Below are 57,671 nucleotides of genomic sequence, written 5' to 3'. Positions count from 1 at the left end.
GCTTCCTCTGGTTGTAATTGAAATAGTATTTTTTTGATGTGTTTGTACATGCTGCAAAATTAATCAAATCAGAATTGATTATTTATTTTTTAGCTTAATATTTTGTATCGTTTCAAGAAGAGAAATATTAATTGTTTTTAATAATTCAATTTACAATTAGATGAAATAACCAAACGATAATAATTTCTGAATTTCATCATTAAATTTCATTCTCAGAATTTTTATTTTCTCTAGAAAATATTTCTTTATTTAATAAAGAAAGCTGACTAAATAATATAAATAAAGAAGAAGATCCTCCAAATGCAATAGCTAATAAAGCATAGTTCTTGGTCTTAATTCCCGTGTAAACTAAAAAAATAGAAGTTGCAAACATTATTGTACTAAAAACGATAACAATTGTTTTTAACTTCTTTTGTTTCAGGAGTAATTCTTCTAATGAGAACTTCTCTAGATTATTGTTTTTTTTCATGTGTTGTGTTAATTATTAGATAAAAGTATATCATTTTTTTTAAATTCAAGTAAAGTATTCGTTCAAAACAATTTAAATAAGATTTTATTATAAAGTTTAGAAATCGTACTTTTGCAGACTATTAAATAAAAAGAAGAAATATGCAATCAAATTTTGTTGACTACGTAAAGATTAATTGTAGAGCCGGACATGGAGGAGCGGGTTCAGCAAGTTTGCATCGCGAAAAATATATAGATAAAGGAGGTCCAGATGGAGGAGACGGAGGAAGAGGAGGTCATATAATCCTTATCGGAAGTGTAAATCTTTGGACTTTATTAGAGTTTCGTTTTAAAAAACATTTTAGAGCTCAGCACGGAGGTAGAGGAGGAAAATCTCGTTCTACTGGTGCAGATGGTGATGATATTATTTTATTAGTTCCAATTGGAACAATCGCGAGAGACGAAGAAGGAGAAATTATTGGAGAGATTACAGCAGATGGTCAACAATTAATTATTGCTAAAGGAGGAAAAGGAGGTCTAGGTAACTGGCATTTCCGTTCTGCAACTCGTCAAACACCTCGTTATGCTCAACCAGGTATAGAAGGAGAAGAAGGACAAATTACTTTAGAGCTTAAAATTTTAGCCGATGTTGGTTTAGTTGGTTTTCCTAATGCAGGTAAATCTACATTACTTTCTGCCGTTTCGGCAGCAAAACCAAAGATTGCTGATTATGCCTTTACAACACTAACTCCAAATTTAGGGATTGTAGATTATCGTAATCATCAGTCATTTATTATGGCAGATATTCCTGGAATTATAGAAGGAGCTGCAGAAGGAAAAGGACTTGGACATCGTTTCTTACGTCATATAGAGCGTAACTCGAATTTATTATTCTTAATTCCTGCTGATACAGAGGATTATGCAAAAGAATATTCAATTTTATTGAATGAATTACAAAAGTTTAATCCAGAATTGTTAGATAAAGGTAGAATTTTAGCTATTTCTAAATCAGATATGTTAGATGATGAATTAGAAGCAGAAATAAAATCACAATTACCAACAGATGTTGAGACAATTTTTATTTCTTCAGTTTCTGGAAAAGGAATTACAGAATTAAAAGATTTAATCTGGAAAAAATTACACGAATAATTAATAACTAAAGATAAATAAAATGTTTGGAAATTTTGGAGACATCATGGGAATGATGGGGAAAATTAATTCATTTAAAGATAAATTCTCAGACCTAAAAACTGAATTGGACAGTGAATTTTTTACAACAATATCTAATGATGGTAAAGTAAAAATAACAATGTCTAAATTAGCTACAGTAAAGGATATTCAGTTAGCTGATGGTATGGAGAAAGAAGAAATAGAAGATTTATTAGTGATGACTTTAAATAAAGCTTTAGAACAGGTAAAAACTGAAGCGATTGATAAAGCAAAAAAGACTGCACAGGAAAATTTACCTAACATTCCTGGAATGCCTTTTTAAATATTCAATTTTAATAACATTAACTTTAAATATTTAAAGTTTTATCCATAGAAAAAGCCTTCATAATTACAATTATGAAGGCTTTTTTATTAAAGTTTATATTACTTAAACCTACTTATGCATTATTTAATAATAATTTTAGAAGTAGTTTCTCCATTTACAGAAGTAATTTTTACTAAGTAAACGCCAGAAGATAGTTTAGTACTAACTTGCTTTTTATAATTTCCTGTAGAAGAATCTGTAGCTGTATATACAACACGACCATTTAAGTCTACAATTTCTACTGATACTTTACCAGCTACTTTTTGCTCTATTGTAAAGTTTCCATTAGAAGGGTTAGGATATATATTAAACTTTTCTGCCTCTAGTTCTTTTGTAGCTAATTTTTCTTCACTTGAAAATTTCTTTACAGCTAAGAAAATGTTATCTACAGCTTCTATCATAACATACCCATTTGTAATATTTTTAGCATTTGAAGGCATTGGGAAACTCGCAGTACCGTTATTATCAACAATACCTAACTCTTCAAACGTTTTTCCAGCATCCCATGAAACAGATACTTTTACTTTGGCAGTTCCAATAGGAGCAACGTTTGTAGTACCAACATCCCATTTTACGTCAAAAGTAGAACCACTTGTATATATTTTTTCCTCACTATTTGGTGAAGTTACTTTAAATGGAGTTGTGTTTGCATCTACAACCACTCTTACTTGTGCATAATCATTCTGAGGACCTTCTGGATTATGATCTCTTGCTGTAACTGTAAAATCGAACGTTCTACCAACAGTTGTTAAAGATTCCCAAACAGTATTCGAACCTTGTGTTTGAGTTAGTTTATCATTCAAAATACTTTCAAAATTAGGAAAGTATCTGTAAGTTTCTTTAACTGGTTGAAAAGAACGGAAGTTAGGCCCGATAGTTTTGGTACTTCTAACTCTACTATTTGTTCCAGTAGTAGTATTAGTTCCTGTATTATTCTGCTCCCAATTAATTAAGGTGTTATCATTTTCATTATCTAAAACTTTTGCGTCTAATTTAAATGCTGTTGCTGTAGGAATAGTATAAGTTGTTTTAGCTAATTCAATTTTAGGTGCAGTATTTAAAATAGGACGAGATATACCACAAGCTTTAGTACTCAAATTATCTTGAACTTGTTTAAGACTTACATAAGCAAAATAATCATCGGAATGATTTTGTACATCAAAATCTGTTATACCAGCATAGCCCATAATTGTAGATCCACTACCAGGCTCTACTTGTACACCAGTATCTTCCCATTCATCAGAGAAAGTATGATTAGCTCCTATTTGATGACCTATTTCATGTGCTACAAAATCAATATCGAAAGTATCACCCATAGGAGAACCACTTCCAGGAGAAGTATAACCACTTCCTTTTCCTAAAGGAAAATCTGTATCACAAATGCAACCAATACAACCTGCATTTCCGCCGCCACCTCTGTGACCAAATAAATGACCTATATCATAATTTGACTCACCAAAATTATCGCGTAAATTTCTTTGTAATTCAACACTCCAAACACTTGCATAACGATATTGACTATCTCTCGTTAACCCTTTTGTGTAATTAGAATATGGATCTGTATTAGCATCTAAATAAATAAGGCTTTCTATGTTGTCTGCAAATACAAAATTAACAGCCATTTCTTTTTCAAAAACACCATTTACACGAGTCATTGTATTGTTCATCGCTTCAAGAGCTTTTTCTACTGTTCCTCCAAATACTTGACTATATTCACCTGTAACTGATAAAGCTAAACGATATGTTTTAAATTGTTGAGCACTAAGTTTAGCCGTTTTATTACCTTCTACATCAACTTTATTTATATCATTGTGTAGCTCAGGTGTTGAACAGTTGAATGTATTTTTGGTACTTTTCTGATGAATTTCAAAATAGTTTCCACTTGTAGAATATGTTTCTAAAAACTCTGAAACATCATTTGTTCTAAAAATTGTAGAACTTATTCCAGAAGGTCCCGTACTAAAGCGAATATAAGAAGAGGGATCTGCTAAACTTTTTCCTACATAAGAACGTAAATTAGGATATTTTGCTTGATCTTTTGTAGAAAAATTAGAAGCTTCCCAAATTTCAAATCTTTCAAGATTTCCACTTGTATTTGGCATAATGATAACTGTTCCAACTCCTCCTTTATCTCGAGATGTAGCGTTAACTAATTTATCATCTAATGTTTTACGATCTAGTTTAAAAATTTTTTGATTTCTTTTATCCTTATACTCAGATTTAGCTGTAGGATAAGCTTCGGATTCCGTTACTAACTTCCAATTTTGCCCAAAAACGGAACCTGAAGATAGTAAAATGAATAAATAGAATATATTTTTTCTCATAAGCGTTTAATTTTAGGCAAAACTATTTTAAAAAAAACAGTTAAACAATGAAAAAACAATAATTATTTATAATCAATCTAATTTAGGTTCTTTTTTGATTGTAAATCAGTGTTGTAAATAAGCGTTATCCAACATTAAGCTTATGTAAAAAATAATAGATATTTGATTATCAATTAATAAAAATTATGAATGAGAAGAATCTTTATCTTCAATATTATGATTGTTTTCTAAAGACTCTATATATTCATTTTTTAGTTGTTCATGCTCCTGATACATTTGCCAAAGTTGTTCTTCTCTAGGATCATAATAATTCTCTTGCTCCCATTTAGGCTGTTCTTTCTGTGGACCAATTCTTCTAAATAAATAAGCAAAAAATACTCCAGTGATAAAACCACTTAAATGACCTTCCCATGAAATAGGATTATTACCAACATCTGATTTTAATTGAGGAAGAATTTCTTGAGGTACCATTCCCCAAATCATACCTCCATATAGTAAGATAATAACAAGAGAAATTGCCATTAAACCTCTTTCTTTTCTAATAATTCCACTAAAAAAAATAAAAGAAGCTAATAAATATACAATAGAGCTAGCTCCGATATGACAACTTGCAATTTCATCTAAGAAAGGAGGATTTCCAATTAACCAAAGAATCATTCCAGAAATTATCCAACCAAAGAAAATAACATAATAGGCCAATCTACCATACATTAATAAAGCTAAGAAACTAAGAAAAGCTAATGGAATAGAGTTACTAATGATGTGTTTCCAACCTGAATGAAATAAGGGAGAAAAAAGAATTCCTTTCAATCCGACAAAAGTTCTTGGAATAACACCATAGCAACCATTTGTTTCGTAACCATTTATTTGGAATAGAAAAATTACCCACATTGGAAGGAGTAATAGAAGAGGAATAATAATTGTTTTTTTTGGAAATGGAAAATTCATAAAAATAGATTTATTGAAAATAATCATTTCAATCTTTATTCCTTTTCAAAAAATATGACAAAAGTGGTTTGTTGTGAAATTTAGAAACGAGTCATTAATTCTTTTGCAAGTAATTTCCAATCCGTCCATTTTACACCTAGTTTATTATTTTGTATAGCAATTTTATGCTGATAATTTAAATGTCGAATAATTTCTTTATAGGCTTTAACTATATTATAATCAGGATCATAAATAATTGTTGCTTCAGAATTTGCACCATTAACTTCTAGTATGACAAAATTTCCGTTTTTAAAATCTTCTAAACTTTTAGCTTTTAAATCTATTCTACCATAATAAAAACCATCAATTTTTTTAGAGATAGTATTAATTCTTTCTTCCAATAATTTTGTTTTGAGATGAGAACTATCTAAAAAAGTTGTTCCTCTTATATGGTTACCGATAGGTTCAGCTAGAATGGTTTGTTTTTCTGCAAGAACGTATTTTAATTCTTTTCTAAACTTCTTTAATAAGTAATCTTTTCGATAGTAAGCTCTAGGATTCTGATGAATTAGTTCCTCTATAGTTGATTTTCCATCACCAGTAAATGATAAAAAATCTTTTGCAGTGATAGAGATAATTTTACCATTTTCCTCATTTGGTAAACGAACATAAAAAACACCAAATTCTAAAGGGAAATCGACATATTCTTGTAAAATTAAATCCGTATTATTTTGTTTTAAGTAATTTTTCCAATCATTATCATCTCTAATCAATTCTACATTAAATCCTCTTTCGCCAACATTAGGCTTAACAATAAATGGAAATTCGAAAGGAATATTTTGCGAAACAAACTTTTCAAAAAAATAAGTTTTAGGCTTATAAACCTCATCAATCTGATTTAGTAAATCAATCTTAGGATAATTAATAAATCCACCCCATTTCATACCAGGATTTGTAGCGCAAAAATAGGCTGGTGCTCCCGCTTTAAAAATTTTATAGATGTACCAAGGCGTTAACGGACCGTATAATAACCAAAATGGCCAAAACTCATAACGTGTCCACTTTTCTATTCTTGGATTCATTGTTTATGATTGAAATAATTATTAATGATAAAAGCCAAATATACTTTGGGTTTTGATAGTTTGGAAGTAAATCTTGAAAAGAATTTCTAATTCTTAAATGAATAAAATCATCATAAAATTTATAATCATTAAAAATATATGGTTTAAAAATTCTATCTTAGAGGTAGGTTTGAGCCAATTTATGGTTGACATTAGATTTTATAAATTTCTTGAATGTTATGAATTCTTTAAGATTTGATATGAAATAATGTCAGTTGTTTTCAAATTAGTAGACAATATTTGTTTATTTTAAGGAATCATCAAATCAATTCGGACAAAGGCATAGTTTGTGCTATATTAAAGAAGAATAATTATATTTATTAAAGATTAAAACAGCTTAAATAATATGAACGATAATTTCTCACAACAAGTAAAGGACGTTATTTCTTACAGTAAGGAAGAAGCGTTGAGATTAGGTCACAATCAAATTGGAACAGAACACCTTCTGTTGGGAATTATCCGCGATGGAGAAGGAAAAGCTATTTCTGTTCTTGAAGCATTACAAGTAGACTTGGATGAAATGCGTCAAAAAATAGAAAACTTAAATCCACCGAAGGAAACTGAAGGTAATCATATTAAAAATTTGAGTTTGACAAAACAAGCTGAAAGAGCGTTAAAAACAACATTCTTAGAGGCAAAGTTATTTAAAAGCCCAACAGTTAATACTATACATCTTTTATTATGCATTCTTCGTAATGAAAATGATCCGATAACAAAATTGATGAACAAATTAGATATTGATTATAATACGGTAAAAGAAGAATTTCAATTTCAATTTCAGGATGAAGAAATTCATACACCACGTGCAGAAAATCCATCTTTTGATGGAGGTGATGCCGATAATGATTTCGAAAGAACTTCTTCTGCTAATAAATCAACATCTAAAAGTAGAACACCAGTTTTAGATAATTTTGGACGAGATTTAACGGCGATTGCACAAGAAGGAAAGTTAGATCCAGTTGTTGGTCGTGAAAAAGAAATAGAGCGTGTTTCTCAAATTCTTTCACGTCGTAAAAAGAACAATCCATTGTTAATTGGAGAACCAGGAGTTGGTAAATCTGCAATTGCAGAAGGGTTAGCTTTACGCATTGTTCAAAGAAAAGTTTCTCGTGTATTGTTTAATAAACGTGTTGTAACATTAGATTTAGCATCTTTAGTTGCTGGCACTAAATACAGAGGACAATTTGAAGAGCGTATGAAAGCAATTATGAACGAATTAGAAAAGAATGATGATATCATTTTATTTATTGATGAGTTACATACAATTGTAGGAGCAGGCGGAGCAACAGGTTCTTTAGATGCATCAAATATGTTTAAACCAGCATTGGCTCGTGGAGAGTTACAATGTGTTGGGGCAACAACATTAGATGAGTACCGTCAATACATAGAAAAAGATGGAGCATTAGTTCGTCGTTTTCAAAATGTAATGGTGGAGCCAACAACACCTGAAGAAACGTTACAAATTTTACATAACATAAAAGATAAATACGAAGCACACCATAATGTTAATTATACTGACGAAGCTTTACAAGCTTGTGTTAGCTTAACAACACGTTATATTACAGATCGTTTTTTACCAGATAAGGCAATTGATGCTTTAGATGAGGCAGGTTCTCGTGTTCATATTAAGAATATAAAAGTTCCACAAGAAATTTTAGATCTTGAAGCTAAACTTGAAGAAGTTAGAGAAGAGAAATCTAAAGTTGTGAAATCCCAGAAATATGAGGAAGCAGCTCGTTTACGTGATTCTGAAAAACAAATTGAGAATGATTTAAAACGTGCTCAAGCACAATGGATGCAAGAGTCTAAAGAAAATCGTGAAACTGTTACGGATGAAAATGTAGCTGAGGTTGTTTCGTTAATGTCTGGTGTACCTGTACATAGAGTTGCAGAAAAAGAGCTTAAAAAGCTAGCTCAGATGAGTGATTTAATGAAAGGAAAAGTTATTGGACAAGATGAAGCAGTTGCTAAGGTTGTAAAAGCTATTCAACGTAATCGTGCCGGATTAAAAGATCCTAACAAGCCAATTGGTTCATTTATTTTCTTAGGAACAACTGGAGTTGGTAAAACGCAGTTAGCGAAAATATTAGCAAAAGAAATTTTTGACTCTAATGATGCTCTTATTCGTATCGATATGTCAGAATATATGGAGAAATTTGCCGTATCTCGTTTAGTTGGGGCACCTCCGGGTTATGTTGGTTACGAAGAAGGTGGACAATTAACAGAAGCTGTTCGTCGTAAACCATATGCTGTAATTTTATTAGATGAGATAGAAAAAGCGCATCCAGATGTATTTAATATCTTATTACAAATTTTAGACGATGGTCACGTAACAGATAGTTTAGGTAGAAAAGTTGACTTCCGTAATACAATTATTATCTTAACATCTAATATTGGTACACGCCAATTAAAAGATTTTGGAGATGGTGTTGGATTTGGAACATCTGCGAAGAATGATTCTGCTGCTGATAGAGCAAAATCTACAATTGAAACTGCTTTGAAAAGAGCTTTTGCTCCAGAGTTTTTAAATCGTATTGATGATATTATTTTATTTAATTCTTTGAAAAAAGAAGATATTATGAAAATTATCGATATTGAGTTATCAAGCTTAAAAGAGCGTTTAACTGCTTTAAATTATCATTTAGAATTAACTGATGATGCGAAAAACTTTATAGCAGAAAAAGGTTTTGATAAAGATTACGGTGCTCGTCCATTAAAAAGAGCAATTCAGAAGTATATTGAAGATCCAATGGCAGAAGAAATAATAAATGCTGTAATTACAGAAGGAGATTCTTTATTATTAGAATTGAATAAAGAAAAAGATGGAGTAAAAATTACTGTTAAAGGAAAAACAGAAGAAGAAAAATCTTAGTAATTATAAATCAATACTATAGAAAAGGCTTAAGCAATTTATTGTTTAAGCCTTTTTATTTTGTTTAGTTTTAACCTACATTTGTGGCAGCAAGCCACTTTGTCGCTTTAATTTATTTAAAGAGGAAAGTCCGGGCTCCAAAGAGTAGCATAGCGGGTAACGCCCGTCCGTCGAGAGGCGAGGACAAGTGCAACAGAAAGTATGTACAGTTCGGCTGTAGTGAAACCAGGTAAACTCTATGCGGAGCAATGCCATGTATACCAGCAGTTAAGAGCTACTCGCTCGTTGCTGGGGGGTAGGCAGATTGATGTTTAGGGTAACTTAAATACTAGATAAATGACAAAGCATTACATTGTAATGACAGAACCCGGCTTATAGGCTTGCTATTTTCTTTTCTAGAAATAAACTAAAAAATTCTGTTGTGTTTGAACAGTTGTTCTTCTTTAGAATATTTCTTCTATGAGTGTCAACAGTATGTTTACTTATATTTAAGACTTCCCCAATATCTTGACTCGTATATCCTTTTATAAGATAATCAGCAATTTCTTTTTCTTTATTAGTAAGAATTATATGGTCGTTTTTCTGATTTAAGATATTATTTAAACCGTTTTTGATATTAAAAAGACTTAAAGTTGGTATACCTCCAATTTTTAATTGAGAGATATCTGTCATCACGCAAAGAAAGTTAATTGGTAGAAAATCTTTATTATGTTCAAGAAAGAAGTGCTGAACATGGATTTGCTTTATCGTTCCTTTAGAATCTCGCATGCGAAAATCATAATTAAACTTGTAGTTTGTTCTATTCTGAGGAATAATATTGTTGTTTATATTATAGATCTGCTGGTGAATAGAAATAACATAATCTAAATCTTCTGGGTGGACTAAGTTTAATGATAATTCTACTGTATACTCATCACTTTTGTATCCTAAAATACTTTCAGATTTAGGAGATACGTAATCGAATGTTCCAGATTTATGGTTAATGATAAAAATGAAACTTTCACCAATTGTTAAAGTGTCATAAATGTCCCTTACTTTATTTAGGTGATAAATACTTTCATTTATTGTATTTGAAGTTGAACTAGCCCCACACTCACTCCAAATTTTCCTTATTTGATTTACATAGTCACTTGATAATACTTTTTGCATAAAAATTTTTTTCTGGGGTAATAGAGAAAAAAGTATTAAATTATATTAAATATACTCATAATATACTCATTTATGAGTATGTGTTTATAATTTTAGTATAATATATTTGTAAAAATATGTTTTTAGGCTTAACCAACCTAGTAATCATGACCTATATTAGAGAAAAAAGAGCTCCGAAGAGCTCTTTCTTTTTTTATAATAAAGATTTTACTTTTTGTATAACGGCAGTCGAATCGATACCATATTTTTTCATTAAATCAAAAGGGCTACCTGACTCTCCAAATTTATCTTCAACAGCAACAAAAGCTTGTTTAGTAGGTAATTTTTGTGCTAAAACTCTTGCAACAGATTCACCTAATCCTCCTAAGATATTATGTTCTTCAGCTGTCACAATTTTTCCTGTTTTCTTTACAGAATTTAAGATAATTTCTTCGTCTAATGGTTTTATAGTATGAATGTTAATTACCTCACAAGAAATTCCTTCTTTTTCTAATTCTGCAGCAGCAATTAAAGATTCCCAAACTAAATGTCCAGTAGCAACAATTGTTACATCTGAACCTTCGTTCATTAAAATACCTTTACCAATTTCAAATTTTTGATCTGCTGGAGTAAAGATAGGAACAACAGGACGACCAAAACGTAAATAAACAGGACCGTCATATTCAGCAGCAGCAATTGTAGCAGCTTTTGTTTGATTATAATCACAAGGATTAATCACAACCATTCCTGGTAACATTTTCATTAATCCTATGTCTTCTAATGTTTGGTGTGTTGCACCATCCTCTCCTAATGTTAAACCAGCATGAGATGCAGCGATTTTTACATTTTTGTTTGAGTAAGCAATAGATTGACGTACTTGATCGTAAACACGAGCAGTTGCAAATTCTGCGAAAGTTCCTGCAAATGGAATCTTACCTCCAATTGTTAAACCAGCAGCAATTCCCATCATGTTTGCTTCCGCGATTCCTATTTGGAAAAAACGTTCTGGATTTTCTTTAATAAATTGATCCATTTTTAGAGAACCAATTAAATCCGCACATAATGCAACAACATTAGGATTTGTTCTTCCTAATTCTGTTAATGCATCTCCAAATCCGCTTCTTGTATCTTTTTTTTCTGTGTATGTTAAATCTATCATTGTTGTATTTTTTAAAGAGTAATCTTTATTTTTTTAATCTAAAGAGTTTAAGAAAGTTGTTAACTTCTCTTTATCATCTTTAGATATTTTGTCGTATTTATTGATAATGTCTAAAGCACTTTTTCGCATAGAGTTTATAGTCTCAACAAGGCCTACACTTCCGCTATTGTAAATGTATAAATCACAAACCTGACCAACATAATTGTGAAGATCTTTCTTCAGGTTTTTATCAGAAAATGTTGGAATGCTATTATTTAAATTTTTACAATGTTCAGGTGCTACTTTTAAAAAGTCTGAAACATCAGGATTATCAATTGCTAAATCAATAATATTTGTATCAGTAGTTTTGTACGTAGACTCGTAAGTATCATAATAATCAGCCAAAGAATTTGCAGCAACGGCAGCAGCAGCGTCTTCTATAGTTGTATTATTACCATAATTAGGATTAGCTTCTAATTTAAACTTTTTAGCATCATCAAAATACTTTTTGAAAATTTTATTTAATTCGTCTATTTCTTCTTTTGTAGCTAATTTACTTTTCTTGAATTGTTTTACTAATTGTTTTGTAGAAGATTCAGCAACTTTTAGAGCTGTATTTCTATCATAATCTGGTTTTCCATCATAGTCGCTGTCGTTGTAAACTAAACTATAATTTAATAAAGCAATGTTATTGAAAAGAGTATTAACATTATTATTTTCAGAAGTCTGATAAGAATAATAACTATTTATAGGGTCGTCGTAACGGTTATCTGGCGTATAGTAATCTGCTGCTATTGCAGAATCAGCATAAACAGAATCTACTGCAAAATTATTATTTGCCTCATATTCTTTTTTCTTATCTGCTAATTTTTTAGTAAAACTTTCAATTTCTTTTTTCTCATCAAAAGTTACTTTAGCATTTGCTTCCGCAGTTTTTTCTAATGTAATTCCATTAAAATCACCAGCATCCAATCTTATTAATAAACCTTTTAATTTAGCTTTTGGAAATAAGAAGCTTACGTTATCCAATTTACTTTTTTCATCTATACACAATGTAGATTTTGTTGTTTCTACTGTATTTTTAGATGTCATTTCATATTCATTACAAGCAAAACCATTGATGGTTGTTGAAGAATTTAAATTTTTAATTGATTCAAATTGTCCAAATAAATTATCTGTATAAGGTTTTAGACTTTCTTCAGGAATTCCTTCATAGTAATAAGGCGCTTTTATAGATAATGTATTTTCTAAAGAATTTGAATAAACATCAAAAAAACGATTGTTGTTGATGAAAAACGACTCTCTATTAAAGTTTCCTCCGCCAGTGTAACTTTCAAAACCTTCTGCAGTTCCTAATAAGGCATTTTTAGAAAGGTAATTAATAAAATAAATAGGTTCTTTTGTCGTGAATATCGAAGAATATTCATCGGGAACATTTATTTTATACGTTAATTTTTTATCGAAAGAATACGACGCTTCTTGCCCGAAAGTAGTTAGAGAGCACAGCGCTATAAGCGAAAAAAACAAATTTCTCATAGTTAGTTTATTAAGGAATTAATAATCCTTTAAATCAGTTTCAAGGTTTTGTCCTAAAGCATTTTCTAATTGCTCATCATTTGGAGCTTTTCCATGCCAAGAATGACTTCCCATCATATAATCTACACCATTACCCATTTCTGTATGTAACAAAATGGCAACTGGTTTTTCATTTCCTGTTAATGTTTTAGCTTTCTCTAAGATAGCGATAATTTTTTCTAAATCATTTCCATTCTCTTCTTCTAAAACAATCCATCCAAAAGCTTCTAATTTTGCTTTTAAATCTCCTAAAGGCAATACTTGATCTGTATCTCCATCAATCTGACGTCCGTTGTAATCTATTGTAGAAATAATGTTGTCTACTTTTTTACCAGCAGCATACATTAATGCTTCCCAAACTTGTCCTTCTTGTAATTCTCCATCACCGTGTAATGTGTAAACTAATTTATCGTCGTTGTTTAGTTTTTTTGCTTGTGCAGCACCTAAAGCAACAGATAAACCTTGACCAAGAGAACCAGAAGCAACTCTAATTCCTGGTAAACCTTCGTGAGTTGTTGGGTGACCTTGTAAACGAGAATCTAGTTTTCTGAAAGTAGCTAATTCGCTAACTGGGAAAAAACCAGAGCGAGCCAAAGTACTATAAAAAACTGGTGATATATGTCCGTTAGATAAAAAGAATAAATCTTCTCCTTTACCATCCATTGAGAAATCTGTAGAATACGTCATTATTTTACCATATAAAGCAGTAAAAAATTCTGCACATCCTAATGATCCACCTGGGTGACCACTATTTACGGCATGCACCATTCTCAAAATATCTCTTCGTGTTTGTTGTACTTGTGTTTGAAGTTCTTGAACTGTCATCTTTTATAAATAATTTCTGTAACAAAAATAACCTTTTTTTGTTCGCTAAAAAAATGAAGAATCATAAATAATAGTGATTTTTCTACAGTAGTAAAATGACCAATAAAAGTGTAATATAAACAAATAGTAATTTGATTAATGGAAAAATAAAAACCTTGTTGGATATTAATACAACAAGGTTTTCTTAAAATATAAAGTGTTTATATTTTTTTATCTTTTGAGTTTATTTAAAGCTTAAACTTCTTCTTTATTAATCCATTTTCCAACATTTGGAGCTTGATAATTGTGCATTTTATTTAATAAATCTTCAATGTTATCACTCACAATTAACATTTCTTGATTAACTTGTTTTAGAAAACCTTTATCTACCATTGTTTGTGTAAATGATAAAAGTTCATCATAAAAACCATTAATATTTAAAATGGCAATTGGTTTTTTATGTAAGCCAAGTTGAGCCCATGTAAGCATTTCAAAAAATTCTTCTAATGTACCAAAACCTCCAGGTAAAGTAATTACGCCATCAGATAGTTCATCCATTTTAGTTTTTCTTTGGTGCATAGTATCTACGACAATAAGTTCCGTAAGACCTTCATGTGCTATTTCAACATTTTTTAGAAATGTAGGTAAAACTCCAATCACTTTTCCGTTATTCTCTATAACACCATTTGCAACAGCTCCCATTAATCCAACATTAGCACCACCATAAACTAATTCAATGTTTTTATTTGCTAAAAACATACCTAGTTCATAAGCTTGCTCTTCATATATTTTTTCAGTTCCAAAACTAGAACCACAAAATACAGTCACTCTTTTCATAATTTCTTCTTTTTACAATTTTTGAATGGCAAAGATAAATGATTTAAGAACTTTACTCTTTATTATAAACTTCAATAAGTTTATGAATTGTATTTTCGGTCTGAATAATATCTAATAGAAGCATTTTTACAGTTTGTTTTTTATTTTTATCTTTTTCGTATAAGTTAGAATAAGCCATATTCAACAAGAATTCACTTTTATCTTTTAAAATCTCTTTTTGCTCTTCAATGTTAGAAAGTGTTGTGATTTTGTTGTAACTAATTAAATCAATTTTATAATTCGAAACAGATTTCCATGCACTTGTTTTTATTTGAGGAACACGAACTCCTCCAGCTTTTTTTATAACATCCATTACATTTAATTGATTATTGTTTGAATAAAATTCTAGAGAATCGACTAAAGATTTTTGCGAAGGAACTATTTCAAGAATACTTTCTTTAGAGTCTTTTAGTTCGCTGTCGATCGTATAAAACACTTGGTTAATATAAGCTTTGTCTTTTCTATCATTATTCCAATTATCAATAAAAAGAGCGATTAAAATACCAGCAATTACTGGAATTATTTCTTTAATAAATTGTATCGTATAATTGTAGAATTGTTTCTTCATTTTGTGTTTTTTAGTGTTAATTTGAGAGGTATTTTTAATTCGCTTCCATCATGATTGGTCGCTCATCATATTTTAAAACAGTAATTACTTCTTCTTTGTTATTAATAAGTAATTTTTTCTCATCTAGCTCAACAATAAAATTTCCATTGTAACCAGTTTCAATGCGATTGTATTTATTGTCTATTACGATATTACCTTTCTTATCAATCATTCCCCATTTATCAGAAGTATAATGTGCTCCAGAAGAATAATTTCTTTTTCCATAAGCTGCAAATCCATCCGAAAAAGATAACATAACACCTACAAATTGAAAATCAATTACCGTTTCTCCTTTTGTATTAATATAACCCCATTTTCCATCTTTCAGAACAGGAGCTAGACCTTCGCTGAATTCATTTGCTTCATCATAAATAAGTGGAATTGTGATTTCTCCTTTTTCATTTGCAAAACCAAATTTTTTGTCTTTTTCTAACAGGATTAAACCTTCGTTATATGTTTGATAATCTTCTTTGTATTCAGTTGGGATTAGAATTTTACCATATTTGTCAGCCATTCCTTTTTTACCATTTTTTTTCAACGAGATAAAACCATCATCTTGTGTAAAAACAAATTCGTATTCAGGGGCTAAAAGTACATTTCCTTTTATATCTATAAGTCCCATTTTTCCTTCTTCAGTTTCTTTAAAAGATAACGAATGTCCATTGTTATAATCTGCTAAATAAGCGTAACGAAAAGGAAGAATAACGTTTCCTTTAAGGTCAATAAGTCCATATTTTCCATCTTTTAAAGCATTAACATATCCATTTTCAATTTTTCCGATTCTTTTGTACTTATTAGGGATTAGAACTTTTCCATTTTTATCCATTAATCCAACTAATCCATCTTTGGAAAATGTGATGATACCTTCCTTTAAATTATCAAAATAGACATCCTCTAATTCGGGTTTTATTTTATATTTTCCCTTTTTATTAATAAGCCCATATTTACCTTTGTTTTTTACTATAGAAACGCCTTCATACATTTCATTTGCAAAATCAAATTCTAATGGAATAACAATTTTCCCTTTACTATTAATAAAACCATATTTTTCGTTTTTCTCTACAGGAAATAATCCTTCAGAAAAACTTCCTATATAGTTAAAAGTTTCATTTGTGATTGGTTTTCCTTCCTCATTAAGGATTTGAAGTTTTCCTTCTTCGCCAGCGATGTAGTAATTAAATTTATCTTTTTGGGCAATTAATGAGTTAGATAAAAGTAGCAATGTAGAGCATGCAATAGAGTAAATAGTGTGTTTCATTTAGTGTTTTTATTTAGTATTGTATCTGATATTTTATTGGAGTAAAATCCAATTAAAATTTCTCATCGAAAATAAGATAATTTTTTTAAGATTTTCCTTTTAAGATTTAGATACATTTTTTTGAGAAAAAACACTCAATTTTATGATGCTTTGTGAAGTCTGTTTTTCTGAAATTGCTTACTTAAAAAAATAAGATTTTGATGTAAGTAATACTGTTAATCAATATCTTCAAACTGTAATTCATTATTTATTTTGCTTATACTAATACGTCTAAATGTAGCAGCATATCCTTCGCGTCCACTTGGTTCAAAATATTCTCGAACAAAAGAGCTTTCAGTTTCATAATTTTGAATTATTTTTTTTCCAAAATATCTATTTTGAACTTTTTGATACATGAATGTATCTATGGAGTCTGTGTTAGATGTGAAATTATCAGAATTTTTAATTCTAGTTATAGCTTCTTGTTTATCTTGTGGGGAAATGCTTAAAGTAAAAGTATGATAGTAATCTCCAATAGCACTCATACTTTTATTTGTTAATAACTCGAAATCGTCTTTTAATTGAATGTTTTGTTCCTCTACTAATTCTTTTGCACTGTTTTTAGAGAATAGTTCGTCACTAAACATCGTATAAAAAACCATAGTTAATACAAAAATTCCATATAAGATTATTAGATATTTAGCGATTTTAGGATAGCCAAGTTTTTTAGGAATAAAATATAGTAATAATCCAATTCCAACAGGAATTCCAATAAATGCTAATATAAATAAGAACATAAGCAATAGCGAGTCTATATCCATTTGTAGATTATAATTTTATTCTATTTTTTTAGAATTTTTAATTGACTATGAAATTCAGTTTTCCACATATAAACTTCATAATAATCTTCTCCTTCTAAACCTGTTTCATCTAGAGTATTTAATTTACCATAGCAAATACGTACTCTATAAATACCATTGATTAATGGGATTCTTAGTGCATCTGGGAAATAATCTGTGCAACCAGCAATAACAATTTTTCCAGATTTTACATCTAAATCACATTCATTTACTTTATCGTAGGATTTGAAATTATCTTCTTCTGGTTCAGAATTCAAAATTTGTAATTTAACTGGAACATCCATATTTCTTGCAGTGCCAATTCCTATAATTCCATCTGCAAATGCAATCATATTTTCTACAGCAAAATCTGTCCAATATTCACCTAAATTACTTTCAGAATTTTCGTCTGAAATATAAAATTGAAAGTAATCTGCAAAAAGTTCTAAGTTGTATTCTTTCATTATAAAATTTATTATCGATGTACTAAAAAAGAGAAACTACAAGTTTCTCTTTTTTTGTTAAATTATTACTCATTATGCCATTCCCCACGATGAGGTATAAGTGCATCGCGAACTTTCATCATTTCAGATTCTACTACCACCAAATAAGCAACTGCATATTCTGGTTCAATCTCTACAAATTCCGAAAGTGAACTTTGTAACTTTTCTTTTTCTGCATACTGTTTTAAATGTATAGCATGATGTTTTGCAGTCGGTATAGCATCGGGACCATAAAAATCCCATATTAATTTTAGTTTCTTTTCCATTTCAAAAAAATCTTTCCAATTATAATTTTGTTGTTATCCCAAGATCTTTATCTTCTTCAATTCTACGTTGGCTACTCACTAACCATAAACCGATAAAAGTTAATAATCCATTTAGGATAATTAATTCTACACCAATTCTATAATCTGTAAAGTTTGTAACCAATTCGTTGATGATATACGTTATAACTGGAGCTAATAAAGCAACAATTACAATTGCAAATTGTTTATAAATATTTCGTTTCGTTAAAATTCCAAAAGCAAATAATCCTAAAAGAGGACCGTAAGTATAACCAGCAACCTCCATTACAAGGTAAATAATAGATTTATTATTGATAATTTTAAACAGCATAATCAAAATAAAGAAAATGATTGTGAAAATTAAATGAACTCTTATTCTGATTTTCTTTTTCTCTTTTTCAGTTTTATTTTCATCATTATTTAAGTTTAATAAATCCACACAAAAAGAACTTGTAACAGCTGTTAAGGCACCATCTGCAGAAGGAAATAAAGCAGAAATTAATCCAATAATAAAAATAATTGCAATAGCCATTGGGAAATGTTCTCCTAAAAGAGACAAAGCAGGAAACATATCATCTCCCATAATATTTTGTCCGCCTTGTTGCATCATAAAACCGTCAGCAGTGTAAAAACCTCCTTTGCTCATTGCATATAAATAAAGCAATCCACCAAGAAAAAGAAAAGCAAGATTTACAATAAGTAAAGTTCCTGCAAAGGTTAACATGTTCTTTTTTGAGTTTTTTAGATTATCTACAGAAATATTTTTCTGCATCATTTCTTGATCTAATCCTGTCATTGCAATTGTAATAAACATTCCTCCTAAAATTGTTTTTAAGAAATAGGTTTTAGAATTAGGATCAAGATTAATAAAGTGCGTATAATTCTTTGCTTGCATCACATCATAAGCCTCACTAACAGATAAATTAAGTTGAGATAAGATAAACCAAATACAAGCAATTAAACTAATAATCATAAATGAAGTTTGTAAGGTATCAGTAACAACAATTGTTTTTACACCACCTTCAAACGTGTACAATAATATCATTAATAATAAGACAAAAGTTGTTGCCCAAAATGGAACTCCAAGATTATCTAATAAAAATATTTGCAATACATTAACTACTAAATACAAACGTGCTGTAGCGCCAATTCCTCGAGATATAATAAAGAATACCGAACCCATTTTATGTGCTTCTACATTAAAACGTTTTCCTAAGTAGGTATAAATAGAGGTTAAATTCATACGGTAATACAAGGGTAATAAAACTCCTGCTACGATAAAGTAACCAAGGAAAAAACCAATTACCATCATGTAATATTCGAAACCACCATAAATGTATTCTGTCCCCGTTAGTTTTCCAACTGTCCCCGGAACAGAAATAAATGTAACACCACTTAAACTTGTTCCAATCATACCGAAAGCTACTAGCCACCATTTACTTTTTTTATTTCCGTTAAAAAAAGATTGGTTGTCCGAATTTCGGCTCGTGAAGTAAGAGATAACTAAAAGTCCCACAAAGTATACGATGACACAAAGCAGTAAAATTGTTGAATTCATATTGATATTTAGTAAATATGTCCAAATTTAGTATTTTTGAGTAAATGAGGAAGATTAATTTTACACAGATAAAGTGTAAATTTGCATTCTATAATTTTTTTATCAGATGAACTATCCCAGTAAGGTACTAGAAAAAGCAGTAGAAGAAATGTCTAATTTACCAGGAATTGGTAAAAGGACGGCATTGCGACTGGTTTTACATATGCTTAATAGACCAAAATCTCAAACTACAGCATTGTCTGAAGCGTTAGCACATTTGGTGAACGATGTAAAATATTGCAAACATTGTCATACAATTTCTGATGATGATGTATGTGAAATTTGCAGTAATCCATTGCGTGACGAAACAACAATTTGTGTTGTAGAAGATGTGCGAGATGTAATGGCGATAGAAAATACAGGTCAATTTAGAGGTCAATATCACGTTTTAGGAGGTAAAATATCGCCAATGGAAGGGATTGGACCAGGACAATTAAATATTGATACTTTAGTGAATCGTGTAAAAAATGAAGAGGTAAAAGAAATTATTTTTGCATTGAGTTCTACAATGGAAGGTGATACGACAGTCTTCTATTTATATCGTCAGTTAAAAGAAACTAACATTATTTTTTCTACTATAGCTAGAGGGCTAGGAGTGGGAGATGAGTTAGAGTACGCTGATGAAGCTACTTTAGTTCGTTCTATTCAACATCGTATTCCTTATTCAGATAATAAGTTTTAATAAAGTAGCATATTTTTAACTTTCCTTTTTTTGACATTGGTTTGTAATTTGTTGTATGATTAAAAGATAATTATACATCATATTCTATTCGCTTTAAAATTATTTAAATATTGTAGTTATTTGTATCTTTATAGTAGCAATTAGTTACTTATTTACCATACCTAATACTTGAAAAAAATATAGACGGTATTCCTGTTACAGACTTCTTTTTTACTAAAAGATATTCTGTATCTAGGATTTAGAATTACACTTTTTACATCAATAAAAAAATAAGGAATCATGAGAAATCTATTCATCATTGGAACAATTCTTATAACTGGCGTTTTATTTGCAAGCTTCGGTTGTAAGAGTAATAAGAATAAAGAAAAATTAATCAGTACAAACGAAAATATTATGGACAGTAATTCAAACGAAATATATTTTGCAGGAGGTTGTTTTTGGGGAACAGAACACTTTTTTAAACAAGTACGTGGCGTAACCAAAACAACAACAGGTTATGCAAACGGAAAAATAAAAAATCCTACTTACGAAGATGTGGTTTCTGGCGATACAGGTTTTGCCGAAACAGTAAAAGTAACGTATGATCCGAAAGTAGTAGATTTAGGTTTGTTGATCGATTTATATTTAAAAACAATAGACCCTACAAGTCTTAACAAACAAGGAAATGATAGAGGAACGCAATACAGAACGGGAATCTATTTTAATAATAAACAAGATGAGAAGCTTATAAAAGAAAAATTAGCTGCTTTATCAAAACAATACGATCAAAAAATTGTGATAGAAGCAGAGCCAATTCATAATTTTTATGATGCAGAAAATTATCATCAAGATTATTTAACTAAGAATCCTGGTGGATATTGTCATATAACACCGGCTATGTTTGAGATTGCACGCAATGCAAATCCTGCTTCTAAAAGTGAATATACTAAAAAGGATAAAGAAGAACTTAAAAAAGTTTTAACTCCTTTACAATACGAAGTAACGCAAAATAGTGCAACAGAAAGACCTTATAGTAACGAGTATGATAAAGAGTTTAGAGAAGGGATTTATGTAGATATTACAACTGGTGAGCCTTTATTCGCTTCTTCAGATAAATATGATGCAGGTTGTGGTTGGCCAAGTTTTTCTAAACCAATTAGTCCAAAATTGATACAAGAAGAAAAGGACAATACTCTTGGAATGGAAAGAACAGAGGTGAGAAGTAAAACAGGTGATGCTCATTTAGGTCATGTTTTTGATGATGGTCCTAAAGAAAAAGGAGGATTAAGATACTGTATTAATAGTGCTTCTTTAAAATTTATTCCATTAGCAGAAATGAAAGCGAAAGGATATGAGAAATACATTCCCTTAGTTGAGAAGAAAAAATAAAATCAAAAAAAATCCCAATGTTTACATTGGGATTTTTTTTGATTAATCTGAAATCATATAGCATCGTTAATTGCTATTTCTTTTATTCTTTCTATCCATTGCAATCTTTCATTTTCAGTTAAATCATTCAAAGGACCAATAAAATTATTTTCTATGGATGATACTCCACAGTATTCTAAAATTCCTTTTTGTAATTGAACAAGTCCACTTAAATGATATGTTTTCTCATATTCATGATAAGATAAATCGCCCGCAGTAGTAATTATTCTAGCTGTATCACTTGTTAACAAACCTTGAGTGGTTTTGCCTTTAATTGTTTTGAAAGTAATGCTGGGAAGAAAAGCTCTATCGAAAAAACCTTTCATTATAGCAGGCATTCCTAACCACCAAATGGGATGTATCCAAACTTGATGATCGCTCCATTTTATAGTTTCTAAAGCTTGTACCAAATCTGGTTCTAATTCCATTCTTTTCTGATAACCAAATTCTAAATTTGGATTAAACTCTAATTCTCCAATTGAAATATATTTAACTTCTGCACCTTTATTTATAGCAGCTTCTATGTAGGCATTTGCTAATGCGTGATTAAAACTTTCTTTGTTAGGATGACCATTGATTACGACTATTTTTTTCATTTTAATTGATGTTTAATTTGATTAAAAATTTTTACTTGCTGATGATAGAAATTATCTGATAAAGTACATTCAAAGAAATCGAAAGCATGAACAGCTCCCTTTATTTCATATAAATTGACCATTATTCCAGCTTCTTTTAATAAGTCAGCATAAATTACTGCTTCATCTTTTAATGGATCTAATTCGCATGTTATGATGGTAGCAGGTGGAAGATTTTGAAAATTATCTTCTAGTAATGGAACAGCATATTGAGAAGGATTGGATAACTGATTGTTTAAATAATGTGTCCACATCCATTTAGCAGCTTCTTTTGTTTGCATTGGTGCATTTGCTAACTCTTGCATAGAAGTAGTTTGCAAAAGATGACTCATAGGAGGATACAATAAATACTGATGATTAATCTTTACTTCTTTTTTATCTCTTGCCAAATGAGTAATTGAGGTAGCAATTGTAGCTCCAGCACTACTTCCTCCAATAATCATTTTCTTTTTATCACCATCTAATTGTTGAGCATGTTCTGATAACCATAATAATGTGTCGTATCCATCTTCCATTGCAGCAGGAAATTGATATTCCGGAGCTAGTCTATAATCAACAGACACAATTAACAATTCAGCGTCTAAAGCTAATTTGTAAAAAATGAAATCATATTGTTCTGGTGTTCCATAAATAAATGCACCTCCATGAAAGTAAATTAAAATAGGCAGATTTTTTTTACCCTTTGGTCTGTAGGTTCTTAATCTAATTGTTCTATCTTTTTCAGAAGAGGGTATTTCGATATTTTCAAGATGTAATTGTTTTGGAATTTCAATAATTTCTCCAATTGTTAATCTAGCTTCGTCTTCTCTTATTTTCTCTGGATGATTAATTAGTAAATCCTCATATTCAATTTCATTAAAGGGACTTGATTGTATTGCTTTCCATAATTCAGGATCTATTTTTTCTATAATCTTATTCATAATTGGATAGAGTTAAATTTGTACAACAATTTTTCCGACAGTTCTTCCTGTTTCAATTTCTAAATGAGCTTTGTGCATTTCATCAAAATCAAAAACTTTAGAAATATGAGGTTTTAAAATATTTTGCTCTAATAGATTGGCAATAGATTCTATATCATGCTTATTAGAGAAAACAGACATAAAATAACAAGCATGTAAATTTTTTTCTTCTGCTTTTAATTCATCATCTTTTGTATGACCAGAAGGTAGCGTAACAATAGAACCAAAATGTTTTAATACGCTTACAGATTTCTGAAAATTCTCTCCTCCGATAGATTCCAATACAAAATCTATATCATGAAGTAGTTTTTCAAATGAAGCTGTTTTATAATCAATATGTTCATCGGCTCCAAGATGTAAAACAAAATCTCTGTTGTTGGCAGATGAACTTGCAATAACATATACACCGATATATTTTGCAATTTGTATCGCAAAATGACCTACACCACCAGCCGCAGCATGTATAAGAACTTTATCTTTTGGTCTTAATTTTCCGTAATGATGAAATGCTTGCCAAGCTGTTAAAGCAGCCAAGCAACTTGCTGCTGCTTCTACATGAGTTATATTTTTGGGTTTTAATGCTAATTGATTAGCTGGTGCTGCAACATATTCTGCATAAGCTTTTCCATGTCCAACAAAGTTTATCATTCCAAAAACCTCATTACCAAGTTTAAAATTGGTTACCTTATTTCCAATTTTAATAACTTCTCCAGAAATGTCCCAACCCAAAATTAAAGGAGAATAAATTTTTAAATCTTCAGCTAAAGGAGCTTGTCTGTTACGCACTTTTATATCGACAGGATTAATACTAATTGCTTTTACTTTTATAAGAACTTCATCTTCTTTAATTGTAGGAGTTTCTATGTTTTTATAGATGAGGTTTTCCACACCTCCAAAATTTTCTAATACAATCGCTTTCATATAATTAATTTATTGATAAGCAAAAATAGACCGATGAATAAGATAAAAACAGGTACATTTTAAGTGTATTTAGGTATCTTTGAATGATGGCAAGAGAAAATATTTATCAATCACTAGAGGTGTTTTATGAAAAAGTAGATGAATGTCCTTTAAGAGAAAGAGCTTTTAATTTTTTCGAGATGGTATATGTCATAGAAGGAGTGGGGCTTCATACAGTAAATGGAAATAGATTTTCTTACAGCAAAGGAGATTTATTTCTTATTACACCAAATGATTCTCATGATTTTGATTTAGATGGTACATGTGAATTTATGGTGATGCGTTTTGGAGAAAATTATATTAGAGAATACCAATGGAAAAGTATAGATCACATTGAATGTTTATTGTATTACGCCTCTGACTTATCGGGTTCGTTACTTGTGAATGAACAAGACAAAAAAATAGTCGAATCATTAATTCAGAATTTACAACAATCAGTAGAATATGTAGGAATATATACCGAAGATTTAATTCGACATCTGGTTAATTCTATTTTGGTAATTGCAGCAAGAAACTTAGCGCTTGTAAAACCGAACTCGACTTCGTTAACTATTGACCAACGAATTCTTCAGGTAATAGATTATATACAAGAAAATATCCGCTATCCAGAATTACTTAGAATTACAGTTATAGCAGATAAATTTGGTTTTTCGCCTACTTATTTAGGAAGCTTTTTTAGAAAACAATGCAACGAATCATTACAGCATTATATTTCTTCTTACAGAATTCGATTAATTGAACATCGTCTACGTTTTAGCGATAAACGAATTCATGAAATAGCTGATGAATTTGGATTCACAGATGAAAGTCACATCAATAAATTTTTTAAAAGACATAAAGGTTTAAGTTTAAAAGCTTTTCGAAATGTAGAGGCTTAGAATAGAAAAACATATTTATTGGTAGATACAGAATCTATTTTATGTTTTTTATTTAATTTTATTCAGTTAAGAATAAAAGAATGATTAATTATAACAATAAAAAGTTTCGTCCTGTAAGTAATACAGAAAATGGAGAAACGACGAATGAAACAGTTTTTCATTACAAACAGACCGATAATATTTTACAAGCAGAATATGCTGGTGGACAAATAAAATACGGACACTTAATTGGTTTAGTAGATGAAAATGGAACTATAGACATGCGTTACCATCAAATTAATACAAAAGGAGAATTAATGACGGGTGTATGTAAATCTATGCCAGAGATAATGAGTAATGGAAAAATTAGATTACACGAAGTTTGGGAATGGACATCTGGAGATAGATCGAAAGGAGAATCCATCATCGAAGAAATATAAAAGAACGATAAAAAAGGTTATTTAATTAAATAACCTTTTTCTTTATTTCATAAACATAATTTAATCTCGAAGGCTCACCAAAATAAGCCACTTCTTGTTCCGCTATTTTCTCAGCTCCAATTCTTGAGATTGCAATTTGAGAACGAATATTATCTGCTCCAATATGAAAATGTACTTTCGAAACAAATTGAAAAATATAGTCTAACATTGTTTCTTTTACCAAACGATTAATTCCTTTACCCCACGAATCAACACCATAAAAAGTATAGCCAATAAATATGCTATCTTCTTCCTCGTTATAATCATAAAATCGTGTACTTCCAATTACATTTCCAGTTGCTTTATCTACAATTAAAAAAGCACCTTTACTTTGTAACGCGCCATCAAAAAATGTTTTAAAAACATCTTTTTGCCAACGGTTTTTATTAGGATGTTGTTCCCATATCTTAGGATCGGAAGCAACAGCATATAAAACATCAAAATCTTTATCTTGTAGAGGATAAAGAATCGTTTTTTCATTCTCTAATTTAGTCTGAATGCTAAAGTTCATATTCAAGAATTTTATAATTTATAACACTTTTTTCATCATGATATCTGTTTGCTCATCATTTCCTAATCTGAAAACATGTTTATCAAACGCTACAAAACCATTCTTTTCATAAAATCGAATAGCTCTAGGATTCTCTTCCCAAACACCTAACCAAATATAGTTTACATTTTTATCATTGGCTATTTCAATTGCTTTCTCATATAAAATTTGACCTACTTTTTTACCATGATATTCCTGTAAAACGTAAATGCGTTCAATTTCTAAACTACTTTTATCCTGTAATTCGGTTTGAGAACTTCCAAAATTAACTTTTAAATATCCTATTACTTCATCATTGATTGTAGCAAAATAAAACGCTGAATTTTCATTATTTAATTCTTCTGTTAGTTTATCTACCGAGAAACCATTCTCTAAATACTCAGACATATTTTCTTCAGAATTACTTTCCGAAAAAGTCTCAAAGAAAGTTTGTCTACCTATTTTTTGTAACGTAGTTAAATCTACTGTTGTAATTTTTCTAACTGTTATATTTTCCATTTCTGTCTTATCCTATTTTAAACATTCCATTCGTAATTTAGCCATGCTGTATTTTCTTTGGCACCTAAACGCTCATAAAATTTTTTACCACCATCATTCCAAGGAGCGACAGTCCATTTTATTTGAGTACAATTATTTAGTGTAGCTTCTTCTTTTAAAGCATTCATTAATTCTTCTCCAATTTTTTGACCTCTATATTTTTCATCAACATAAAGCTCTTTCATATAAATAGCAGGTCTGTTTTGAGCTGTATAAGGAAGAAAATAATAAACTAAAATTCCTGCAATATGCTTATTATCTTCCGCTATAATACAATAAAAATCTGGAGGATTTTTACGAAATCCCTTCTCTTTTACAATTTCGGGTGTAATTGCAAAAACATCAATATATTTTTCGAATATGGCTAAATCTCTCATCAGTACCCAAAGCTTTTCACTATCAGCTTCAGTGGCCTTTCTTATTTTAATTTCTGATTTATTCATTATTTCCTATCTAAATTATTAATTCAAAATTAATTATAGATTGGATTATATTTGTAGACCAATACTTATAAAATGGATAGTCCAATTTTAGAAAATATTTTTCGAGAAATACAGTTAGATACTTCAGCAGAAAGAGCAATTTATCTTCAATTGTCGGATGCTATACTTTTGCTTATTAAAAAAGGAAATTTAAGGTCGGGACAAAAATTAATTTCATCAAGAGATTTAGCAAAATTAGTAGGAATTAATAGAATCACGGTATCAAAAGCATTCGAAGAATTACAAATGCAAGGTTGGCTAGAAAGCTTTGTAGGAAAAGGGACGTTTGTATCTTCTCATATTCCAGAAGTTGAACCAACAAAACTGCAACAAGATACGATTAATAAAGGTCAGAAAATAGCAGGTTTTAGTTTAAATGAAAAAGAATATCTTTCTAATCCCTATTTTGTCCCGAATGTAACTTATCATTTAGATGATGGTTATCCAGATCCGAAATTGGCACCTCTAAAAGAACTTTATAGAGCTTATCGCAATCAACTAACACGAAGTGGAATCTACCAAAAATTTGGAAGTTATGGATCTCCCGATGGTTCCGAATTTTACAAGCAAGCATTGTCTCGTTATTTAAATGACAGCAGAGGATTAAATACCACAGAAGAAAATATATTGTCTATTCGTGGAACATTAATGGGAATAAATCTTGTTTGCACAGCGCTTATTAAACCTGGAGATGTCGTGGTATCTGGTATTCCAGGTTGGCAAAGAGCAGAACATAATTTTTTGCATGCAAAAGCAAATCATATTGGTATTCCTGTAGATGAACATGGTTTGGTTATAGATAAATTAAAGAAAATTTGTAAGCAAAAAAAGGTGAGAATGGTTTATGTAACACCTCATCATCATTATCCTACAACAGTATCACTTCGGATAGATAGAAGATTAGAGTTATTGCGATTAGCGAATGAATATGGTTTTATCATTTTTGAAGACGATTATGATTTCGATTTTCATTATGCTCATCGACCATTATTACCTCTTGCAAGTGCCGACGAAAATGGAATGGTAATTTATTGTGGTTCTTTTAGCAAAAGTTTTTCTCCAGCTTTTCGTATGGGCTATTTGGTTGCATCTGAAAATGTAATTAAACATCTTGCCAATGTGCGAATGTTATTGGATAGGCAAGGAGATCATATTCTTGATAATGCAATGGCAGAGTTATTAAACGATGGTACGGTACAACGTTATGTAAGAAAGGCTTTAACTATTTATGAAGAAAGACGTGATTACTTTTGTAATTTACTAAGCAACGAATTAGATGAGGTTGTGAATTTTACGATTCCGGATGGAGGAATGACCGTATGGACAAAATTTGATAAACGTATTAATTTAGATGTTCTCTCTCAAAAAGCTTATGCTAGAGGGTTATATATATCAGATGGAAAAATGCATCAATATCCTACTTATAATGAAAATGCAATTCGATTAGGTTTTGCTTCATCAAGTATTGAACAGTTAGCTGATAGTGTACATATTTTAAAAGGGTTGGTTTGATGGTATTATTTGAAATAAACTTTAATTATAAAGAATATTACACTGTCTTTGTGAAATAAGGAATCAAGTGCTAAATTTATACAGATGAAATACATTATATTTTTACTACTATCAACATTCGGGTTTTGTCAAGAAATAACGAAAAAAGAACTAAAAGAATTAATAAATAATTCAATAAAAGAGTACTCAAAAAATAATTATTCTTCCGAACATACTATATTGACTAATAATCAAGATAGTATTTTTTATAATTCAAATGAAGTTGAGCTTTTTACAAGTTCTTTAGCAAAAGATAAAAATGAATTTTGCAGAACTGTAGAATTTAGATTCTATAAAAATGGAAAAGTAAACCTAATTGATTGTCAAAGCTCTGAGGAACCTCCATCTTGTTATGTTACTAAAGATCAGAATGTTTATAATTATAGAATTGTAAATATGAATGGTGAAATATTTTTGAATCTAAAAAATAAATATATCGAAATGAATTTCTTAGTTAAATCTAAAGAAAAACTAATGAATGATAAAAGAGTATATTATAAAATTTCTCTTCTCAAACAATAAAATAAAAAGCCAATGTTTTACATTGGCTTTTTGGATAATTATAATGTGTACAAAGACTATTTCTCTGCAATGTACTTTTTCTCACCATTTATATAAAGAGCAGATTCTTTTGTATCGAATTTATAGGTGTCATTCTGATAAAAGCTTCCTTCAGATTTTTCTAAAATTACATTTGGTTTATCTGCTAAAAATAATTCTAACTTCGATTTATCGTCATTATAAACCACAAACGCACTAATAACTGCCTCATCTTGTTTTGTATCTATTGGATTCAATCTCTCTCCAACATTAAAAACTTGAATACAAGAACTTTTTAACTCACTCCAAGTTTGTCCAGCTGCTGAGTTGCAACCATGCTCATCCTTGTTTACTCCGATTGGTTTTTCAATTGGTGTATCTAATTTTTCTGTAGAATCTTTTTTCTGATTATCACATGCTACAAAAGCTAATAATCCTGCTGATAATAATATAATTTTTTTCATGCTTTTAATTTTAAAAAATAATAAACTAAAATAGTCAAAAATAATACCAAGTGGGGTTGGGGTGTTTTGAAGAGTTTTCTTTGAGTTCATAGTTTTTTAAAAACTCTTCAAATCGGCAGTATTATTGTTCGAAATGGTAGTGAAATTCGTCTTCCCAAAAATAATAATATTGAAATTATCTCTTGTTAGCTTCTTATAATGGTTAATTCTTCCCTATAATAAATCAAACCAATAATTCGTTTTTGCATCTACTTTTCTTACATAGTTATTTATAGCAAGTTGATTTCTATTTTCTTTTACCCAGTTCATAATTATATAGTAATACCAAAATTTAATCTTAAAAACTCTCCCACTACTTGTCTTGCCATACCAACATACTCTTCTTCTGGATTTAAGAACTTTTTTAGTCTCTCCATCTCTCTTTTTAAAATTCGTTCAAAGTAAAATTTCTTTGTTGTGTCTGGAGATCCAATAGTATCATTATAATTTTCAGTGGCTTCTTTCACTCTTTGTATTTGTGCCTGTATCTCAATAAGTTTCTTTTCCCGAGATTGGACAAGATACATTCTCTGTAAAACATAAACATCTATTGATTTTTTAGCCATTATACTTTCGTTTCCATCCTCATCTTTTTTTGGGCGAATGACACCTTCCTCACCATATTCTAAATGATCTTCGGGATTATCAATACATGGATTTAGTAAAAGTCTATATGGTTCTTCATCTGCAATTCCATTAACATTATCATGCTTACGTACATATTTTGTCACATCTGACAGAGGGAATTGGTTCATTTTCCCCATTGTTTTTTTTGTTCCTATTCCGTACATGGAATGAGATAGCTTTTGATTACAATTTCTACAAGACAACAACAAATTATCCCAATCTGCAGCTAACCAATAATAACCTGGTTTCTTATCTGGATCTGCTTCTTCAATTTCTCCTTTAGGGCGAAAATGCTCAACATCCCCAGAATAAACATGCAGAAAGGTGCTTTCACAGTAGGCACACTTCCCTTTGAATAACTTTATTAAAGTCTCTTTTACTTCAGGATCAGAATATACTTTAAACTTAAAGTTTGTTTCTCCATCAAAAGCTGGATTGGTATAATATTCAATTGCCTTTTCCGTTTCTGTCTTTCCTTTTACTTTTTTATCTAATGCTAGAGGCTTAGATACTTTTGTTCTATCTACCTTTATCATCGCATTATTTTTTTGTATCTAGGGTTTTCCATATACTTTCAACCCGTTTCAATGCCTCCGTTTCTAAATCTTTTTTGATTTTCAAACCATCTTCTCTTGTCTTACGGGCAAGCAATTCATCAATTACATAATAGGTAAGCTCTTCACGTTCTGTATCTCCCAAATGTTTAATACGGGGAATAATCTGGCTTAGATCTAAAAGACGATTTTTTTGTCCTTCACTTCTATCTTTTTCCTCCAAAGCAAGAATTGCATAATATTCATCAAAAAGTCTTTCTGTTTCAGGATCTATTGTGCTTTTTAATCCAAAAAAATCGGAAGTCAATATCTGATCTACTCGTAGTTCGCTTGGATCTGGCAACTCCGTTAACGCTATTACTTCATTTTCTTGATTTTTAGTAAGTACAACAGTTTCTCCAGCTCTTAATCCTCTCAGACAAAGTGGTTCATGTGTTGTTACTACGAAGCGGATTTTAGGGAAAGCTTTTCTTAGACGTGTAACCACTTCCATTCTCCAACGTGGATGCAAATGAGTACCTATTTCATCAATAAGTACCATTCCTTCTGCTAAATCAAATGTTACATTTTCTCCTGCTAAAGTAGCCATGATATCAACCGCTAAATAGAAGATCGATCTATATCCATCACTCAGTTCATCAATTGAAAAAACATCGCCATTCCTTTTTATTACTGGTTGATTTTTTACAATACTTATAGTGTCATCATTTTCCAGAAGCATTAAATCTTTTAGAGATATTGCAACTCGGTCAAAAGCATCTTTATCTTTCTTGAATAATTTAACTAACCAACTATCAGCATCTATTAGAGAAAATGTATAGTCAAATAGATTTTTGGCTTTAGCTCCGTAAAAATCTCCTTTTTCAGGTTGAATTTTTCCTTCTTTTGGTTTTAAACGTATAGAATTATAAGCTACAATATTAACTATAGGCTGATGCAGTGTAGTTTTAATTTCTGTTTTATTAAAGGTCACCTCTATAGGTTGTATTGCTCCTACAAGATGTATTCGAATAAATCCATTTCTTGCTCTATGTTTTAGAAGGTCTTTACCTTTTATCTCTAATTTTTTTAGATATTCTCCTCCACATAAGCCAATTACTATAGCTTTTAATAAGGAGCTCTTGCCTACACCATTTTCCCCTAAAAATAATAATCAGGGTTCATTTTTTATCTCAGTACTTTCAAGCTGATTTGTAATTTCTTCTATATTGCTATCATTAAGATTAATCTGAATATTCGAGAAGCATTTAAAATTATTTATTTCGATTTTTTCTATATAAACATGTTTTAATTGATCGATATTTAGCTTCTCTTCGATTATTTTTTTTTCTTCTTCGTTAAGTTGCTCTATGCTTTGGAAGTTCTCCAAATATTTCGATGTTTCTTTAAGGGGAATATATTCTTTGATAAATTCTCGATTATATTCTCTATTGGATAAATATCCTTGAACATTAGGATTATTAGCAATCCATTTTGAAAGCATATATCGTTGAATCCCTAAATAAGTATTTTCTGAAAATTGTGTAAATAATAATTCCCAATCTTCTGCAATTTTTTTTATTTTCTTTCGATTGGTTTTCTCTCGTCTAAATAACTTTGTAAATAGTTCCCATTCACTATAGAGGTCTTTTAATTTTAAACTTCTTGCTTCAACTAGTTCATGACGATTAAGCTTTAGTATTTCAATTGTAATTTTTCCTTTTGAAGTTAAAAAATCAACTTTTCCATCCTCATCATATATGAGATGATCTTCAGGTCTATCATTACAAGGATCAATTAGCAAAGCTTTTTCTTTAAATATAGTTTCTTCATACGGAGCCAATATATTTATTCGATGTCCTTCAACTGGAAACCAAGTAGATTTATATCTATTACACATCTGACAAGAATAATATATATTTCTCCACTCATAGGATAGCCACCAATAATGTTCATTGGAAAAATCTGTTTCTAATCCTCTTGCACCACCCTTAGGTCTAAAATGATCTAAATCGCCAGCAGCAGCAGCAGGATGGATTAGGGACTCACAATAAGCACATTTATGTTTAAACAAGTCTTTTAAAGGATATTTTATTTCTTTAGCAATTTTTACATTAAACGGATTGGAAAATCTTCTTTGACTTTTATTTCCTTCAGAAGATAAATAGAATTCTTCCAGTCTTTTTTTTGCTATTTCGACTTCCTTTGAATAAAAAACTTCTGGCAGAGAAATGATATTTCTTTCTACGTAAATCATTTTGTATGTTTTTTAGCAAATTTTTCCAAAATACTTGAACTCGGGTGGCTAGATAGTGAAATGAGCTTATTCGCTAAAGCCACTGGTACAATTGAATTATCATACATATCACATCTTAGCTTTTCTATATTCCAAAGTATTGTATCCAGATTTTTAAAATCAGTCTTTTGTGGATTCAGTACTATGTTTTCATTTTCAACAGGAAGTGTAATAACATATACTCTTTCATCCCTTGACTTAAAAATAATCTTCGAACTATAATATGAAGTATGTGCGTATGGTTCTGGGTTATCAGAAGGACCTGGTAAAATATAAGTGTAAATGTGTTTATTGTTAAGCAATAAAGCTTCTCCTGGTTCTAATAGATTTTTGATTTCATCTGCATGTTCTACAAATGCTCCTGATTTTTCTAAACCTGCTAAAAATAAGTTATGATTACTAAATAAGTAATTACATAATTTCCGAACATGTTTATGCATATTGGCTGTTTGTCCAAAAAATGCTAGCGGTCCATCTTTAATAAAGAAAAATTTATCCAGTAATTTAGGCTGTGTTTCTTTGATGTACTTGATTGTATGTATAATGTTTATCTGTTCGATTAAATTAACTAAATAGCCAAGGATACCACCAGCTCCGAGTTCATCATCAATCACTTCATGTAATCTGAAACAGTCTGTCAGATATAAGATTCCATTACATTCCGGGCAGTTAGTCGTGTATTCGCTGTTGAAATTTGCACGTAAAATATTTTGATTTTTTTCTTCACAATACGGACAAGTGGTTATGTTAAAACTATCCACAGGTTGGTCAAACAAATTAAAAATTAGCCAATATGTTGTAGAAAGTAAATTATTCTTTTCATCTCCTTTCTTTCTAAAGTATTCATAAATTGTTCGGCGAACGGAATGAGTTAAAGTAATATTGCTGTTATATGAAACGTTTTTTGTTGGAAGTATTAATTTGCTTCTTTCTAAGTCTTTAAGTGCTGACATTGATTCCCTAGAAATAAATGGCATTTCGGAAATGTTATTTAAATCTTCGGTATTTAGAAAAATCTCTCCAAATTGAAAAAATGTTATCAATGAAGAAGGAAATGTTTTCTTTACCGGAATAGTAGCGTAACCACCGTCCATTGCTATAATATGCTCAATTGGATTCTCATCGGGATATTGAACTTTGATGACAAGAGATTTATCCAATTCTACTTCTTCTTCGGATTTGGGATATTCGCAATTTTCCAAAAATGATCGAACCTCTTCATCATTTATTATAAATGAATGAGATGATTTACTGGCTAATTCATCAGGACGTTTACCTGTTCTGCTACTGTATGCCATAATACTTATTTTGTAGAAGTTTCTACTGAAAATTTGTCAATCTGTACTGGTACAATGAAAGGATTAGAATAGGTCTTCATTCTCACAAAACCTTTATCGTTCTTTGCACTAAAACGAATTAATGCATCGGCAAAATCGTCGAAGTCATAATATTTTCTTAGTTCCTTTATTTCATCTTCATTATTCAAATGAGCAATGAACCAATTTTGGGTGTTCTTTAAAATATTGGAACTTATTGAACTCACTTCCTGCGTAGCGTAAATCATTCCCAGATTTAGTTTTGCTCCTTCTTTGGCAATTCTATTATATATCTGACTTAAATCTTTATCATCCTTTTTAGGAAATAAATTATGAGCTTCTTCAAAGTAGAATTGAATAAAATTATTCGGGAGACTATCTGTAAATCTAGACATTGAATCTGAAAATATCTTTTTTGATATTCGTTCAAGAAATACTTCTTGAAGTTTAGGATCTCCTTGAGATAAATCAATAATTACGATACCTCCCTTCCTTAAGTGCTTAGATATATCAACTTCAAAAGAATTATCAGTTGTATTAGTATGCATTTTCGCAACCTTTTTAAATTTGTCAAATCCACTAACTGAACGACCGTCTTTCTTTTGGGTTAGAAATACCATAAGAGATTTCATTTCATCTGAAAACCAATCTTTACCATTTTTTCTTTTATATTCAGTAAAGATTTTATCGTTTATGTTTTCCCAAGCACATAAAAACCAATTTTCAGCTTCGTCTAAAGGAATACCTTTCTCTATTTCTAACTCTTTGTATTTTTCAGATACTAATGTTTTGATTGATGCATCTGCTTTAAACTTTACTTTAAAATTTGTAGAAGGCTTAAAACCTGCTTTATTTAAACAACAGAAATAAATAGCCTTATTTTTATTATATCTAGTCCATTCATCAAAATGTTCTTTGTCCAAAGGTGGAGGGGTAAAATCTAATACTTTTAGACTTGTAATGTAGTCTCCTTTCTCTTCTTCTAAAGAAGCACATATATAGCTAAACCCAGTTACTATATCCTTATAAAAATTTACTTTCATTATTTTAAAGTCTGGGTCACTTTTTTCTAAAATACTGTACCTAATAGTATTTGGTTTATATTTTTCAAATATTGCTGTCCCCTCATCTTGTAAATTTTTATTTGCATACTCTCCATTTACATCGAAAATTAACTGCCCTACAGTATATTTAGGAGCCCCATTAGTATCAAATGATTTTAGATTTTCTTCAATAGTATCAGGAGATTTAGAAGGCAAGGTGGCGATAGCTTTACTCGATATTTGAGATGTAGCTTCAATAACCTTTTTAACAGTGTTAGACTTACCCGTTCTGGTCATTCCGAAAAGAGCTGTCCTTTTACCAAGGAGATCAGCTGGGTGAATATAAACTTCTGCCTTATCTTCTTCATTTTTGCTTTGAAATCTGAGACTTGAACTATACCGTACATGTCCAATAGAAAACTCATTATCATTACCAGGAATAATGTCTGGAGAATCTCTCTGGTTGACAATATACCCTAAAATATCTTTATTGACTTTATAAACACTATAATGATGAGCAGAATAAAAATTTTCTAAATCTGCACCAAATTCAACGTTCGTTCCATTTCTATAAAATGTTCCTAATACACGACATTCTAGTCCTGAAAAACTAAACTCATAACGTGTGAAATCATCCAGTTTAGAGCTTTTTCCTGAAGTAGGTAGGTTGTCTTAATAGTATTCTATCATAGAACTAATCATAGCACTGTCTGTGGGTAATTTAGCTGGTGCCAAGGCTCTTAGAAGAATAGCTTCTTCAACAGTTTCTTCATTATCATAAAATGCAAGTAAAAAAGTTCCTTGAGCTATTCCTTTTACTCTTTCCTTATCATCATCACATACAAGAATATTAGCTTTATTATAATCAAGTGAAAAAGGATGTCCTACAAAAAGTTCTTGCTGTTTTCCTTGTTTTAAAGGGTCTACTGATGCAAGTTGTTTTATTCTATCTGTTGTTTTCATACTTTAATTTTTTTGAGAGGTGATTTTAGTAATGGATCACTGAAGCGAACACGAGCCTGTTCTATATAATCTTCCTTAACTTCAAAGGATACCCATTTTCGGTTTAGTTTTTCAGTACAATATCCAGTTGTATTGCTTCCTGAAAACGGGTCTAGTACCAAATCTCCCTCATCTGTTAAAAACTGAATAAAGAAATTTACCAACCCACCAGACATACGAGCTGGGTGCGGTGTAATTCCTTTCTCCCTACAAGTTTTCAGAAAATAATCATTGGAATTAGTATTAGAGAAACTTAATACACTATGAGGTAATCTTACATCTCGTTTTTCATCTATAGCTTCCATCTCAAAAAAGTTATGAGCGATACTTCCTCCGTTATCTTTGAGAAATCCTTTTTCACTAATTTGATGTTCTGATGGTCGTTTTCCCGAATTATATGATTGTCGTTTTAGTAACTTCTCCATACTTTTACTGTAAGGTCTTAATACTTTACTGTTATCAGCTTTTGGGAAATCATTTTTAGAAATCCACCAAACATGTGTATAACTATCTACTGTTCTTAATCTATTGACAGTTACCCATTGAGCTGGCGAAGGGAGTTTTGAAGGGTTATAACAGATAAATTCTTGAATTAACCTTAGATTTGCTTCAGGATGTTTAACCATTCCTAAAAGACATTCTAAATGTAATAGAGATTGAACTGGTCTTTCTGGTTCCCACGCATTCCCTATTTCTATAACTAGCGAACCATCATCTGCTAAAAGGTCAGAAAATATCGGAGCTAATTTTATAAACCAATCTTTATATTCTTCTCCTTTTTCATTGCCATATTGCTTTTTATTATTCAAAGGAAATGGTGGTGAAGTAATTATTAAATTTACTTTTCCTTTTAGTTTTGATAATTCTTTATTGTTTTGTAGTAACTCTATAGAATTACCCTGTATTAACATTCCTTTTTTAGATTTATATACCTTAGAATCTACAATTTTATTTAAAGTTAATTTCATTTATAATTATATTACTTAAAGTTTTTTTTAAATTAAATTCATGCTACTCCTTCTAACTTTTAGAATAATCAAAATTAACGTAGTTTATAATATATTTTAAACAAAGTTAAGATATTAATTATCACTCATAATAAATTATAATTCAAGCAAATTTAATCTTACTAAAAATTATAACATTACGGAAAACCATAATTGTAAAAATAAATAAGAGGTTACTTTTATAAGTTTTTTTAGAAGAAAAAAATAAGAAGAATATGATTTCAACAACTTCAGAAAAAACAAAAAACCCAATAGATTGCTCTATTGGGTTTTCTTAGCGGAGAGTGAGGGATTCGAACCCCCGGAGGTGTGACCCTCAACAGTTTTCAAGACTGCCGCATTCGACCACTCTGCCAACTCTCCTGTAACACCGCTTATATCGGTATTGCGAGTGCAAATATAGAATGCTTTTTTGTTTTTCCAAACTCTGAAAAGAATTATTTTTAAAATAATTTTTAAGAAGATGATAATCAGTAAACTATTTTTTAAGAATTTTACAGATTAATTTTAAATGTTAGGATTATAGCGGTATGATTAGAAAAATAAATGAAGAAGATTATCCTCGATTACTCGAAATTTGGATAAGCGCAGTAGAGAATACACACGATTTTCTTAAAAATGAAGATTTCGAGTTTTATAAAGAAAATGTACCTACTTATTTTCAATATGTAAATTTGGTTGGGTATTATACAACAGATGATATTTTGGTTGGTTTTGCTGGAGTGGCAGAACATAATTTAGAAATGCTTTTTATTCACAACGATTACAGAGGGAAAGGCATTGGAAAAGAATTATTAAACTACACGATAGAGAATTTAGAAGTATCCAAAGTAGATGTAAACGAGCAAAATAAACAAGCAGTAGATTTTTATTTATACCTTGGTTTTAAGGTGATTAATCGCTCTGAAAAAGATATGGAAGGAAAAGAATATCCAATTTTACATTTAAGTCGTTAGAAGTTTTTTGGAGATAGATTTCTATCATACATTTGCAAATATTTGTAAACGGATAAATGGACACAATAGAATATACTTCTCAACAAAAAAACAGAATAAGATTAGCTGTTTCCTTGTTTTATTTTTCTCAAGGTTTAGCTTTCTCATCTTGGGCAAGTAGAATACCAACAATTAAACAAAGTTTAGGAATTTCCGAAGGACAATTAGGAACTTTATTACTTTTAATGCCAATAGGACAACTTTGTACAATGGCATTATCTGGAAGGTTAGTTGCGAAATACGGAAGTAGAAAAGTATTGCGAATTGTGGTATTAATTTATCCAGCGATTCTTTGTTGCATAGGTTTGGCTCAAAACTTTTACCAATTAGCGGCAGCACTCTTCTTTTTTGGCGTAATAGGAAATATGTGTAATATTTCTGTTAATACACAAGGAGTAGAGGTGGAGAAAGTGTATGGGAAATCTATTATGTCATCATTTCATGGAGCTTGGAGTATTGCAGGTTTTACAGGTGCTTTAATTGGTTTATTAATGATGAATTTAAACATCAATACATTCTATCATTTTTTAATTATTTATGGTTTAATCGTATTAAACTGGTTCATCAATAATCAATATATACTAAGCTCAGTTTCTGTAAAACAAACAGAGAAAAAATCCCTTTTCTCTAAACCAGAATCAACATTAATTCAGTTAGGAGTTATCGGTTTTTTAAGTATGGCAACAGAAGGAGCGATGTTCGATTGGAGTGGTGTATATTTTCAGGATATTGTAAAAGCACCAGAAAATTTAGTTGTTGTGGGTTATGCTTCGTTTATGGTGATGATGGCTACAGGACGTTTTATAGGTGATTACTTTATTAGTAAATATGGTAAACAACGTATTATGCAAGTGAGCGGTTTATTAATGTCATCTGGTTTATTAATCTCTGTATTTTTTCCAAACTTTTTTATCTGTGTTATTGCATTTATGATGGTGGGATTAGGTGTTGCATGTAATGTACCAACGGTTTACAGTGTAGCAGGAAAAAGTACAAAAGTAAATGCTGGTGTTGCTTTAGCAACCGTTTCTAGTGTTTCGTTTTTAGGATTTTTAATGGGCCCACCTTTAATTGGTTATATAGCCGAACTTTTTGATCTACGTTATTCTTATGCCGTATTTGCATGTTTTGGATTAATTATGATTGTAATGGTAGGAAGAATGAAAGTGTTTAAATAACATTATTCTTTTACGTTAATAAAATATAAGTTCCAATTTAGAATCTCAAACAAATTTATTGTATATTTAGGTTGTAATTAACTGATAAGATGAGATATATTGTACTATTTTTATTTCCATTTTTTGCTTTCGCACAAGAAAATTTTGATAAAAGCAATCAATTATTGATTAGTTTCAATCAAACAAATGGGTACTTTAATAGTAAACAACAACCAGATTTATCTATTGATAAACTAGATAATTTATTCGATTCTTTTAAGGAAGAAATGAAATTGTTAGGAATAGCAATTGACAGAAATCAAAGAAGAGAAGAATATGGTTATAAATGGGACGAAAATCAAAGTACTTTCTACAATTTAATAGGAGACGTAATGACGAATATTTTAAATAAGAAAAAGCTCAATCCATAAGATTGAGCTTTTTTGCTTTTATAATTTATTTCAAGTTATTATATACAATATGGTGTATAACTTTTATATATTTTCATTTTTGTCTTGATACAAAAACGAAACAAAAAAATCAAGGTCGTAAATCTTTGACTAAAAATTATCAACGCTTCGGAAATGATTTAAAAATTCACATTCGTTCATTAAATCATTTATTTCCTACGCTTTTTCAATTTTATTAACGTCAAACATTTAAATACCATTTTTTTAACCCGTTTAAAAAGAAAATTAGCTAAATAATTAAAATAGTTGAAAGTTTAAGCCAGTTTAATATTAAATAGCGTTTTAAAAAAATAAACCCGCGATTGTTAAATCGCGGGTTTTTATTATTTAGAATTTTACATCTTCTGTTGTTAAGATTAAATCTTGTAGAGTTTCTCGGCGACGAATTAAATAATCTTTATCATCAATTAATAAAACCTCAGCAGGTCTTAAACGAGAATTGTAATTAGAAGCCATAGAAAAACAATATGCACCAGCATTATGGAAACATAAAATATCTCCTTCGCTAATTTCATTAATTTTTCTATTTGTTCCGAAAGTATCTGTTTCACAAATATATCCAACAATTGTATAGTAACGACTTCTTCCTTCTGGATTAGAAATATTTTCTATTTCGTGGTGCGCGCTATAAAACATTGGACGAATTAAATGGTTGAAACCAGTGTCAATTCCAGCAAAAACAGTAGAAGTTGTTTGTTTTACAACATTTACAGATGCTAAGAAAGTTCCAGCCTCTGAAACCATATATTTTCCTGGCTCAAACATTAAAGTTAATGGTTTACCATATGCTTTTTCAAACTCATTAAAACGAGCAGATAAACGTTCTCCTAAATATTCTATATCAGTTTCTGCAGCACCAGGATAATAAGGTACTTTAAAACCAGAACCAAAATCAATGTAAGATAAATCTTTAAATTCTGCAGCAACTTCAAATAAGATTTCTGCTCCTTGTAAGAAAACATCAATATCTAAAATATCAGATCCTGTGTGCATGTGTACACCATCTAAATGTAAACCTGTATTCTCAACAACACGTTTTATGTGTGGTAATTGATGAATAGAAATTCCGAATTTAGAATCGATATGACCAACAGAAATATTTGCATTTCCTCCAGCCATAATATGTGGATTTATACGAACACAAACAGGGTATTTTGGAAAATCTTGTCCAAAAGTTTCTAAAACAGATAAATTATCAATGTTGATACGAACACCTAATTCGATTACTTTTTTAATTTCTGAGTATGAAACTCCATTTGGCGTATAAATAATTTCTTTTGGTTTAAAACCAGCCATTAAACCTAATTCTACTTCTTGTAAAGAAACAGTATCTAATCCTGAACCAAGAGATTTAAAATACTTTAAGATATTAAGGTTTGTGTTTGCCTTACATGCATAATTTAACTTTAAACGTTTGACTGTAGAAAATGCATTTGTCATCTTTTCGTATTGCGCTTTTATTTTATTCGCATCGTATACATATAATGGTGCCTCATATTTTTGCACCAATTCCAATAGACGTTCTCTATTCAGTTCCATTTTGTTTTATTTTTTGTTTAAAGTTAAATTGAGTTGGCAAAATTACGGAATACAAATGGTTTTCCGACGAAAATTCAGAATAAACTTGCTAAAAATCAATCGTTTCGAATTATATTTTGCTAAACTAAAAATATTTTGAATATTGTTCGGAAACTTTGCTTTTATTACTTCCACCATTCTTTGAAACTGAAAACAGAATCGTTTAAATTTAATGTTTCACCAATCATAGGTGTTAAAATATCTACATGATTTGCTTTTCCACTCTCAACAATCTTTTTCAATGGTTCGTCCCAAGCGTGTTTAGCTAAAGCAAATTTTCCCGAATGAACTGGAATAACATGTTTTGCTTTTAATTCATTTATAATTACTGGTAAATCTTCTGGAAGAGCATGAATGTATCTCCAAGCTTCATTGTATTGACCATTTTCTAAAATAGCAAAATCAAACGGACCATATTGCTCTCCAATTTCTTTAAAGTGTGTATCATATCCACTGTCACCACCTAAGAATATTTTTTGATTTGGCGTTTGTAAAACATAAGATGTCCACAATGTTCCGTTTCTTTTAAATTTTCGACCAGAGAAATGACGTGCTGGTGTATAAGTAATTTTTAAATTATTTTTTAAATCAACAGTTGTGTTCCATTCTTCTTCTATAAGTTGTGTAGGTTGATAGTTCCATTTCTCAAAATGCGCACCAACACCAAGCGGAATAATTACTTTATCTACTTTTGGTTGTAATTCTTTTACAGTTTTATAATCTAAGTGATCGTAATGATCGTGAGAAATAACCAAATAATCAATTTTAGGGAAATCTTTTACATGGTATGTATTTGCTCCTTTAAATGATTTATTAAAAATAGGTAAAGGAGAACCATAATCGCTAAAAACTGGATCTATAAGGAAATTTACACCATCTAACTGAATGTAATAAGATGAGTGACCTAACCAAATAAAGACATTTTCTGTTTTTGGAATTGATAAAATATCTGTTTGTAAATGAGGAATAGAATCTTTTGGATTAAGATTCGGATCTTTTTTACCAAAAATAAAATCGTACATCACTTTATTCATACTATAACCTTCTGCAAGTGAAGGTGTATGATGTAGATTTTGAAAAACACCATCTTTGTAATGTTTCGATTTTTTCATTCTTTCTAATCGAGCGCCTGTTGGTTCGGCTCCAAAAGTGTCCATTTGCATCACAAAATAAGTTGCGACAGCAATTAAAGCAAGTAGTGTAATTATAATGTATAACATTCTTTTAAAGATTTTTTTGTATTGTATTTTTTTCATTTAATTTTCGTCTTCTGTATAATCTATAATATCTCCAGGCTTACATTCTAAGGCATTACAAATTGCATTTAACGTTTCGAACCGTATAGCCTTTGCTTTCCCATTTTTTAGAATAGAGAGATTAGAGAGGGTGATACCCACCTTGTCACTTAACTCATTAAGAGACATTTTTCTTTTTGCCATCATGACATCTAAATTGATAATTATAGCCATAATTTAAACTGTTAAATCGTTTTCTTCTTTTATTTTTATACCTAATCGGAAAGCGATAGCAAAAGCAATAACAAGTAATCCACCTAACAAAGCACAGAAGTTGAATGTGTTAGAATTTACCATAGTTAATTGTACGGTTTGTAATACTGCAGCTTTAGCATTAAAGGTGATACAACCATGTATGTATTCTAAGAAAGGGATAATAACAGCAGAAAAACCTAATATGTTTAATGATTTGTAAGTAGATTTTTCAAATATCTTTCCTTTGGTTAAGCTTCCTAAAAAGTAAATAAATGTAATCAACATTAAACTGTAGACACATATAATAAGAAACATAAAAAGATGAGCATAAAATGGAGTTTTATAATAGATTGTTTCTCCTTTTAATGTAACATCTACAGTGTCAACTGCAGCTGTTAAGTTGACTTTTTTTAATGAACTTTCTTGGAAAGAAATATCAGAGTTACTTTTAACTGTTACAACTTCGTTGGTAGAACAAACACCATTTTGACCATCATATAATCCTTGTTTAAATCCTTGTTTGAAATGTTCGTAACTAGGACTAAAAAAGAAAGATAAAATAGACACGAGAATAATTAACCCACCTATAATCCTTAAATAAAGTTTAGATTTTGTTTCCATTTTATAAAAATAAATTTCGGTGTCAAAGGTAAATTTATTTTTTGAAAAACAAAATATTTTTATTGTTTTACAATAAAAATTAATTACAAAACAGTTAATAAAGAATGTAGGCTTATTTTACAATAAATCTTCAAAAGCAGTTTATTTACCTACGAAAGTCGGATCGCTTATGGTTTTCATGTAATCTAATAATCTATTTTTTTCTTGTTCCGTTAATGGAATTCTATTTCCATTATTTTTTAAAATAGGATCGAGATTATCAGAATCGATAACACCATTGTCTAAATAATCTAATACAGCTTTTAAATTAGGAAATTGTCCAAAACTACCATAAGGAGCAGTGTATTCTACATTTCTTAGAGAAGGGACACGAAAGCTCATGTAATCTTTCATTTCTCCAGTAACTCTTGCTCGTCCTGCCTCGTTAGAATCTAGATTAATAGGAAAACCAATATTTCTAAAACTTTCATCGGTGAATAATTCGCCGTTATGGCAACTGCTACATTTTTTCTGAAAAATCTGCAACCCCTTTTGTTCATTTGTTGTAAAACTAGCTTGACTAATTTTTACTTTATCATATTTGCTTTTGGCAGAGATTAGAGAATATTCATATTGTGCAATGCTTTTATAAATTCTTTCTGCGGTTAACTTTTCATCACCAAAAACCTTTTTCAATAAGCTTTTATATTCACTATCATTTTCAATTTTTGCAATAATCTCAACAATAGAAGAATTCATTTCTTCGTGTGTAATAATAGGAACCAATGGTTGATTTTCTAACCTTAATTTACTTCCGTCCCAATTATAAAATTTTAAAAATGCAAGATTCTGAATAGGAGGTGTATTTCGTAATCCAATTCTGTTGTAAACTCCTATAGCTTGTTTTTCATTGTCTGCAAAAGCATTTTTTTGCTGATGACAGCTGGAACAAGAAATAGAATTGTTGACACTAAATCGTTTATCATTGAAAAATTTTTCACCTAATTCTACACCAAATTTTGTTGGTTTATTAAGATTAAAAGATGAATTTAATTCAGGAAAATAACTTGGAATAGCTAATTCAATTTCTGGATTATCAATCATATATCCTTCATCAATCGTATCTGAACAAGAACTGAATAGGAGAAATGAAAAGAATATTAAACAAATTTTTCTCATAAATAATTTCGTTTAAATAAACTTGTTGTGTATTTCGCTTTGTACGTTTTTTTATTAAGACCAAGTGTCATTCTGAGCCTGTCTAAGAATAATTGACAGTTCTATAAAAATGTTTCGACAAACTCAACATGACAAATAGCTAGAATAATTAATTTTCTACTTTAAAAATTGAAAAAATACCACTTAAATCACTTGTTCCATTTCCCCCTAAATTGTCTACAAATTGTACCATATTAGCAGCAGTATGAATACTTGGTGTTGCATTTGCAGTTCCTAATTTTATGGTATTCGTTCTACCGCTTAACAATTTATCAAAATCAGCTTTAATAATTATTTTTGGAGCGCTTCCGCCAACTTTAGCGTTTGTAACTAAATCTAATGTGATTTCTCTATAAGCATCTACACCTTGTGTGTAAGTAGAAGTATCTCCGTTTGTTCCTTCAACCGTACTTCCTGTATGAATAGAAAGTTGTTTATTATCACTTTCATAAAAACCTTCAATTTTTGTAAAACGATAACCAGTTCCCCATTCCCAATGCATTTTAGTATCATTTGCTCCAGCAGCAGCATAAAACTGAGGAAAACGAACTTGATCTAACTTATTTAAATCTGCTTTAATTCCTAAACCAAATTTTATTCTTTTATATTCTCCAGCAGGAATAGTATGTAGAACATAATTTAATGTAGAAGGTTTTGATTGATCGATAACCGTTGCACCTTTATCTAAATCATTAATATTATAAGGAATTTCTGCTCCATCTGTTTTAATTAATCGAATGTTGCTAATTACATATTTCAATTCGGAAAAATGATGAACTTGTCCTTCTGCCGAAGTATTAGTAGTTGATGTTGTAGAAGTAGCATCTCCCAAAACAATTGTATTGTTTTTAAAAGTATTCTGAAATTCTAATGTTACTTGATTTGCAACAGCGCTATCGTCTTCATTTTGACAAGAAAATACGATGAATAATAAAGCGAATAATAAACTATAGTTTTTGATTTTTTTCATTGTTTGATAATTGAATGATTAGAAATTGATTTGAATAGATGTAAAAATATTACGTCCCATACGAGGAATATTTCCCCAATCTGCGTAGGTGCTATAATATTCGTTTAGAATATTTTCTGCACCAATTTGTAGTTTTAATTTTGTTTTGTTGAATGAGAAAGCATAATCTACAGAGGTATTCCAAATGGTATAAGAAGAGGTTTTATCTTCTCCATATTCTGGACTAAAATTTTGTTGTTCAAAATCTCCGTTTAAAGAAGTCATGATACCAAAATTTTTATGCTGATAATGTAAACCTGTTAAATAACTTAATGGTCGTATAAATGGTAAATTCCCGTTCTTATTATCCAATCCTCTCGCGTAGGTTAATGTACCATTCCAATGCAAATTGTGCATTAACATATAATCTGCATTTAGAGAAAAATTGAATAAAGTTGCATAGTCTAAAGATGTATAACCTTTTACACCAACGGACTGATAATTCATAGGGCTTCCCATGCTTAAAATTCTTCCGATAATGTAATTTTCTATGTAGAAATAATTCACTTTAGCTTGTACATTTAATCGGTCATTTTTAAAACCAGTACTTGCATTTATTTCGTAAGAAATCTCATTTTTAAGATTTGGATTTCCGATATAATCATATCTATCAAAACTATTGTAGATATAATAACCATAACCTTCTGAAACAGATGGTGCACGATGTCCATAACCACCACCAATAGAAAAATTAAACTGATTAATATCTAACGAATAAGAAGCATGTAAACTTGGTAAAACTCTTGTTTTTTCTTGTGGAGCTCCAGGATGAAAAATCCAGTTAAATTCCACATATTTTGAACGATTATGATTGATGCCAAGAGAACCTCCAACATTTAATTGACTTCTATCTGAAATCTCCCAAGAATTATTCATAGACAATCCAGCAAAAGAAGTGGTAACCCAAGGCCAGCTGTAAGCAAACATTGTTCTTTTACTTCTATCTTGTGGATACATTCGCATTTCTGCAATGGATAAATTCTGATAAGCATTCAATTGTATTTCGGATGAATAATGCTCCTTTTTTAAATTTATTTTAGATAATAAACCATACGTTGTACTCCAACCAGGCATATCCATGTGTACTAAATTTTCTGGACGTTTTGTGTCGTCCATATAATGCTCAATTGCATTAAAATATACTTTTGTATCCCATGCTTTTATTATTCCTTTTTCAAATAATTGTTTGTAAGATACAGATGTTATTAATGCTCTCGATAACCATAAATCCATTGGTAATGCAGGAAAACCAACATCTTTTGCAACATCAAAAATAGCATCAAATCTAAGAGAAGATAAATCGCTTGTTTTATAAGCTACGCCTAAAGAACTATTAAATTTCTTGTATTGTGAATGATTAACTTCTTTATTATTTCCATCTTTATAATTTTCAGCCTCACGATAAGCTATACTTCCGTCAACAACCAGTTTATCTCCAGAATAAGAAAAATTACCCAAATTAGAGACTTGTTTATTATTAAATTCAAATCCAGTTTGGTACGCTCCGTTCCATTTTTTTGATAATCCGAAAGGCGTGTTTTTACGTTTTAAATCGATACTTCCAGCAATTGTAGAACCATGTAAATTTCCTGCTTGTCCAGATTTTATATCAATCGCAGAAAGATTATTGCTTTCAACATAAGAAGTAACAGGATCCATTTTATCGGTACAAGCACCGAAAATATGCATTCCGTCAATGGTTACCATAGAGCGTTCTGTACTCATATTGTTTAGTAATGGTTCCCATGCGTAAGCACCTCTTTTTATAAAACTAATATTCTCTGATGACGAAAGATATTCATCAACAGAAATATTCATTTTAAGGTCTGTTTCTAGTTTTTTCTGTCTACTTAATTTTACTTCTTCAAGAAAATGAATGCTGTCTTTTGACTCCTCATTACTTTGTGCTTGAGCGAGTATTCCCAAAAAGAGAATTGGTACAATAATTTTTCTCATCTCTTTAGAATAAAGTATTGATATGCAATTCACTTTTCTGACCTTCTATACCTGGTGTAAAATCTGTTGAAACTTTTGTTCCTTTTATAATTAAACCATTCTGATTGTATAGAATAAAATTTAATGTCCAATTTCCCGTCATTGTGTAATTAACCACACCGTGATATAAACCGTCATTTTCTTGAATCAAATCTTTGTTGTTAGGCGAAGAATGATTTCCCATAGATGGTTCTGGCATTCTTGGATCTATAGCCAACGTAAAGTTTGAAACTTCGCTATATGAAAATTGTGTAGGATCTGGAAAAGTAGTTTCTGATTTTTCAACTTTATTGTATTTGTAAATTCCAGCTACTAAATTGTTTTCTGCAACCTTTGGGTTTTGAGGCGCAACCAATGCAATAATATATTGCTCACCATCTTTTCCTGTAAATGATGTCATATTGAGATTCATGTTCGGTTGTTTTAAAACCTCAATAGATTGCTCAATTTTATAAACTTTATTGTCTTGAGAAAAATTAAGATATAATTTCCAATTGCTTATGTTGCTCTCCTCTGTAAAAACAACATAACCTGTATAATAATTCGCTGTTACGTTGTAATTTAAATTATACAAATGCGGACAAGAAGAATGTTCACCTTTTTCATTTGTTATGATAGGAAGAAAAGTAACTTTTCCGTCTGAAATCGAAAGATTATTTTTTGATAATTTTAATCTAATCTCGTTGTAACCTTTGTGAAATTTTCCGTTTAAAGCCTCAATACTTATTTTATAACTGTCTTGATTAATGACAATTGCTTCACGAAATTCTATAACTTCTTCTACAGTGTCATTTCTTTCTGCTTCATAATCTGTCATATCTAGCGTGCAAGACGAAATCATGAAAAGAAATAATAGAGTCAGTACATTAAATAGTTTTAATGCGCAGCTTTTTTTTATAAACTTCATGTGATGTTTATTTTTTAATTTCCGATGGAATGTATAGATGTAATTCTAGTGCTTACAATGATTTTATTGTAAGTTGAGACCATAGAAAATTAAGATTAATTTCTAGTTTAAATAATGTAATACAAGTTCTTTATCAGTAAAAAATGATAATAAATTGTATGAAAAGAAATTAATTATACAATAGGAGGGTGTAGTAATTCTGACAATTGAAATTGAGGTAAATCCTCTTTTTTTAATTGATATTTTATTTTTGTAGAATGTTCTAATAAAGGCTCTTTTATTTGTAATGTAGATTGATAAACAAAAAAGTCTATTGATTTTACTGAAGTTGGTATTTTTTCTTTTTGTTCATTTTCTACAGTTTTAGAAACTTCATTGTGTAAATAACAAACACCGTTACAATTTAATTCTGGTCGATCTCTATTTACACAAAGTTCAGCAACTATTTTTTCGTAATTCACCAAATAATCTATCACAGGCAGAAGCGGTCTGCATGTAATAAGCACTACGGTGATGATGAAAAAGTAGGATTTAAACAACGTTAAAATTTTCTGCGAAGTTATTAAGATTATTGATATTTCTTAATGAAGAATATCATTAACCCTAATTAAAAATGAGTAAACATAGCTTTTGCTATATATTTGTATATTTGAATTTTGTAAGAAATAGAAGATGAGTCAAGAATTAGAAACTATTGCAGATTATTATAGCAAAATAAGTTCAGAACAAGCTGAATTGATGAATTCGAATAGTTTTGAACAGGATAAAGAACATTTTAATATTTCATTACGTAAATATTGCAGTTTTAGGAGTCCATACACAAGACGTGATTACTATAAAATCAGTCTTTTTATAGGAGAAGGTATTCTGAGATACGGAGACAAGGAAATACATGTTTCAAAACCAATGTTATTTATACCTTCCCCTCATATATCGTATACATGGGAATGCAAAACAAGTTTACAAGAAGGTTTTTTTTGTTTATTTAATCAACAGTTTTTTGCTGAAAATAAAGAATTTGAAGTATTCAAAAAAACATCTCTTTTTAAAGAATGGACTTATCCTTTAATCGAATTAAATGAAGAACAAATACCTATTGCGCTTTCTTATTTTGAGCAAATGTATCGTTTAAATCAATCAAAATACTCATTGCGTTTTCATAGTATCAGAAATCATCTAGCAGCTTTATTACATTATATTTTAGAGTTAGAAGCAACGGAAATTCGAGTAAATGATTTACCCTCAAATATCCGACTATACAAACGATTTGATGAACTACTAAATAATCAATTTCCTGTTGATTCTCCTGCTCATCCTTTAAGCATGAAATCACCTTCTAATTATGCTCATCAACTAAATGTGCATGTTAATCATTTAAATTTATCTGTAAAGTCTGTTACAAATCAAACAACAACTCAAATTATTAAACAAAAAATAGTAGAGGAAGCCAAAAGTCTATTGCTTTATACGGATTGGGATATAGCACAGGTGGGTTATACTCTAGGTTTTGATGAACCTACACACTTTAATAATTTTTTCAAAAAACATACATCAATTTCCCCTTTAAAATTTAAACAAGTACGAAAAGTCGTTATTTGATTTTTGTAATTTTTTATTTGTCTTGTTTAATTTTTTATTTTTTGAAGCACCATACATTTGTCAAGTAATAATTAGTGTGATTTATGTCAAGCAATATTTCAGAAAAAAGAAAAAATATAATCAGTATTATTGGATTTTTATCTATTCCAATATCTGGTTTCGTTACAGATATTTATTTACCATCATTTCCCGCCATGGCAAAAACATTAATGGTTCCTGAATCTAGTATTCAATTAACATTAACATGTTTTTTATTAAGTTACGGGATTTCGCAGTTGTTTATAGGAAGTTTTTTAGACGCTATAGGAAGATATTATCCAAAGTTAATTTCTCTTGTAATTGTTTTAATTTCGAGCTTAGCGATAGCTTTTACAGATAATATTCTTTTTATTTGTTTACTTCGAATAATACAAGGAATTGCAGTTTCGATAATTGTAATTTCGACTCGAGCACTTTTTGTTGATATACATACACCAGAAAAAGCAAAACATTATTTAGGTTATTTTACAATAGCTTGGTCTTGTGGACCTATTATAGCACCATTTTTAGGTGGATTTTTAGAGAAGTTATTCAATTGGCACGCTAATTTTTATTTCTTAGCTATTTATGCTTTTATTTTATTAGCACTTGAAATAGGTTTTGGATTCGAAACAATAGCATCAAAAACGAAATTGAACTTAAAGAATACCGTAGAAATTTATAAAATGATGCTTCAGAATAAAGTTTTTGTTTTAGGAATTATGATACAAGCAATTGCTTATTCTATCGTGATGTTGTTTAATATTACAGGTCCATTTTTAATTGAAAATATTTTTAAATTTAATTCTGTTGTCATTGGATATTGTACATTGATTTTAGGTTTTTCTTGGATGATAGGTGGATTTGTTGGTAAAAAAAGAATGCATTTAGATTTTAAAGAAAGTATAGGATTACCAGTTGTTATTCAATTAATATTAATTGTCTTATTAATATTGATAGGATTCTTTGTTCAAAACCTTTTTGTATTAATGGCTTTTGCTTTCTTTATACATATATGCTTGGGTATATTATTTACTTCGTTTTTTACAGCAAACATGATGAAATTTCCTAAAAATGCGGGAATTGCAGGAGGTTTAATGGGAGGAATGACCTATGTAATAACTTCTTTTACAAGTTTTATTGTTTCTGTTACTGGTAAAATTGATTCTCAGAATGGACTATCTTGGAGATATTTAATCTTCTCTGTTTTTCTTCTTTTAATTATCTCAGTATTATTAAAAGTAAGCGATAAGAAAACTGTTTAAAGTTGTGAGGCTTATTTTAAACAACTTTATTCATTAAAAATATATAAAAAAGGGACTTTAATTTAAAAGTCCCTTTTTTTAATTATTTCCAAAAATTCCATTTTTTACCATCAAAAATGGCAATTGTTTTAGATGTTGTGTCGTAGCATATCATTCCTGGATAAGGAGAAATAACGGTTGTAACAGGATCGTTTACTCTTGGTAAAACAAGCGCTTTGTCGGATGATTCTAAGACTAGAACACCTTTTGCAGAAGAATTATTTGCTCCCAAAATAATTCCATCTCCATTGTCATTAGAAACATTTTTTACAAGACTAGAATTATCTCCAGTGTCACTTAAATTTACCCAGCTATTGTTTTCGTACATTTTAACTTTTTGGTCTGTTTGATCATATAAAAATGTACCATTAGTAGGAGAGGTAGGAGTTTTTGTATTGGCAGGTAAAATAATTCCTTTCGAACTATTATCTTGAAACTGGATAAGAGATGAGGTTGTTGAAGTTATATTATTGATATCGGTACCAATAATAAGTTGTGCATTTATTTTATTGGTAAAAAATATTGTAAATAATAAGATGGTAATAGATAGTTTCATTTTTTTATAATTTAATTATTACACGATTTTTTGATACAATTCCAAGAAGATCCATTGTAGAGTTTAACACATTGTTTTGTGGTATCATAAATAAGCATACCTTCTATTGGAGTAAGAATTTTATCAGAACTTGTACGAGAAATTACAAATCCTTTGTTTGTAGACTGTAAAGCAAGAATTCCATTAGGAATATTTAAAGGAAAATTCTCTGTTTTAGATAATGTTGAAATACCAATAAGTGTATAGCCTGTAGGAGTCCCTGTTTTAGGATCTTGTGTGCAACTAGAAGTTGATGTTAAAAATATCTTTGCTGCAGAACATACACCTAATGTATTACATAATTGATAAGTTAACGGATCTGACGGTATTACTGCATCATTTTTTATTGTTATTTGTCCTGTTGCTGTATCAAGTGTTATTCCTGTTGGCCATGTTCCTGTAGTAGAAATGGTAGAATTTTTATGTGAACCCGATAAAACAATATTTCCCGTTTCGTTATTATAAGAATCATTCATAATAATGTCATAAGAAGCTGTTTCTTTGGTTGGAGAAATATAATCATCATTTGCTTTTATTACATTATCAACATCAGAATTAGAAGGAGAATCAATTGTATTTCCTCCCGAAGAAACTTCTTCTAACGTAATATCATCTACATAGAAATCATTTCCTTGATTTGCAATGATGTTATTACGTAATGCTACAGCAATTGTGTGTGAGGTATCATGTTGAGGTACTTTAAAAGTCCAAGACATTTTTTCCCATTTATTTTGCTCTTTTAAATTTGTTTCACTATTTGTCCAATATTCATGAGGTAGAATTCCTAAGTCTTTATTAGAAGAACCTAAAATTTCTTCTGTAACGATGTCTTGTACTTCAAAGTTAACACCTACATTATTATTATTGGAACCATAAAACCATGCAGATATTTTGTATGATTTTCCAGATTCAACTAAAATCGCTCTTCTATAATATTGGTTTAGTATTGTTCCACCGTTTACAACTAAAACAGCTCCGTCATCAGAAGAATCTGTATGATTAACTATACTTCTCCAGAAATCACCTCTCCAATCTATATGCATATCCGGTATAGGATCATTAAAATTATAAATAGATTTAGGCGCTATTACAGCATAATAACCATTATCGATATTCCAAACATCCTGATTTGCTCTTTTTCGATCTGTTCGTTGAGGATTTGGGGCAACTTGGAAATATTTATCTGCTAATTGATAAAAACTAGAACCATGACTATCAAATGTTCCTAAAGATCTATCTTTCCCGGATTGAGGTATATACTGGGAACCAATTCGTTTTGTGGATTTTCCGAAATCATCAGAAAAAATAATTTTGTTTGTAGATTGACTGTACGCTAATTCAATCATCATAAATAAACAAAAAAATAGTAGATTTTTTTTCATATTATATATTAATTAGGTTTGTTAAAAATATTCGTTATTCTCGTAACATACCTTTATAAGAATAGTTAAAAAATGTTGTAAATCAATAAGTTATTATTTGTTAATCGTTTTTAATCGTTTATTTATCTGGTAAATAAACATTTATTAATAAATAATGAAGTAGAATTTATTTATGATATTTATTACTAAAATAAAAATCCCTTTAATTTTTATTAAAGGGATTTGAAAACTATTATTTAATTAATTTTACTTGATAGAGATCTCTACGTCTATCCTTCATTGTTTTTACGGTTCCATATTCATGTAATTCTCGTAATAAATATAAATCGACATCTGCGATTAATACCATTTCAGAATTTGGTGTTGCTTCTGCTTTAACTCCATTATTAGGAAAAGAGAAGTCTGAAGGTGTAAAAACAGCAGATTGCGAATACTGGATATCCATATTATTTACATGGGGTAAATTACCAACAGAACCAGCAATTGCAACATAACATTCGTTTTCTATTGCTCTTGCTTGAGCGCAGCTACGGACACGCGTATAACCATTTTGAGTATCAGTCATAAATGGAACAAATAAAATATCCATTCCTTGGTCGGCTAATATTCTACTTAATTCAGGGAATTCGACATCATAACAAATACAAAGACCAACTTTTCCACTATCAGTTTCAAAAATTTTTATCTCGTCTCCACCATTTAATGCGTAATATTTAAACTCATTTGGTGTAATATGAACTTTACTGTAAGAATCTAATTTTCCCGAACGGTGACATAAGAAAGAAGTGTTATACAACTTTCCTTCTTTTAAATGTGGCATAGAACCGGAAATAATATTCACATTATATGTAATTGCAAATTCCTGAATTTTTGCAACAATATCGTCTGTCATTGTTGCCAATTGATGCATTGCTTCAATCTCTTTTAAATGATTGTAAGGACGCATTAATGGACTATTAAAGAATTCTGGGAACAATACAAAGTCAGAACCATAATCACTTACTGCACTTACGAAAAATTCTACTTGATCATAAAAATCTTGTAATCCATTAAACAACCTCATCTGCCATTGTACTAATCCTAATCTAGTTGTACGCTTGGTAGGTGAATTAGAAGTTAAATCTGGCTCGTAATAAATATTATTCCATTCCAATAAAGTTGCATATTCTAACGACTCTTTATCATCTTTTAAATAATTTTTTAAAATTTTCTTGACATTGAAATCATTTGATAATTGAAAAGCTAAAGTACCATCGTAAATCTCTTTACTTTTTACTTTTTCTATATATTGACGAGGAGATAATTCGTTTGAGTAATTATGATAATTCGGAATTCGACCACCAGCTACAATAGATTTTAAATTCATTTCCTCGCATAGTTCTTTTCGAACATCATACAAACGTCTTCCTAAACGTAATTGACGGTAATTAGGATGTACAAATACTTCTATACCATACATTACGTCTCCATCTAAATCGTGTTTAAGAAACTTTCCGTTAGATGTAATTGTATCATAATTAGCAGCTAAATTTGTTTTCTTAGAATTTACAATTATACTAAGTGCTGAGGCAACAACTTTACCATCAACTTCTATACAGAATTGTCCTTTTGGGAAAATTGTTAAAAGTTCTTTTATTTCATCAACAGACCACGTCCCTAAAAGATTATCATAAGCTTCTTTCGTAGATTGTGTTAAATCGCTATAATCTTCAAGTGTTAAATTTCTGACCTGAATATTCATGTTTTATATATTTTAGATGATACTGAAAATTAGCAAATATTAATTCAAGTACCAATTATTATAAGTAATTTTAGCATTATATAATTCAATCAGAGATAATTTTTGAAGAATGAAAGATGTAAAAATAGAATTCAGAAAACCCATTTATCCAATAAGCAAAGGACTCAATCAATACTTACAAAAATATAATCGTACGACTAAAGTAACCTTAGAATATGAAGATTTAATGCGATTTACTGGTTGTGTTGCATTAGAGGACAAAAATGGAAATGATACACATTGGTTAGGATTATATTATCCTGATTCTGAACATCAAGAAATACAAGATAACTTAAATAGAATTTATACGTATTTACATTCTGATGGAGATGAGGATTCTTTGCCTTATTTGGTTGTTGATTCTATTGATTATTGCACTTTCGGAAACTCTAAACCATTTCGTATTCGTGTTAGAAATATTCTGAATGATAATTACACCAATTTTTACATTAAGCAAGCTGACGCTTCACGTGTTTATGGCTTAGAATTAGAAGATATTTTATCTCCGCACCGAATTAATTTCTTAGTTTATAAAAATACATTAATAGAGGAACATATTTCTGGAATTCCAGGAGATGTTTTTATTAATAATTATTTAGATAAATGTACCGATTTAGAGAAGAGTCAAATAGCAAAAGAGTTTGTTAAATTTAATGAACGATGCTTTATTGGACTTCTTGGAGATATGCGTTCATATAATTATGTTGTTATTCCCATTCACGATTTTGACCAAGTAATTTACCGTATTCGTCCTATCGATTTTGATCAACAATGTTATGAAGGAAATCTAAAAGTTTATCGACCACAATATTTCAAAGAAAATAAAGTAATGGTTGATATGGTGGAGAGTAGATTGAAACCAAACTCTATTGTTCAGTATAGGAAAGAAGTACGGTCATTAATTACAAAAAGAATCTCAAACAGTTCTAAACGTTTTCGTGATTTAATGAAGATTATTAAAGTAGATGCTATATCCACTCCAGAAAATATAAAACAATTACAAAGCGGATTTGCAAGATTTTATAAAAATCCAGACTATCTTAATTTTACCCAAATGGGAGAAATATTAGATAAGGCAATTCATGATAGCTTAAAAGAAAAACCCATCAATCAGAAATGATGATGGGTTAATTTTAAAATAAAGGGAAAAAATACTACTAATAGTATGTATATCGTCTAACACCAGCAATATGTTTTGCTAAACGCATTACTTGGTGGCTGTATCCATATTCGTTATCGTACCAAACATATAGTACAATGTTTTTACCATCTGCAGAAACTATTGTTGCATTGCTGTCAAAAATAGAAGGAGCAGAAGTTCCTACAATATCAGAAGAAACCAACTCGTTGTTTAAAGAGTATTTTATTTGCTCAACTAATTCTCCATTTAAAGCAGCTTCTTTCATAATGTTGTTTACATTTTCAATAGAAGTATTTTTATCAACTTCTAAATTTAAAACAACTAAAGAACCATTTGGAACAGGAACGCGAATAGCATTCGATGTTAATTTACCAGATAAACTAGGTAAAGCTTTTGCTACAGCAGTTCCAGCGCCAGTTTCTGTTATCACCATATTAAGTGCAGCAGCACGTCCACGGCGATATTTTTTGTGCATATTATCAACCAAATTTTGGTCATTAGTATAAGCATGTATCGTTTCTAAATGTCCTTTTACAACACCTAAATTATCTTCAATAACTTTTAAAATTGGTGTAATAGCATTTGTTGTACAAGATGCAGCCGAAAAAATATTAACCTCTTTTGGAGAATATTCTTCATGATTTACTCCGTAAA

The 57,671-nt window shown here is 29.9% G+C and carries 57 protein-coding genes, 1 tRNA gene, 1 other RNA gene and 1 pseudogene (2 of these 60 cut by a window edge); 16 read left to right on the top strand and 44 right to left on the bottom strand.

Annotated features, from left to right (window positions below; genetic code table 11):
• Window positions 1–50 carry the beginning of a quinone-dependent dihydroorotate dehydrogenase gene (locus BUA86_RS05665; protein ID WP_072930670.1) on the bottom strand. It extends 982 nt beyond the left edge of the window, so only the first 50 of its 1,032 coding nucleotides appear in the window; the start codon lies at window positions 48–50; the stop codon falls past the left edge of the window.
• 149 nt (window positions 51–199) lie between these two features.
• Window positions 200–469: a hypothetical protein gene (locus BUA86_RS05660; protein ID WP_072930668.1), complete on the bottom strand. Its 270-nt coding sequence runs from the start codon at window positions 467–469 to the stop codon at window positions 200–202.
• Window positions 470–609: 140 nt separating this feature from the next.
• Here BUA86_RS05660 and obgE point away from each other — a divergent pair, with 140 nt between their 5' ends.
• The gene (gene obgE / locus BUA86_RS05655; protein ID WP_072930666.1) at window positions 610–1,596 is read left to right on the top strand and encodes a GTPase ObgE; all 987 of its coding nucleotides are present in this window, start codon (window positions 610–612) and stop codon (window positions 1,594–1,596) included.
• Between the two features lie 22 nt (window positions 1,597–1,618).
• Window positions 1,619–1,939, top strand: a complete 321-nt coding sequence (locus BUA86_RS05650) for a YbaB/EbfC family nucleoid-associated protein (protein ID WP_072930664.1) — start codon at window positions 1,619–1,621, stop codon at window positions 1,937–1,939.
• 122 nt (window positions 1,940–2,061) lie between these two features.
• Here the strand turns inward: BUA86_RS05650 and BUA86_RS05645 are convergent, their stop codons facing one another.
• The 3 genes from BUA86_RS05645 to BUA86_RS05635 form a co-directional block, all read right to left on the bottom strand.
• The gene (locus tag BUA86_RS05645; RefSeq protein WP_072930662.1) at window positions 2,062–4,305 is read right to left on the bottom strand and encodes a zinc-dependent metalloprotease; all 2,244 of its coding nucleotides are present in this window, start codon (window positions 4,303–4,305) and stop codon (window positions 2,062–2,064) included.
• A gap of 183 nt (window positions 4,306–4,488) precedes the next feature.
• On the bottom strand, window positions 4,489–5,253 hold the full coding sequence (locus BUA86_RS05640; protein ID WP_229731739.1) for a rhomboid family intramembrane serine protease: 765 nt from the start codon (window positions 5,251–5,253) through the stop codon (window positions 4,489–4,491).
• A gap of 80 nt (window positions 5,254–5,333) precedes the next feature.
• Complete coding sequence (locus tag BUA86_RS05635) at window positions 5,334–6,314, bottom strand: ATP-grasp domain-containing protein (protein ID WP_072930660.1); 981 nt, start codon at window positions 6,312–6,314, stop codon at window positions 5,334–5,336.
• Between the two features lie 385 nt (window positions 6,315–6,699).
• Between BUA86_RS05635 and BUA86_RS05630 the strand changes: the two genes are divergently transcribed.
• Entirely contained in the window at window positions 6,700–9,225 is a 2,526-nt protein-coding gene (locus BUA86_RS05630) for an ATP-dependent Clp protease ATP-binding subunit (RefSeq protein ID WP_072930658.1), read from the top strand.
• A gap of 86 nt (window positions 9,226–9,311) precedes the next feature.
• An RNA gene (rnpB, locus tag BUA86_RS05625) (RNase P RNA component class A) lies at window positions 9,312–9,616 on the top strand.
• Between the two features lie 32 nt (window positions 9,617–9,648).
• On the opposite strand, the pseudogene BUA86_RS16395 reads toward rnpB, so the two are convergent.
• The 11 genes and pseudogenes from BUA86_RS16395 to BUA86_RS05565 form a co-directional block, all read right to left on the bottom strand.
• Window positions 9,649–10,374: pseudogene (locus BUA86_RS16395) on the bottom strand (LuxR C-terminal-related transcriptional regulator); the annotation flags it as partial.
• Window positions 10,375–10,567: 193 nt separating this feature from the next.
• Window positions 10,568–11,509 (bottom strand): transketolase family protein, encoded by a 942-nt coding sequence (locus tag BUA86_RS05610; RefSeq protein ID WP_178300404.1) that lies wholly within the window; start codon window positions 11,507–11,509, stop codon window positions 10,568–10,570.
• Between the two features lie 36 nt (window positions 11,510–11,545).
• Entirely contained in the window at window positions 11,546–13,027 is a 1,482-nt protein-coding gene (locus BUA86_RS05605; protein ID WP_072930654.1) for a hypothetical protein, read from the bottom strand.
• An 18-nt stretch (window positions 13,028–13,045) separates the two neighbouring features.
• A complete protein-coding gene (locus BUA86_RS05600; protein ID WP_072930652.1) occupies window positions 13,046–13,891 on the bottom strand; it encodes a transketolase in 846 nt (281 codons plus the stop codon).
• A gap of 234 nt (window positions 13,892–14,125) precedes the next feature.
• On the bottom strand, window positions 14,126–14,707 hold the full coding sequence (locus tag BUA86_RS05595) for an LOG family protein (RefSeq protein ID WP_072930650.1): 582 nt from the start codon (window positions 14,705–14,707) through the stop codon (window positions 14,126–14,128).
• A 52-nt stretch (window positions 14,708–14,759) separates the two neighbouring features.
• Window positions 14,760–15,314, bottom strand: a complete 555-nt coding sequence (locus BUA86_RS05590; RefSeq protein ID WP_072930648.1) for a hypothetical protein — start codon at window positions 15,312–15,314, stop codon at window positions 14,760–14,762.
• 34 nt (window positions 15,315–15,348) lie between these two features.
• Complete coding sequence (locus tag BUA86_RS05585) at window positions 15,349–16,611, bottom strand: WG repeat-containing protein (protein ID WP_072930646.1); 1,263 nt, start codon at window positions 16,609–16,611, stop codon at window positions 15,349–15,351.
• Window positions 16,612–16,826: 215 nt separating this feature from the next.
• Complete coding sequence (locus BUA86_RS05580; RefSeq protein ID WP_072930644.1) at window positions 16,827–17,411, bottom strand: hypothetical protein; 585 nt, start codon at window positions 17,409–17,411, stop codon at window positions 16,827–16,829.
• Between the two features lie 20 nt (window positions 17,412–17,431).
• Complete coding sequence (locus BUA86_RS05575) at window positions 17,432–17,893, bottom strand: hypothetical protein (RefSeq protein WP_072930643.1); 462 nt, start codon at window positions 17,891–17,893, stop codon at window positions 17,432–17,434.
• A 65-nt stretch (window positions 17,894–17,958) separates the two neighbouring features.
• Entirely contained in the window at window positions 17,959–18,198 is a 240-nt protein-coding gene (locus tag BUA86_RS05570; protein ID WP_072930642.1) for a hypothetical protein, read from the bottom strand.
• 19 nt (window positions 18,199–18,217) lie between these two features.
• Complete coding sequence (locus tag BUA86_RS05565) at window positions 18,218–19,774, bottom strand: sodium:solute symporter (RefSeq protein WP_072930641.1); 1,557 nt, start codon at window positions 19,772–19,774, stop codon at window positions 18,218–18,220.
• A 106-nt stretch (window positions 19,775–19,880) separates the two neighbouring features.
• Between BUA86_RS05565 and recR the strand changes: the two genes are divergently transcribed.
• A complete protein-coding gene (gene recR / locus BUA86_RS05560; protein ID WP_072930640.1) occupies window positions 19,881–20,495 on the top strand; it encodes a recombination mediator RecR in 615 nt (204 codons plus the stop codon).
• 279 nt (window positions 20,496–20,774) lie between these two features.
• Window positions 20,775–21,863, top strand: a complete 1,089-nt coding sequence (gene msrB, locus BUA86_RS05555; RefSeq protein ID WP_072930639.1) for a peptide-methionine (R)-S-oxide reductase MsrB — start codon at window positions 20,775–20,777, stop codon at window positions 21,861–21,863.
• A gap of 53 nt (window positions 21,864–21,916) precedes the next feature.
• On the opposite strand, the gene BUA86_RS05550 is transcribed toward msrB, so the two are convergent.
• The 3 genes from BUA86_RS05550 to BUA86_RS05540 are packed head-to-tail and all read right to left on the bottom strand — an operon-like array spanning window position 21,917 to window position 24,417.
• Entirely contained in the window at window positions 21,917–22,498 is a 582-nt protein-coding gene (locus BUA86_RS05550; RefSeq protein ID WP_072930638.1) for an NAD(P)H-dependent oxidoreductase, read from the bottom strand.
• Complete coding sequence (locus BUA86_RS05545) at window positions 22,495–23,457, bottom strand: alpha/beta hydrolase (RefSeq protein ID WP_072930637.1); 963 nt, start codon at window positions 23,455–23,457, stop codon at window positions 22,495–22,497. Before BUA86_RS05545 ends, BUA86_RS05550 begins: the two co-directional genes overlap by 4 nt.
• Before the next feature lie 12 nt (window positions 23,458–23,469).
• Complete coding sequence (locus BUA86_RS05540) at window positions 23,470–24,417, bottom strand: NADP-dependent oxidoreductase (protein WP_072930636.1); 948 nt, start codon at window positions 24,415–24,417, stop codon at window positions 23,470–23,472.
• Between the two features lie 83 nt (window positions 24,418–24,500).
• Between BUA86_RS05540 and BUA86_RS05535 the strand changes: the two genes are divergently transcribed.
• Both BUA86_RS05535 and BUA86_RS05530 read left to right on the top strand, forming a co-directional pair.
• Window positions 24,501–25,334 carry an AraC family transcriptional regulator gene (locus tag BUA86_RS05535; RefSeq protein WP_308419242.1) on the top strand — a complete coding sequence of 278 codons (834 nt, stop codon included), beginning with the start codon at window positions 24,501–24,503 and terminating at the stop codon, window positions 25,332–25,334.
• A gap of 80 nt (window positions 25,335–25,414) precedes the next feature.
• Window positions 25,415–25,753 carry an avidin-fold protein gene (locus BUA86_RS05530; RefSeq protein WP_072930634.1) on the top strand — a complete coding sequence of 113 codons (339 nt, stop codon included), beginning with the start codon at window positions 25,415–25,417 and terminating at the stop codon, window positions 25,751–25,753.
• 25 nt (window positions 25,754–25,778) lie between these two features.
• Here BUA86_RS05530 and BUA86_RS05525 read toward each other — a convergent pair whose 3' ends face one another.
• From BUA86_RS05525 to BUA86_RS05515, 3 genes are read right to left on the bottom strand one after another with little or no spacing between them, the layout of a single operon-like run.
• Window positions 25,779–26,303, bottom strand: coding sequence for a GNAT family N-acetyltransferase (locus BUA86_RS05525; protein ID WP_072930633.1), 525 nt, complete (start codon window positions 26,301–26,303; stop codon window positions 25,779–25,781).
• An 18-nt stretch (window positions 26,304–26,321) separates the two neighbouring features.
• Window positions 26,322–26,840: a GNAT family N-acetyltransferase gene (locus BUA86_RS05520; RefSeq protein WP_072930631.1), complete on the bottom strand. Its 519-nt coding sequence runs from the start codon at window positions 26,838–26,840 to the stop codon at window positions 26,322–26,324.
• 17 nt (window positions 26,841–26,857) lie between these two features.
• Complete coding sequence (locus BUA86_RS05515) at window positions 26,858–27,322, bottom strand: GNAT family N-acetyltransferase (RefSeq protein WP_072930629.1); 465 nt, start codon at window positions 27,320–27,322, stop codon at window positions 26,858–26,860.
• Window positions 27,323–27,394: 72 nt separating this feature from the next.
• On the opposite strand from BUA86_RS05515, the gene BUA86_RS05510 reads away from it, so the two are divergent.
• Both BUA86_RS05510 and BUA86_RS05505 read left to right on the top strand, forming a co-directional pair.
• Window positions 27,395–28,873 carry an aminotransferase-like domain-containing protein gene (locus tag BUA86_RS05510; RefSeq protein WP_072930628.1) on the top strand — a complete coding sequence of 493 codons (1,479 nt, stop codon included), beginning with the start codon at window positions 27,395–27,397 and terminating at the stop codon, window positions 28,871–28,873.
• A gap of 84 nt (window positions 28,874–28,957) precedes the next feature.
• Window positions 28,958–29,434, top strand: a complete 477-nt coding sequence (locus tag BUA86_RS05505; protein ID WP_072930626.1) for a hypothetical protein — start codon at window positions 28,958–28,960, stop codon at window positions 29,432–29,434.
• Window positions 29,435–29,490: 56 nt separating this feature from the next.
• Here BUA86_RS05505 and BUA86_RS05500 read toward each other — a convergent pair whose 3' ends face one another.
• The 9 genes from BUA86_RS05500 to BUA86_RS05465 all read right to left on the bottom strand — a co-directional run bounded on the left by BUA86_RS05500 (window position 29,491) and on the right by BUA86_RS05465 (window position 38,142).
• The gene (locus BUA86_RS05500) at window positions 29,491–29,916 is read right to left on the bottom strand and encodes a hypothetical protein (RefSeq protein WP_072930624.1); all 426 of its coding nucleotides are present in this window, start codon (window positions 29,914–29,916) and stop codon (window positions 29,491–29,493) included.
• 311 nt (window positions 29,917–30,227) lie between these two features.
• Window positions 30,228–31,118 carry an HNH endonuclease family protein gene (locus BUA86_RS05495; RefSeq protein WP_072930622.1) on the bottom strand — a complete coding sequence of 297 codons (891 nt, stop codon included), beginning with the start codon at window positions 31,116–31,118 and terminating at the stop codon, window positions 30,228–30,230.
• 4 nt (window positions 31,119–31,122) lie between these two features.
• Window positions 31,123–32,109: an AAA family ATPase gene (locus BUA86_RS05490; RefSeq protein ID WP_072930620.1), complete on the bottom strand. Its 987-nt coding sequence runs from the start codon at window positions 32,107–32,109 to the stop codon at window positions 31,123–31,125.
• Between the two features lie 180 nt (window positions 32,110–32,289).
• Window positions 32,290–33,372 carry an HNH endonuclease family protein gene (locus BUA86_RS05485; protein WP_072930618.1) on the bottom strand — a complete coding sequence of 361 codons (1,083 nt, stop codon included), beginning with the start codon at window positions 33,370–33,372 and terminating at the stop codon, window positions 32,290–32,292.
• Window positions 33,369–34,709, bottom strand: coding sequence for a DNA double-strand break repair nuclease NurA (locus BUA86_RS05480; RefSeq protein WP_072930616.1), 1,341 nt, complete (start codon window positions 34,707–34,709; stop codon window positions 33,369–33,371). The genes BUA86_RS05485 and BUA86_RS05480 overlap by 4 nt, the downstream gene beginning before the upstream one ends.
• A 5-nt stretch (window positions 34,710–34,714) precedes the next feature.
• Window positions 34,715–36,067 carry an ATP-binding protein gene (locus BUA86_RS05475; protein WP_342351375.1) on the bottom strand — a complete coding sequence of 451 codons (1,353 nt, stop codon included), beginning with the start codon at window positions 36,065–36,067 and terminating at the stop codon, window positions 34,715–34,717.
• Window positions 36,068–36,442: 375 nt separating this feature from the next.
• The gene (locus tag BUA86_RS16210; protein ID WP_221405189.1) at window positions 36,443–36,733 is read right to left on the bottom strand and encodes a hypothetical protein; all 291 of its coding nucleotides are present in this window, start codon (window positions 36,731–36,733) and stop codon (window positions 36,443–36,445) included.
• On the bottom strand, window positions 36,730–37,740 hold the full coding sequence (locus tag BUA86_RS05470; RefSeq protein WP_072930614.1) for a DNA-methyltransferase: 1,011 nt from the start codon (window positions 37,738–37,740) through the stop codon (window positions 36,730–36,732). The genes BUA86_RS16210 and BUA86_RS05470 overlap by 4 nt, the downstream gene beginning before the upstream one ends.
• 317 nt (window positions 37,741–38,057) lie before the next feature.
• Window positions 38,058–38,142: transfer RNA gene (locus BUA86_RS05465), tRNA-Ser, on the bottom strand.
• Window positions 38,143–38,309: 167 nt separating this feature from the next.
• Here BUA86_RS05465 and BUA86_RS05460 point away from each other — a divergent pair.
• From BUA86_RS05460 to BUA86_RS05450, 3 genes are all read left to right on the top strand, one after another.
• Window positions 38,310–38,735, top strand: coding sequence for a GNAT family N-acetyltransferase (locus BUA86_RS05460; RefSeq protein WP_072930612.1), 426 nt, complete (start codon window positions 38,310–38,312; stop codon window positions 38,733–38,735).
• A gap of 56 nt (window positions 38,736–38,791) precedes the next feature.
• On the top strand, window positions 38,792–39,952 hold the full coding sequence (locus BUA86_RS05455; RefSeq protein ID WP_072930611.1) for an MFS transporter: 1,161 nt from the start codon (window positions 38,792–38,794) through the stop codon (window positions 39,950–39,952).
• Window positions 39,953–40,041: 89 nt separating this feature from the next.
• Window positions 40,042–40,362 (top strand): hypothetical protein, encoded by a 321-nt coding sequence (locus BUA86_RS05450; protein ID WP_072930610.1) that lies wholly within the window; start codon window positions 40,042–40,044, stop codon window positions 40,360–40,362.
• Between the two features lie 366 nt (window positions 40,363–40,728).
• Here BUA86_RS05450 and lysA read toward each other — a convergent pair whose 3' ends face one another.
• The 9 genes from lysA to BUA86_RS05405 form a co-directional block, all read right to left on the bottom strand.
• Complete coding sequence (gene lysA / locus BUA86_RS05445) at window positions 40,729–41,940, bottom strand: diaminopimelate decarboxylase (protein ID WP_072930609.1); 1,212 nt, start codon at window positions 41,938–41,940, stop codon at window positions 40,729–40,731.
• A 164-nt stretch (window positions 41,941–42,104) separates the two neighbouring features.
• On the bottom strand, window positions 42,105–43,199 hold the full coding sequence (locus tag BUA86_RS05440) for an MBL fold metallo-hydrolase (protein WP_221405188.1): 1,095 nt from the start codon (window positions 43,197–43,199) through the stop codon (window positions 42,105–42,107).
• A gap of 36 nt (window positions 43,200–43,235) precedes the next feature.
• The gene (locus BUA86_RS05435) at window positions 43,236–43,448 is read right to left on the bottom strand and encodes a helix-turn-helix domain-containing protein (protein WP_072930607.1); all 213 of its coding nucleotides are present in this window, start codon (window positions 43,446–43,448) and stop codon (window positions 43,236–43,238) included.
• Window positions 43,449–43,451: 3 nt separating this feature from the next.
• Window positions 43,452–44,090: a DUF2975 domain-containing protein gene (locus tag BUA86_RS05430; RefSeq protein ID WP_072930606.1), complete on the bottom strand. Its 639-nt coding sequence runs from the start codon at window positions 44,088–44,090 to the stop codon at window positions 43,452–43,454.
• 141 nt (window positions 44,091–44,231) lie between these two features.
• Entirely contained in the window at window positions 44,232–45,248 is a 1,017-nt protein-coding gene (locus BUA86_RS05425) for a cytochrome-c peroxidase (RefSeq protein ID WP_072930605.1), read from the bottom strand.
• 148 nt (window positions 45,249–45,396) lie between these two features.
• Window positions 45,397–46,257, bottom strand: a complete 861-nt coding sequence (locus BUA86_RS05420) for an MbnP family protein (RefSeq protein ID WP_072930604.1) — start codon at window positions 46,255–46,257, stop codon at window positions 45,397–45,399.
• An 18-nt stretch (window positions 46,258–46,275) separates the two neighbouring features.
• Window positions 46,276–48,252 (bottom strand): TonB-dependent receptor plug domain-containing protein, encoded by a 1,977-nt coding sequence (locus BUA86_RS05415; RefSeq protein ID WP_072930601.1) that lies wholly within the window; start codon window positions 48,250–48,252, stop codon window positions 46,276–46,278.
• A 4-nt stretch (window positions 48,253–48,256) separates the two neighbouring features.
• Window positions 48,257–49,198, bottom strand: a complete 942-nt coding sequence (locus BUA86_RS05410) for a hypothetical protein (RefSeq protein ID WP_072930600.1) — start codon at window positions 49,196–49,198, stop codon at window positions 48,257–48,259.
• Window positions 49,199–49,371: 173 nt separating this feature from the next.
• Complete coding sequence (locus BUA86_RS05405; RefSeq protein ID WP_143147249.1) at window positions 49,372–49,674, bottom strand: hypothetical protein; 303 nt, start codon at window positions 49,672–49,674, stop codon at window positions 49,372–49,374.
• A gap of 196 nt (window positions 49,675–49,870) precedes the next feature.
• On the opposite strand from BUA86_RS05405, the gene BUA86_RS05400 reads away from it, so the two are divergent.
• Both BUA86_RS05400 and BUA86_RS05395 read left to right on the top strand, forming a co-directional pair.
• The gene (locus tag BUA86_RS05400) at window positions 49,871–50,797 is read left to right on the top strand and encodes a helix-turn-helix domain-containing protein (protein WP_072930594.1); all 927 of its coding nucleotides are present in this window, start codon (window positions 49,871–49,873) and stop codon (window positions 50,795–50,797) included.
• Between the two features lie 83 nt (window positions 50,798–50,880).
• Window positions 50,881–52,080 carry an MFS transporter gene (locus BUA86_RS05395; RefSeq protein ID WP_072930593.1) on the top strand — a complete coding sequence of 400 codons (1,200 nt, stop codon included), beginning with the start codon at window positions 50,881–50,883 and terminating at the stop codon, window positions 52,078–52,080.
• Window positions 52,081–52,162: 82 nt separating this feature from the next.
• Here the strand turns inward: BUA86_RS05395 and BUA86_RS05390 are convergent, their stop codons facing one another.
• From BUA86_RS05390 to BUA86_RS05380, 3 genes are all read right to left on the bottom strand, one after another.
• Window positions 52,163–52,675 (bottom strand): hypothetical protein, encoded by a 513-nt coding sequence (locus BUA86_RS05390; protein WP_072930592.1) that lies wholly within the window; start codon window positions 52,673–52,675, stop codon window positions 52,163–52,165.
• Window positions 52,676–52,686: 11 nt separating this feature from the next.
• Window positions 52,687–54,096: a hypothetical protein gene (locus BUA86_RS05385; RefSeq protein ID WP_143147248.1), complete on the bottom strand. Its 1,410-nt coding sequence runs from the start codon at window positions 54,094–54,096 to the stop codon at window positions 52,687–52,689.
• A 232-nt stretch (window positions 54,097–54,328) separates the two neighbouring features.
• The gene (locus BUA86_RS05380) at window positions 54,329–55,837 is read right to left on the bottom strand and encodes a carbon-nitrogen hydrolase family protein (protein WP_072930590.1); all 1,509 of its coding nucleotides are present in this window, start codon (window positions 55,835–55,837) and stop codon (window positions 54,329–54,331) included.
• Between the two features lie 109 nt (window positions 55,838–55,946).
• Between BUA86_RS05380 and BUA86_RS05375 the strand changes: the two genes are divergently transcribed.
• A complete protein-coding gene (locus BUA86_RS05375; RefSeq protein ID WP_072930589.1) occupies window positions 55,947–56,996 on the top strand; it encodes a hypothetical protein in 1,050 nt (349 codons plus the stop codon).
• A 37-nt stretch (window positions 56,997–57,033) separates the two neighbouring features.
• On the opposite strand, the gene BUA86_RS05370 is transcribed toward BUA86_RS05375, so the two are convergent.
• Window positions 57,034–57,671: the end of a glyceraldehyde-3-phosphate dehydrogenase gene (locus BUA86_RS05370; protein WP_072930880.1), read on the bottom strand. The gene runs 802 nt beyond the window's last position; 638 of the gene's 1,440 nt are visible here — the last part of the coding sequence; its start codon lies off the right edge, out of view; its stop codon occupies window positions 57,034–57,036.

Source organism: Chishuiella changwenlii (assembly GCF_900142565.1).
Lineage (GTDB): Bacteria > Bacteroidota > Bacteroidia > Flavobacteriales > Weeksellaceae > Empedobacter > Empedobacter changwenlii.
Note: the sequence above shows the minus strand (reverse complement) of the source record. Positions and strands in the feature narration are given on the sequence as shown.

What these genes read in the sequence shown, in the direction of transcription:
- BUA86_RS05660 (WP_072930668.1), bottom strand. Translation starts at nt 469, where the DNA reads ATGAAAAAAAACAATAATCTAGAGAAGTTCTCATTAGAAGAATTACTC.
- obgE (WP_072930666.1), top strand. Translation starts at nt 610, where the DNA reads ATGCAATCAAATTTTGTTGACTACGTAAAGATTAATTGTAGAGCCGGA.
- BUA86_RS05650 (WP_072930664.1), top strand. Translation starts at nt 1,619, where the DNA reads ATGTTTGGAAATTTTGGAGACATCATGGGAATGATGGGGAAAATTAAT.
- BUA86_RS05645 (WP_072930662.1), bottom strand. Translation starts at nt 4,305, where the DNA reads ATGAGAAAAAATATATTCTATTTATTCATTTTACTATCTTCAGGTTCC.
- BUA86_RS05640 (WP_229731739.1), bottom strand. Translation starts at nt 5,253, where the DNA reads ATGAATTTTCCATTTCCAAAAAAAACAATTATTATTCCTCTTCTATTA.
- BUA86_RS05635 (WP_072930660.1), bottom strand. Translation starts at nt 6,314, where the DNA reads ATGAATCCAAGAATAGAAAAGTGGACACGTTATGAGTTTTGGCCATTT.
- BUA86_RS05630 (WP_072930658.1), top strand. Translation starts at nt 6,700, where the DNA reads ATGAACGATAATTTCTCACAACAAGTAAAGGACGTTATTTCTTACAGT.
- BUA86_RS05605 (WP_072930654.1), bottom strand. Translation starts at nt 13,027, where the DNA reads ATGAGAAATTTGTTTTTTTCGCTTATAGCGCTGTGCTCTCTAACTACT.
- BUA86_RS05600 (WP_072930652.1), bottom strand. Translation starts at nt 13,891, where the DNA reads ATGACAGTTCAAGAACTTCAAACACAAGTACAACAAACACGAAGAGAT.
- BUA86_RS05595 (WP_072930650.1), bottom strand. Translation starts at nt 14,707, where the DNA reads ATGAAAAGAGTGACTGTATTTTGTGGTTCTAGTTTTGGAACTGAAAAA.
- BUA86_RS05590 (WP_072930648.1), bottom strand. Translation starts at nt 15,314, where the DNA reads ATGAAGAAACAATTCTACAATTATACGATACAATTTATTAAAGAAATA.
- BUA86_RS05585 (WP_072930646.1), bottom strand. Translation starts at nt 16,611, where the DNA reads ATGAAACACACTATTTACTCTATTGCATGCTCTACATTGCTACTTTTA.
- BUA86_RS05580 (WP_072930644.1), bottom strand. Translation starts at nt 17,411, where the DNA reads ATGGATATAGACTCGCTATTGCTTATGTTCTTATTTATATTAGCATTT.
- BUA86_RS05575 (WP_072930643.1), bottom strand. Translation starts at nt 17,893, where the DNA reads ATGAAAGAATACAACTTAGAACTTTTTGCAGATTACTTTCAATTTTAT.
- BUA86_RS05570 (WP_072930642.1), bottom strand. Translation starts at nt 18,198, where the DNA reads ATGGAAAAGAAACTAAAATTAATATGGGATTTTTATGGTCCCGATGCT.
- BUA86_RS05565 (WP_072930641.1), bottom strand. Translation starts at nt 19,774, where the DNA reads ATGAATTCAACAATTTTACTGCTTTGTGTCATCGTATACTTTGTGGGA.
- recR (WP_072930640.1), top strand. Translation starts at nt 19,881, where the DNA reads ATGAACTATCCCAGTAAGGTACTAGAAAAAGCAGTAGAAGAAATGTCT.
- msrB (WP_072930639.1), top strand. Translation starts at nt 20,775, where the DNA reads ATGAGAAATCTATTCATCATTGGAACAATTCTTATAACTGGCGTTTTA.
- BUA86_RS05550 (WP_072930638.1), bottom strand. Translation starts at nt 22,498, where the DNA reads ATGAAAAAAATAGTCGTAATCAATGGTCATCCTAACAAAGAAAGTTTT.
- BUA86_RS05545 (WP_072930637.1), bottom strand. Translation starts at nt 23,457, where the DNA reads ATGAATAAGATTATAGAAAAAATAGATCCTGAATTATGGAAAGCAATA.
- BUA86_RS05540 (WP_072930636.1), bottom strand. Translation starts at nt 24,417, where the DNA reads ATGAAAGCGATTGTATTAGAAAATTTTGGAGGTGTGGAAAACCTCATC.
- BUA86_RS05535 (WP_308419242.1), top strand. Translation starts at nt 24,501, where the DNA reads ATGATGGCAAGAGAAAATATTTATCAATCACTAGAGGTGTTTTATGAA.
- BUA86_RS05530 (WP_072930634.1), top strand. Translation starts at nt 25,415, where the DNA reads ATGATTAATTATAACAATAAAAAGTTTCGTCCTGTAAGTAATACAGAA.
- BUA86_RS05525 (WP_072930633.1), bottom strand. Translation starts at nt 26,303, where the DNA reads ATGAACTTTAGCATTCAGACTAAATTAGAGAATGAAAAAACGATTCTT.
- BUA86_RS05520 (WP_072930631.1), bottom strand. Translation starts at nt 26,840, where the DNA reads ATGGAAAATATAACAGTTAGAAAAATTACAACAGTAGATTTAACTACG.
- BUA86_RS05515 (WP_072930629.1), bottom strand. Translation starts at nt 27,322, where the DNA reads ATGAATAAATCAGAAATTAAAATAAGAAAGGCCACTGAAGCTGATAGT.
- BUA86_RS05510 (WP_072930628.1), top strand. Translation starts at nt 27,395, where the DNA reads ATGGATAGTCCAATTTTAGAAAATATTTTTCGAGAAATACAGTTAGAT.
- BUA86_RS05505 (WP_072930626.1), top strand. Translation starts at nt 28,958, where the DNA reads ATGAAATACATTATATTTTTACTACTATCAACATTCGGGTTTTGTCAA.
- BUA86_RS05500 (WP_072930624.1), bottom strand. Translation starts at nt 29,916, where the DNA reads ATGAAAAAAATTATATTATTATCAGCAGGATTATTAGCTTTTGTAGCA.
- BUA86_RS05495 (WP_072930622.1), bottom strand. Translation starts at nt 31,118, where the DNA reads ATGATAAAGGTAGATAGAACAAAAGTATCTAAGCCTCTAGCATTAGAT.
- BUA86_RS05485 (WP_072930618.1), bottom strand. Translation starts at nt 33,372, where the DNA reads ATGATTTACGTAGAAAGAAATATCATTTCTCTGCCAGAAGTTTTTTAT.
- BUA86_RS05480 (WP_072930616.1), bottom strand. Translation starts at nt 34,709, where the DNA reads ATGGCATACAGTAGCAGAACAGGTAAACGTCCTGATGAATTAGCCAGT.
- BUA86_RS05475 (WP_342351375.1), bottom strand. Translation starts at nt 36,067, where the DNA reads ATGACCAGAACGGGTAAGTCTAACACTGTTAAAAAGGTTATTGAAGCT.
- BUA86_RS16210 (WP_221405189.1), bottom strand. Translation starts at nt 36,733, where the DNA reads ATGAAAACAACAGATAGAATAAAACAACTTGCATCAGTAGACCCTTTA.
- BUA86_RS05470 (WP_072930614.1), bottom strand. Translation starts at nt 37,740, where the DNA reads ATGAAATTAACTTTAAATAAAATTGTAGATTCTAAGGTATATAAATCT.
- BUA86_RS05460 (WP_072930612.1), top strand. Translation starts at nt 38,310, where the DNA reads ATGATTAGAAAAATAAATGAAGAAGATTATCCTCGATTACTCGAAATT.
- BUA86_RS05455 (WP_072930611.1), top strand. Translation starts at nt 38,792, where the DNA reads ATGGACACAATAGAATATACTTCTCAACAAAAAAACAGAATAAGATTA.
- BUA86_RS05450 (WP_072930610.1), top strand. Translation starts at nt 40,042, where the DNA reads ATGAGATATATTGTACTATTTTTATTTCCATTTTTTGCTTTCGCACAA.
- lysA (WP_072930609.1), bottom strand. Translation starts at nt 41,940, where the DNA reads ATGGAACTGAATAGAGAACGTCTATTGGAATTGGTGCAAAAATATGAG.
- BUA86_RS05440 (WP_221405188.1), bottom strand. Translation starts at nt 43,199, where the DNA reads ATGTTATACATTATAATTACACTACTTGCTTTAATTGCTGTCGCAACT.
- BUA86_RS05435 (WP_072930607.1), bottom strand. Translation starts at nt 43,448, where the DNA reads ATGGCTATAATTATCAATTTAGATGTCATGATGGCAAAAAGAAAAATG.
- BUA86_RS05430 (WP_072930606.1), bottom strand. Translation starts at nt 44,090, where the DNA reads ATGGAAACAAAATCTAAACTTTATTTAAGGATTATAGGTGGGTTAATT.
- BUA86_RS05425 (WP_072930605.1), bottom strand. Translation starts at nt 45,248, where the DNA reads ATGAGAAAAATTTGTTTAATATTCTTTTCATTTCTCCTATTCAGTTCT.
- BUA86_RS05420 (WP_072930604.1), bottom strand. Translation starts at nt 46,257, where the DNA reads ATGAAAAAAATCAAAAACTATAGTTTATTATTCGCTTTATTATTCATC.
- BUA86_RS05415 (WP_072930601.1), bottom strand. Translation starts at nt 48,252, where the DNA reads ATGAGAAAAATTATTGTACCAATTCTCTTTTTGGGAATACTCGCTCAA.
- BUA86_RS05410 (WP_072930600.1), bottom strand. Translation starts at nt 49,198, where the DNA reads ATGAAGTTTATAAAAAAAAGCTGCGCATTAAAACTATTTAATGTACTG.
- BUA86_RS05400 (WP_072930594.1), top strand. Translation starts at nt 49,871, where the DNA reads ATGAGTCAAGAATTAGAAACTATTGCAGATTATTATAGCAAAATAAGT.
- BUA86_RS05395 (WP_072930593.1), top strand. Translation starts at nt 50,881, where the DNA reads ATGTCAAGCAATATTTCAGAAAAAAGAAAAAATATAATCAGTATTATT.
- BUA86_RS05390 (WP_072930592.1), bottom strand. Translation starts at nt 52,675, where the DNA reads ATGAAACTATCTATTACCATCTTATTATTTACAATATTTTTTACCAAT.
- BUA86_RS05385 (WP_143147248.1), bottom strand. Translation starts at nt 54,096, where the DNA reads ATGAAAAAAAATCTACTATTTTTTTGTTTATTTATGATGATTGAATTA.
- BUA86_RS05380 (WP_072930590.1), bottom strand. Translation starts at nt 55,837, where the DNA reads ATGAATATTCAGGTCAGAAATTTAACACTTGAAGATTATAGCGATTTA.
- BUA86_RS05375 (WP_072930589.1), top strand. Translation starts at nt 55,947, where the DNA reads ATGAAAGATGTAAAAATAGAATTCAGAAAACCCATTTATCCAATAAGC.